35 protein-coding genes are annotated in these 41995 nt (G+C 35.3%); all 35 read left to right on the top strand.

Features of this window, described 5'->3' with window-relative positions:
* Positions 1 to 74 precede the first annotated feature (74 nt).
* Positions 75 to 878, top strand: coding sequence for an AAA family ATPase (locus KKC91_02950; protein ID MBU0477510.1), 804 nt, complete (start codon positions 75 to 77; stop codon positions 876 to 878).
* Between the two features lie 2 nt (positions 879 to 880).
* On the top strand, positions 881 to 1672 hold the full coding sequence (locus KKC91_02945; GenBank protein MBU0477509.1) for a CpsD/CapB family tyrosine-protein kinase: 792 nt from the start codon (positions 881 to 883) through the stop codon (positions 1670 to 1672).
* Between the two features lie 19 nt (positions 1673 to 1691).
* Positions 1692 to 2954: an O-antigen ligase family protein gene (locus KKC91_02940; protein ID MBU0477508.1), complete on the top strand. Its 1263-nt coding sequence runs from the start codon at positions 1692 to 1694 to the stop codon at positions 2952 to 2954.
* Positions 2955 to 2972: 18 nt separating this feature from the next.
* Entirely contained in the window at positions 2973 to 3761 is a 789-nt protein-coding gene (locus tag KKC91_02935; protein MBU0477507.1) for an ABC transporter permease, read from the top strand.
* A 14-nt stretch (positions 3762 to 3775) separates the two neighbouring features.
* Entirely contained in the window at positions 3776 to 5011 is a 1236-nt protein-coding gene (locus tag KKC91_02930; protein MBU0477506.1) for an ABC transporter ATP-binding protein, read from the top strand.
* Between the two features lie 5 nt (positions 5012 to 5016).
* Positions 5017 to 5955: a glycosyltransferase family 2 protein gene (locus tag KKC91_02925; GenBank protein MBU0477505.1), complete on the top strand. Its 939-nt coding sequence runs from the start codon at positions 5017 to 5019 to the stop codon at positions 5953 to 5955.
* Between the two features lie 5 nt (positions 5956 to 5960).
* Complete coding sequence (locus KKC91_02920; protein ID MBU0477504.1) at positions 5961 to 7082, top strand: glycosyltransferase family 4 protein; 1122 nt, start codon at positions 5961 to 5963, stop codon at positions 7080 to 7082.
* Complete coding sequence (locus tag KKC91_02915) at positions 7036 to 7704, top strand: polysaccharide deacetylase family protein (GenBank protein ID MBU0477503.1); 669 nt, start codon at positions 7036 to 7038, stop codon at positions 7702 to 7704. The genes KKC91_02920 and KKC91_02915 overlap by 47 nt, the downstream gene beginning before the upstream one ends.
* Before the next feature lie 15 nt (positions 7705 to 7719).
* Positions 7720 to 8613 (top strand): glycosyltransferase, encoded by an 894-nt coding sequence (locus KKC91_02910; GenBank protein MBU0477502.1) that lies wholly within the window; start codon positions 7720 to 7722, stop codon positions 8611 to 8613.
* Between the two features lie 18 nt (positions 8614 to 8631).
* Positions 8632 to 9699 (top strand): glycosyltransferase, encoded by a 1068-nt coding sequence (locus KKC91_02905; protein ID MBU0477501.1) that lies wholly within the window; start codon positions 8632 to 8634, stop codon positions 9697 to 9699.
* Positions 9696 to 10820 carry a radical SAM protein gene (locus KKC91_02900; protein ID MBU0477500.1) on the top strand — a complete coding sequence of 375 codons (1125 nt, stop codon included), beginning with the start codon at positions 9696 to 9698 and terminating at the stop codon, positions 10818 to 10820. The genes KKC91_02905 and KKC91_02900 overlap by 4 nt, the downstream gene beginning before the upstream one ends.
* Positions 10821 to 10824: 4 nt before the next feature.
* The gene (locus KKC91_02895) at positions 10825 to 11973 is read left to right on the top strand and encodes a radical SAM protein (GenBank protein ID MBU0477499.1); all 1149 of its coding nucleotides are present in this window, start codon (positions 10825 to 10827) and stop codon (positions 11971 to 11973) included.
* 23 nt (positions 11974 to 11996) lie between these two features.
* Positions 11997 to 13808, top strand: a complete 1812-nt coding sequence (asnB, locus tag KKC91_02890) for an asparagine synthase (glutamine-hydrolyzing) (protein ID MBU0477498.1) — start codon at positions 11997 to 11999, stop codon at positions 13806 to 13808.
* A complete protein-coding gene (locus KKC91_02885) occupies positions 13805 to 15268 on the top strand; it encodes an oligosaccharide flippase family protein (GenBank protein MBU0477497.1) in 1464 nt (487 codons plus the stop codon). The genes asnB and KKC91_02885 overlap by 4 nt, the downstream gene beginning before the upstream one ends.
* 20 nt (positions 15269 to 15288) lie before the next feature.
* The gene (locus KKC91_02880; GenBank protein MBU0477496.1) at positions 15289 to 17409 is read left to right on the top strand and encodes a hypothetical protein; all 2121 of its coding nucleotides are present in this window, start codon (positions 15289 to 15291) and stop codon (positions 17407 to 17409) included.
* The gene (locus KKC91_02875; GenBank protein ID MBU0477495.1) at positions 17399 to 18988 is read left to right on the top strand and encodes a hypothetical protein; all 1590 of its coding nucleotides are present in this window, start codon (positions 17399 to 17401) and stop codon (positions 18986 to 18988) included. Before KKC91_02880 ends, KKC91_02875 begins: the two co-directional genes overlap by 11 nt.
* Before the next feature lie 11 nt (positions 18989 to 18999).
* Positions 19000 to 19695, top strand: a complete 696-nt coding sequence (locus KKC91_02870) for a hypothetical protein (protein ID MBU0477494.1) — start codon at positions 19000 to 19002, stop codon at positions 19693 to 19695.
* Positions 19692 to 20462 carry a hypothetical protein gene (locus KKC91_02865; protein MBU0477493.1) on the top strand — a complete coding sequence of 257 codons (771 nt, stop codon included), beginning with the start codon at positions 19692 to 19694 and terminating at the stop codon, positions 20460 to 20462. Before KKC91_02870 ends, KKC91_02865 begins: the two co-directional genes overlap by 4 nt.
* A complete protein-coding gene (locus KKC91_02860; GenBank protein ID MBU0477492.1) occupies positions 20459 to 21688 on the top strand; it encodes a glycosyltransferase in 1230 nt (409 codons plus the stop codon). Before KKC91_02865 ends, KKC91_02860 begins: the two co-directional genes overlap by 4 nt.
* An 80-nt stretch (positions 21689 to 21768) precedes the next feature.
* Positions 21769 to 22539, top strand: a complete 771-nt coding sequence (locus tag KKC91_02855; protein MBU0477491.1) for a class I SAM-dependent methyltransferase — start codon at positions 21769 to 21771, stop codon at positions 22537 to 22539.
* A 4-nt stretch (positions 22540 to 22543) separates the two neighbouring features.
* A complete protein-coding gene (locus KKC91_02850; protein ID MBU0477490.1) occupies positions 22544 to 24328 on the top strand; it encodes a hypothetical protein in 1785 nt (594 codons plus the stop codon).
* Positions 24328 to 25239: a glycosyltransferase gene (locus KKC91_02845; protein MBU0477489.1), complete on the top strand. Its 912-nt coding sequence runs from the start codon at positions 24328 to 24330 to the stop codon at positions 25237 to 25239. Before KKC91_02850 ends, KKC91_02845 begins: the two co-directional genes overlap by 1 nt.
* Positions 25232 to 26152, top strand: a complete 921-nt coding sequence (locus KKC91_02840; GenBank protein ID MBU0477488.1) for a glycosyltransferase — start codon at positions 25232 to 25234, stop codon at positions 26150 to 26152. The genes KKC91_02845 and KKC91_02840 overlap by 8 nt, the downstream gene beginning before the upstream one ends.
* Positions 26153 to 26170: 18 nt before the next feature.
* On the top strand, positions 26171 to 27088 hold the full coding sequence (locus tag KKC91_02835) for a glycosyltransferase (GenBank protein ID MBU0477487.1): 918 nt from the start codon (positions 26171 to 26173) through the stop codon (positions 27086 to 27088).
* On the top strand, positions 27085 to 28014 hold the full coding sequence (locus tag KKC91_02830) for a glycosyltransferase (GenBank protein ID MBU0477486.1): 930 nt from the start codon (positions 27085 to 27087) through the stop codon (positions 28012 to 28014). The genes KKC91_02835 and KKC91_02830 overlap by 4 nt, the downstream gene beginning before the upstream one ends.
* Entirely contained in the window at positions 28011 to 30488 is a 2478-nt protein-coding gene (locus tag KKC91_02825; protein ID MBU0477485.1) for a glycosyltransferase, read from the top strand. Before KKC91_02830 ends, KKC91_02825 begins: the two co-directional genes overlap by 4 nt.
* Positions 30485 to 32701, top strand: a complete 2217-nt coding sequence (locus tag KKC91_02820) for a glycosyltransferase (protein MBU0477484.1) — start codon at positions 30485 to 30487, stop codon at positions 32699 to 32701. The genes KKC91_02825 and KKC91_02820 overlap by 4 nt, the downstream gene beginning before the upstream one ends.
* A gap of 1 nt (position 32702) precedes the next feature.
* Positions 32703 to 33761 (top strand): glycosyltransferase, encoded by a 1059-nt coding sequence (locus tag KKC91_02815; GenBank protein ID MBU0477483.1) that lies wholly within the window; start codon positions 32703 to 32705, stop codon positions 33759 to 33761.
* Positions 33739 to 36030, top strand: coding sequence for a glycosyltransferase (locus KKC91_02810; protein MBU0477482.1), 2292 nt, complete (start codon positions 33739 to 33741; stop codon positions 36028 to 36030). The genes KKC91_02815 and KKC91_02810 overlap by 23 nt, the downstream gene beginning before the upstream one ends.
* On the top strand, positions 36005 to 36511 hold the full coding sequence (locus KKC91_02805) for a serine acetyltransferase (GenBank protein ID MBU0477481.1): 507 nt from the start codon (positions 36005 to 36007) through the stop codon (positions 36509 to 36511). The genes KKC91_02810 and KKC91_02805 overlap by 26 nt, the downstream gene beginning before the upstream one ends.
* On the top strand, positions 36508 to 37647 hold the full coding sequence (locus tag KKC91_02800) for a glycosyltransferase family 2 protein (protein MBU0477480.1): 1140 nt from the start codon (positions 36508 to 36510) through the stop codon (positions 37645 to 37647). The genes KKC91_02805 and KKC91_02800 overlap by 4 nt, the downstream gene beginning before the upstream one ends.
* Before the next feature lie 20 nt (positions 37648 to 37667).
* Entirely contained in the window at positions 37668 to 38618 is a 951-nt protein-coding gene (locus KKC91_02795) for an SDR family oxidoreductase (protein MBU0477479.1), read from the top strand.
* Entirely contained in the window at positions 38615 to 39676 is a 1062-nt protein-coding gene (locus tag KKC91_02790) for a hypothetical protein (protein MBU0477478.1), read from the top strand. The genes KKC91_02795 and KKC91_02790 overlap by 4 nt, the downstream gene beginning before the upstream one ends.
* Before the next feature lie 31 nt (positions 39677 to 39707).
* Positions 39708 to 41168 carry a glycoside hydrolase family 127 protein gene (locus KKC91_02785; protein ID MBU0477477.1) on the top strand — a complete coding sequence of 487 codons (1461 nt, stop codon included), beginning with the start codon at positions 39708 to 39710 and terminating at the stop codon, positions 41166 to 41168.
* Positions 41165 to 41995: endonuclease/exonuclease/phosphatase family protein (locus KKC91_02780; protein MBU0477476.1), on the top strand; the 831-nt coding region annotated here is incomplete at its 3' end. The genes KKC91_02785 and KKC91_02780, both read left to right, overlap by 4 nt.

Below are 41995 nucleotides of genomic sequence, written 5' to 3'. Positions count from 1 at the left end.
TGGACATGGGTCCTGGCAAGTGTAGCATTTGTCAACATAGTGATAGTCTACACAATCATAACTAAACCATAATTATGTACGAAAAATTCTACGGATTCAAAGAAAACCCATTCAACCTGACACCAGACTCAAAGTATTTCTACCCAAGCGAGAAACACACAGAGGCCTTGGATAGTCTGGCATATGCCATAAACGAGCGTAAAGGCTTTGTGGTGATTACAGGTGAAATAGGTTCAGGTAAGACAACAGTATGCAGGGCACTTTTAAACCGCCTGGGCCCCAATACAAAGGTATCTCTTATAATAAATACGCACATAAGTGCCAAGGATTTACTTATTACAGTCCTTGATGACTTAGGTGAGGCTCCGGTAAAGGGGACAAAGGCACGTCTTCTCAATCAATTAAATAATTTTCTAATATCTGAATTGTCACATGATAATAATATTGTCCTCATGATAGATGAGGCGCAGAACCTTTCGCCGAGGGTTTTAGAAGAAATCCGCATGTTATCTAATCTCGAGACAGAAAAGGAAAAACTTATCCAGATAATACTGATAGGGCAACCGGAATTAAGAGAAAAACTGCACCTTAAATCTCTCGCCCAGTTCAGACAGAGGATTAGTTTGCAGTATCACTTAATGCCTTTGGATAAGGAAGATACAGAAGGATATATAAAACATAGACTTTTACAGGCCACACAGAACGGTTCTGATGTATTTACACCAGAAGCGCTGGATAGGATATACGAATATTCACAGGGTATACCACGTCTTATAAATTCCCTATGCGACCACGCATTATTAAATGGATATATATATAGTAAACCAAAAATAGACAAAGATATTATAGAGGAATCTATAAAGGAAAAGGAGATATAATCATGGGAAAAATCACACAAGCCTTAAAAAAAGCAGCAGAAGACCGTTTATCAAGAATCGACAAGAAACCACAACATTCATATGTGGTAAAAATAGACCCGCAGATTACAAAAGACCTTAATATAGATGAACATGTAGTCGCATTCTCTGATCCCAGGTCTCCTGTGGCTGAGCAGTATAAGACACTTCGCACAAATCTTTTATCCCTTTCTTCAACTGCAAGGCCCATTAAAACCATAGCTATCACAAGCTCTATAAATAGCGAGGGTAAGACCATTACTGCCTTAAATCTGGCTATTACTATGGCGCATGACTTGAATAACAAATCTATAGTTTTTGTAGATGCTGATCTAAGGAAAAGCAAAATACATAATATCCTCGGTATAGATAAGGTGGATTCAGGCCTGTCAGAATACTTGCAGGATAGCCTTTTACTTAACAATGTGCTTATAAAGACAGGTATAGAAAATTTAACCTTACTACCTGCAGGCAAAGGCCCTAAAAACCCTGCAGAACTTCTATCATCCTACAGGATGAGAGATTTATTGAAGATATTAAAGAACAATTTTGACTATATCATAATTGATGCCCCGCCTGTCCTACCTGTTACTGACCCAAGTGTAATAGGTGCTCAGGTTGATGGAGTACTTATGGTGATACAAGCCGGGCGTACTCAACGCAATATTGTCCAACATGCAAAACAACTATTAGACCAAGCCCGCGTAAAGGTCCTAGGCTACGTAATGACCAGCGTAGAATACCACCTCCCGCAGTATTTATATAGGTATATGTAAATAAAAAGGATAAATAAAAATGGCATTCTTTTGCTTATTATTATACATAACAGCAATATATCTAAGGCCAGCTGAATGGATCCCTATATTCTACGGCTGGCAGATGATGGACATATTAACTACAGTCGCAGTTGCATCATTGATGTTGACTCTTATGATGAAGAAAAAATTTGATACATTCAAGGCTCCGCAGAATAAGCTCATGCTTGGCCTTTTTCTGGCGTTTTTACTTTCTCATGTAGCTCATACTTATTTTGCAGGACTTATGATGACATTTGGAGAGTTTTTCAAGATAGTTGTCACGTACTTTCTTTTCGTTCTCATAATAAATTCAGAGAGAAAGTTTAAAATTACTATATATCTATTAATACTTCTCACGTTATTACTTGCAATTCAAGGTATTTATCAATTTAACACTGGATATGGATGGGCTGGCCAAAGATTGATATACAATCCACATGAACCAAATGTCCCCGGACGAATCATCTGGATTAGTATCTTCGGCGATCCTAATGACCTTGGTTTAGCTTTTGTTCTTGTTGCATCAATATTAATTGCTTTTTTATTTGGAAAAACAAAGTTTATATCAAAACTAATTACAATTCCTATACTTGGATATTTACTTTATGCATTATATCTAACTAATTCAAGAGGTGCTTTACTTGCTCTTATGGCTGCCGGAGCCTTTTATTTTATTAAAAAGTCAAAAAAACTTGTGTTCGGTATAATTATTGGTGTTTTGTTTATTGGTTTAGTCTTTGCATTAGGTCCTTCAAGATTGGCGTCCTTATCAACGGATGAAGCATCAGCGTACAACAGGGTGGATGCCTGGTATTACGGTATTCAGCTTGTAAAGTCCAATCCTATATTTGGGGTTGGCTATAAAATGTATATGGAGGATTATGGCCTAACCGCACATAATTCTTTTGTGTTAGCTCTTGCAGAGGCAGGTCTATTAGGTCTATTTTTCTGGGTTGGCTTATTCTATAGCTCTTTTAAAGGTCTTTCACTTATTCAGAAAAGCAAGTCTCATCTCAAAAATTATGCTTATGGTTTACAGGCATCTTTAATAGGTTTTGCAGCAGCTGCATTTTTTCTTTCGAGGCTGTATATACCATTACCGTATATGTTATTTGCCTTATCAGCGAGTTTATTTAACGTGGCAAAAGAAAAAGATACAAGTCTTGTAAATAGTTTAGCAGGACGAGATATAAGAAATATAGGATTTGCATCTATGGGAGTCATCATGCTTTTTTATACACTTATAAAAATAACACTTTAATTAAAAGGAAGGGCATATATGCTTAAGGAAATACTAAAAGAATTCATACAGTATAGAGAGCTTTTACTCGCTTTAACCTTTAGAAATATTAAGATTAGATACAAGCAGACTATTATGGGTTTCTTATGGGCGATATTTATGCCGACAATTGTTGTTTTATCAGGGATTATGGTTAAAAAGGCAATGTCGATCCTTACGGGTAAGCCTTTAGAGTTAACACAAATTATTTCTATAACTGTTAAGGCTTTGCCCTGGGCATTTTTTGTAGGAGCCCTTAAATTTTCAGCAAATAGCCTTGTGGCAAATATGAATATAGTGAAGAAGATTTATTTTTCAAAGGAAGTTTTTCCCGTTTCATATGTTTTAGCACAATTATTTGATTTTTTGATAGCAGGGACAACCTTAGCAATAATATTTATATTTGTAAAGATACCCATAAGTATACATATCTTATGGATTCCATTGATATTAGCAATCCTTGTTTTAATAACTATGGGATTAGCCATGATTTTATCATGCGGGAATGTGTTCTTTAGAGACGTTAAATACATAGCAGATGTAGTGTTAACCTTTGGAATATTTTTTACGCCTGTTTTTTACGAAGCAGGAATGTTTGGAAAATGGAAAACGATTCTCTTGCTGAATCCTGTGGGGAGTATATTAGAAGCGATCAACGCGACAATTGTATTACACAAATCACCGGATATTTTTTGGCTGATCTATGCTGGTATTTGGGCGTTATCAATTTTTGTTGGCGGTTTAATGATTTTCCACAAAACTGAACCATTATTTGCAGAAAAGATTTAACCTGAGAGGCTAAGATGAATGTAATAGAATTTAACCATGTATGGAAAAAATTTCAAAAGGGAGATAAGCTTTATTCTCTAAGAGATGCAATACCTAATTTGTTCCAGAGGTCAAAACCCCTAAATAGAGATAACGGAATATTATCAAATGATGAATTTTTGGCATTACGAAATGTTACTTTTCAAGTTAAGAAAGGTAGTGTTTTAGGAATTATCGGTCCTAATGGAGCGGGAAAGAGTACAATTTTAAAGTTGTTATCCAGGATAATAAAGCCTACTCAAGGGGAAATTAATATAAAGGGAAAGCTTTCTGCTTTGATTGAGATAACTGCAGGATTTCATCCTGAATTTACAGGGAGAGAGAATATCTATTTTAATGGTGCCATTCTAGGAATGTCTAAAAAGGATATAGAAAGAAAATTTGACAGTATTGTGGAATTCTCTGGAATTGAAGAGTTTATAGATACTCCGGTCAAGAGATATTCGTCTGGTATGTATACGAGATTGGGTTTTTCTGTTGCAGCCCATATAGATCCGGACATTATGTTGGTTGATGAAGTTTTAGCAGTAGGCGATATGGCATTTAAGGCAAAGTGTGCACATAAGATGAGAGAGCTACTTGATTCTGGTGTAACCATAGTACTAGTATCACATCATCTTTCTCTGGTTCAGAATCTATGTAAAAGAGTGATACTTATTGACAAAGGGACGGCATTAAAAGAAGGGACTCCGGAAGAGATTATTCCTTACTATAGAAATATAGTTTACGATAGAAGAGAAGAAGAGCTTAAGAAAAAAGGTACATCAGACGGGTATAAGATAAAACTAAAGGAGGATCCATTTGCCAAGATATCAAATATTTTCTTGTACGATGGAAAAGACAAGCAGGCAGATAGCTTTTTAGTAGGTGAGTCTCTATCTGTAAAAATAGAATATGAAACAAAGGCAAAGATAGAAAATCCAATTTTTTATTTAGAAATAATCAGGGCAGACGGCATACTCTGTTGTTCAGCTAGTACAAAGAACGATGGATTCCCTATAGAGAGCATCCAAGGAAAAGGCTCAATAGAGCTGGATTTGGGAGAGATAATCCTAGTTCCGGGGATTTATTTTACAAAAGTCGGTATCTGGGATAAAGAGATGATTCATCCTTATGCAATAAGGGAAGATGGTATTTTAAAAATAGAAGTAACGGATTCAACCAAACACATGGGCGGAATATTCGCCCCAAAAGTACTGTGGAAGAGGTGATTATCATGGCACAAATAATGCCACAATTAGAAGAAGTTCGAAATAAGACGGGAGCGATTACAACCAGTATAGTTATACCAGTATTTAATGAGGAATCTGCAATTGTTCAAGTTATCAAGGATATCAAATTAGCCATGGCAAAGGTAGATTATGGATATGAAATAATCGTAGTTGATGACTGTTCTACAGATAAAACAGCGCAGATAGTTTCTAGTATGAAAGATGTGGTATTGATTCGACATAAAGGCAATAGAGGTGTTGGAGCAGCTAGGAAAACAGGGATTTTGAATGCAAAAGGCAAATTTATTGTCATGCTGGATGGTGATGGAACATATCCTGCCAATATGATACCAAAGTTAGTTTCATCCTTGCCTGAGTTTGATATGGTTGTTGGTGCAAGAAAGCAGGAGAACGGGTCATTGAAGTTCTTACGTAAGCCAGCAAAGTGGGTGCTTTTGAAATTAGCGTGTTTTATCACAGAGAAAAAGATACCAGATTTAAATTCCGGTTTAAGGGCTTTTAAGAAAAAACCAGTATTTAAATTTTTCGGTATACTGCCAGACGGGCATTCATGGGTGAGTACGATTACGCTGGCATTCTTGAGTAATGGTTATTCTGTTAAGTATGTACCTATAGAGTATTACAAAAGAAAAGGCCGATCTTCATTTCATCCTGTTCGCGATACGTTTAATTATTTTAATACTATTAATAGAACAGTTATGTATTTTAGGCCTTTGAAGTTTTTCGTGCCTCTGACGACATTTATTTTATTTGTTGGTACTTCAAGGTTTATATATCATGCTTTTATTGTACATAATGTTCCAGAGTCAGATTTAATGCTGGTTGTTTCTGGGGTTATGATTGGCGCTGTAGGAGTATTGGCAGATTTGGTCTTAAAACTACATAGACTCAACTTTATAAAAATCGGCGAAGATATGGAGTAGAAGAAATGAAAATAGCTGTTGTATCTCATGACACATTTTGGCCTCTTAGGGGCGGTGGCGGCATAAGGGTTTATTGGGTTACAAAAAGAATGATTGAGAGAAACCACAATATATCAGTAATCGCCCCTTTTTTGTCAACCGATAATATAGACAGGGATTTTACATCCATAGATATTAGAGATTTAGGCAGGATTACACGCTTTGTTAGATTCAAAGAGATTGCTTATATGTTTCTAATGGTAAAAATATTTTTCAAATTGTTATTCATGAAATTTGACATTATTTATGCCCATAATGTAGTTGCTGGTTTTCCTTCTCTTCTAGTTGCAAGACTGAAGGGTAAGCCTATAGTATTTGATATGGACGATATTTTAACTTGTCATTCCCCGAATAAATTGGTTAATTTTTTAGGAAAGGGATTGGATTATTTAACTGCAAAGTATTCCGATATTACCATAGTTATGTCTAAGTCTTTAGGAGAAAAATTAAAATCTAAAAACATACGTAATATTGAACTCATCTTTCATGGAGTTGATCTAACTATATTTAAGCCACAGAGAGAAAAAAAAGAGTTTATTATCTATGCAGGCGGCATAGAAAGAGATGATGGTGTGCTATTAGTTCCTGAGGCTGCAGAAAAGGTATTAAAGAAATTCCCTCAAGTAAAATTTCTATTTATAGGAGAAGGGAGAGATCTTGTTAATTTAAAGCGCAGGGTTATAGAAAGAAAATTACAGAATAATTTTATCTTCAAGGGATGGGTCGATCATAGAGATATACCTTATTATCTTTCTCGCTCTAAGATAGGACTTGTTACTAATTTAAGAACAATAGCTACAGAAATAGCCGCGTCTCTTAGAGTCTTCGAATATATGGCCTTGGAACTACCGGTAATTATTCCGGACCTCAATGGAATGCTTGAACAGGTGGGTAATGGCTCCAGAGGATTGATTTTTAAATGCGAAGATGCCAATGACCTTGCAGATAAAATGCTAATGTTGTTAGATAACGAAACTCTTCGTGAAAGGCTGGGGAAAAAAGGTAGGGAGTATGTAGTAAAAAACTGCGACTGGAGAAAAAATGCAAAAAGGATCGTTAGGCTGTGCGAAAATTGCAGAAATAATTAAGGGAATTATTTTTCCAATCTGCCAGTCAATATTTAAAAAAGAATATTTTAAATGGAGAACAGATAGTAAAAATACGATAGCAGCGACTTTTGATGATGGGCCTGACGACGTATATACTGAACAGGTTTTGGATATCCTTGATAGATATTCTATAAAAGCAACATTTTTTCTAGTAGGTGAAAATGTGAAGAAATATCCTGATATAGCGAAAAAAATAGTAAAACGAGGCCATTCAATAGGGATTCATACATTTACTCATAAGAATCTGCATAGGTTAAAGTCTTTTGAAATAGAAGAAGAATTGCTAAATACTCAAAAGGTAATACAAGAAATCACAGGCTGTGTTACAAATATAATGAGGCCATCCGAAGGAAGATTTAGTTTGAATACTATACGGATCGCAAAGCAGCTTGGCCTTACTACTGTACTATGGACTAAATCAGCAAAGGACTACAAGATGAAAGGAAAGGATTTTATATTAAAAAGAATAAATTCAAGAACTATTAAACCCGGGGATATTCTTCTATTTCATGATAACAATAAATATACAATAGAGGCATTAGTGCATATATTACAAGATTTAAAGAAAAAAAAATTTAAGTTTGGATTTGTTCATATATAGAGAAAGGTTTAAAAAATGTCACAGAAGTACTCGGTTAGTCTTATTTTAATTACAATGAATCGCTACGACGAGTTTCGTAAGACTCTTTTATCTCTTAAAGAACAGACTGCGGTCTTTGAGCTTATTGTGGTAGATAATGGTTCAAATGACGGCTCACCTGAGATGGTGCGGAAATATTGGCCGGAGGCTGTAGTAATAGAGTTGGATTCGAACAAAGGAGTTAGTGGAGGACGTAATGAGGGGATTAAAGTAGCTAAAGGCGATATTTTAGTATTTCTTGATGATGATGCTGGTTTTGAAAGTCGAGATGCTCTATCTAGTATTTGTAGGAGATTTGAAGAAGATCCTAATTTAGGAATTCTTGCTACAAATTCCCTTCATGCCGCTACCATGAAACCTGAAATTGGTGCAATACCAAGAAGAGATAAAAAAATTTTTAAAACTGACTATCAAGCTACATATTTTTGTGGAGTAGGTTTTGCCCTTCGTAAGGATTTAATTAAGGAAATAGGCGATTTTTCTTATGAACATTTCTATAATTGTCAAGAACTTGATCTATCGTGGCGTGCAATAGAAAGCGGCTATCGTATTATGTGGGCTGTAGATATCGTTGTTTTACACCGCCTCACTCCTTCTGAAAGACCTCGTGGGAGGTGGGTGTATTATAATGCGCGGAATAGAATATGGCTGGCTGTAGAACATCTACCCTGGCGATATGTTATTTCATATGGAGTATTTTGGTGGGGATATCTTTTGATAATTGCAATTAAGAATTTCTTGTTAATAGATTTTATTAAAGGGATAAGTGCCTGTATTGTTGATTTACCCAAGATATTAAAAAAACGCAAAGTATTATCAAAGACAACGTTGAATCTACTCCATGACTTTAACGGTAGGTTGATTTACTAGTAAGAAGGAGAGTTGAGAATGAATTTTATAGATAAAACAACAGTTTCTAAACCCGTTTTTACAATAGTTATTCCAGTAGTTCATTCACTTGAGGATTTAGAAAGATGTTTATCTTCACTGGATAACCTCAACTATCCAAAAAAGCTTTTTCAAGTTGTGTTAATAGATTGTAACGTACTGAATGGGCTAAGACAGTTTTTTCAAGAAAGGCTTAATAAATACAAATTTTCCATCAACACTTTATATCTTCCGGAGAGGCATAGAGTTAAATATAGCTGGTTCATAGAATCAAGGTTACATGAGGCACGTAATTACGCCATTAAGAAACTACCGGGCAGGTACTATGTATTTACTTTAGATGACTGTACGTTTGAGCCTGATTGGTTGCACAAATTTGAGGTTGCTTTAAGTGAAGATACCGGGGCATTGGGTGGGCCAGATATACTTCCTCAGGGAATGGGATGGTTTCCTCGGGCTTTGGATTGTATTCTCAATTCGTTTTTAGGTACAGGAGATCTACGGAGAGGCGACGGACATAGAGAAAGTCAGTATTATCCACGTAAGGAGAATATGGTTATTCCTGCAAATGTTTTTAACCAAGTAGGATATTTTTCTGAAGATATACCTCTAGGAGGTGATATGGATATGGCCGGGCGAATTAGAGACGCTGGATTTCAGATAAAATTCCTCCCTGAGAATCCTGTATGGCATAGAAGAGTGACGACGTTCATCACATTTCTGCGACTTAGTGCCTGTACTGCTTCTGAAAAGGTAATTGTTGCACGTGAACATCATGTTTTTGTTAAGAGTCCGCATTTTTTTGTACTCTTAGCTATTGTTGTATTTTCAATCATGGGATTATATTCCTTCGTAAATATTCAGGTAGGTGTCTTACTATCAATATTGATTAGTATTTACTTTATAGCATTGTTTTTTACTGTAGTATCTTCCATTGTTCGGAGTCACAGTTTATCCGCAGGTATAGGGGTATTTTTACTTATGCCTTTTCATCATTTAAGTATGATTTATGGAATTATTGCCGGATCTATTTCAAAACTTAAACCTATTAAAGGTAAATTAAAATGAATAGACTCAATTTTAATAATGCTGTTAAAACAGGTATACAATTGCTTCTTAAGGGAGACTACTTGTTGACCTTTGATCAATTAGAATTTCAATTGCGGGCTATGTCGTTACGCAAACGGTTGAATCTTTTTATTCAAGCTGTTCAGTCAATAAAGAGATTAGTTGTCCGCATTGGCGTTCCGCCTATATTGCAGATTGAGCCGACCAATATATGTAATCTCCATTGTCTTACTTGTGCTACAGGAGCTGGAATAATGAAACGCCCACAGACCTTAATGCCATTTGGGATGTATCGCAATATAATTGACCAGGTAAAAGATTACGCTTGTTTTGTAGCTTTATGGTCTTGGGGAGAACCGTTTATAAACAAGGATGTTTTTAGAATGATTCGCTATGCAAAGGATAATGGCCTTCTTGTTCACACTAGCACTAATGGACATTTTTTTGATAATAGAGAATATGCGGCCCAAGTTATAGATTCAGGGCTTGACAGTCTGATTGTAGCTGTTGACGGGCTTGACCAGACTATATACCAGAAATACCGTAAAGGAGGTAATTTTGATCTTGTGGTTAAGTCTATTAAAAATCTTATAGCTGAACGCGAGTCAAAAGGAAAAAAACATCCTCTAATAATATTACGTTTTATTGTAATGAAACATAACGAACATCAAATAGGTCAAGTAAAGGAGTTTGCGAGGCGTCTTGGAGTAGACCTTGTAACATTCCGTTCCGCAGTAGTTCAACGTGACAAGTTGAATGTAGAAGAAGATATAACACCTACTTTGGAAAAGTTTCAACAATATAGCTATAAAGGATTACCGACAAAAAAACATCGTATACAGAAAAATGGTTTTTATTGCCACAGGCCTTACGCCAATCTGACAATCTTCAGTAACGGGGATGTAGTGTCATGTGAGAATGATTTTAACGCTACTTGTATTTTAGGTAATGTCAAGAATCAGCGTTTAAGAGATATGATTTCATCTGCAAAAGCCAAGTCTTTTCTTAAATTATTCCGGGATAATATCGACCAAATTTCTTTTTGTAGTGAATGTGAAAATCGTAATATTAAGTATAAAACAGCTAATGTTGAAACGTATGTTTTAAATAAGGAGTTGTAAGAGCATGCAAAGAATCATTAAACAGAGTTTGCTTCGGTTTGGCGGTTATACAGTCGCTCGGAATATTAATAGGAGAATCGAACATAACCAGCTAGTCCAAAGAGTTTGCAACTTCATTGAGAATGGAATCGTTTCTCTTTCGGATGCAGTTATGTTTGAGCCTACACAACGTTGCAATCTTCGCTGCAAAATGTGCTATCAAGATAGAGCTGCTTTAACTAAAAGAGGAGAAATGACTTTGGATCAGATATCAGATTTTTTTGATCATAATACTTATTTAAAAAAAGTAAGTCTCATGGGTGGAGAGATATTCGTTCGTCCGGATATTATTGAACTGATTCAACATTTAGATAAGACAAGGAATATCATAATTTCGACAAATGGCACACTTATCAAGGATTCTGATATTAATGCACTCAGTAGATGCCGTAATATCATCACTATATGCATTTCTCTTGATGGACCTAAAAATATCCACGATTCAATACGTGGAGTCAAGGGATCATATGATAAAGCAGTAAAAACTATCAAGGCCCTTGCAACTATTTTGCCTGTCACTGTCACTTGTGTAGTTCAAAATGACAACATACAGATACTTACAGAACTTGTTAATTTATGTGCCTCATTGGGTGTAAAGAAATTAAAATTGGAGCTCGAACGATTGTATATGGAAGATGGGATTACTCAAACTATTATTGATATGGATCAAAAGCCTCATGATATGGCTGTATCTCCAATTGGTCGCGGACGAGATTATTCTCTCCAGACCCTGCATGACAAACTTAAAGAATGTCAGGATCGTGGCAAGAAATTAGGTATATATGTGGTTTATGATCCGCCATATTTAATGGATGAAATCGAAGGTTGTTATAATGTTGATCTTCGGATGACAAAAAGATGTATTTGTGAAAGTTTTTCTATGGCTACAATAGCGCCAAATGGAGATGTGATTAATTGTTATGCTATTCGGAAACCTTTTGGCAATATTCTCAAAGCGCCTTTTGAAGAAATATGGAACTCTGTACAAGCAAATGCGTACAGAAGAGAGCTTATAAATAATAATATGACAGGATTATGTGAAAATTGTCCTTTTATGCAATTTGAAATTGACAAAAATTATAAAGTGAAGTTAAAAATAGAAAGGTTTGGCTGAAAATGTGTGGCATAGTAGGTACCGTGGGGATAAAGGATGAGAAAGTTATACGTAGGATGGCGCGTATTTTGTCACATCGAGGTCCAGATGATGAAACCTACGAGATATACCCAGAAGCAAATATTTATCTGGGTCATCGTAGATTGAGCATAATCGACCTAGAAGGGGGGCGTCAACCTATATTTAATGAGGATAATACTATTGGCGTCATATGTAATGGTGAGATTTATAACTTCCAAAAGCTTCGCGCTGATTTGAAACGGGCTGGGCATACTATGAAGACTCGAAGTGACACTGAGGTTATTGTCCATCTCTACGAAGAGTATGGGCTGGCTGCCTTAACGATGATGAATGGAATGTTTGCATTAGCTATTATAGATAAGAAAAATAATTCTATTTTATTGGCTCGCGATAGGTTAGGAATAAAACCACTTTACTATTCCTTAGGGGAAGATTGGTTTTCTTTTGCTTCCGAAATAAAGGCATTATTGTTAGTTCCTAGAGTGAGCCGGGATGTTAACAGAGTTGCACTTCAGCAGATTATGAATAATAATTTTGGACCAGCTGAAATGACCTGCTTTCGTGATATATACAAACTTCCAGCTGGTCACTGGCTATTTTACAAAAACGGTAAAATAGAAATGCGGCAGTACTGGGATATACCATATTTTAGAGCAGAAAAAGCAAATTTAAAAGAATGGGCTGATCGTCTACAGGGATCTCTACGGACTTCTGTACAGAGACGGCTTGTTGCGGACGTACCGATTGCAGCTGCTTTGAGTGGGGGATTAGATTCAAGTACCATTGTTGCTTTAATGGCGCAAGAAACTAATGGTAGAGTTAAGACATTTACAGCGGGTTATGGTCCTGATGATCCGGAATTTGCATATGCTGCAGAAGTCGCAAAAGCATACCGAACTAATCATACTGAACTTATAATTACTCCCGAAGATCTTCGTGATCTTTTGCCGCGTGTGGTTTGGAGCTTAGAAGAGCCAATTGCACGTACTGATACTCCGCCATTATATTACATTTTCCAAAAAGTAGCACCACACGCTAAAGTTCTCCTTGTGGGTGAAGGGGCTGATGAAATATTTGCAGGTTATCCACGATACAAAGTAGCGAGTAGTCGATTACCACTGCTTTCTTCTTGGAGGAGAGATCTCTATCGCTTTGATTACTCTGGTATTCCTCCCGTAAGCCTAGGTGGACGCTTGGCTACAGCAGTTTACTGGCGAGGCAGTCGTTGTGCCCCACCACGCCTTATTTCTACTCCTGAAATTCCTGTTATTCCACCCAATGAACTATTTTTCAAACCAGAATGTCTAAATCACCTTTTGCGATACGACCAAAAGGGAATTATGGTAGAGTTTCAGCTAAAGCGGGTTGATTCTTTATCCATGGCTCATTCTGTAGAGGCAAGAGTACCTTTTTTAGACCACGAAGTAGTAGAACTGGCTTCCTGTATTCCTGAACGGTATAAGATAAGTTGGAAGATGACTGGTAAGAACGTTCTACGCGAGGCTGTTAGGTCTATTCTTCCACCTTCTATTTTAAATCGCCCTAAGTACGGCCAGCGTATGAGCATCGGTCGCGACATGACTATAGCCTTGGAGAATCTTGGAGATTTATTTCTGCGAAGCAAAAATGTTCGTTCACGTGGTTTTTTCAAAGTGTCTGATATTGAACGTTTACGTGCGCGACAAGGAGACCGTTATAATAAATACCAAATAACTCGTTTGTGGAGCGTCATTCTTGCTGAAATTTGGGCCCGTTTGTTTCTCGATGGCCGCTGTTTTGAACGTCCCCCACGTTCTTATAAGGAGATTACATGATAGTAGATACTAAAAAAAATGCCCAAGGTAGCATTTATTTATTGTTAAGCCGAATTATAACCTTAGCTTGTGGGTTTGTTATTCATATATTTTTAGCGCGAAGACTAGGACCAAAGGTATATGGGGTGTATGGTTTAATCATGTCGGTATTATTGTGGGTAGAGTATACTGTCATGATTGGGATACCATCTACATATAGAAAGGTCATAAGCGAAGATGAAGGGATGATCGATTCAGTTATAAATTCAATGAAAAAAATATTTTTACCTTATTGTTTAATTATTTTAATGATATTTTTTCTTGTTAGCCCTTTGATTTCCCAGGTTTTCAAAGATAACCAGCTGCTGTTACTTTTACTAATAGCAGGCCTCGATATTCCCTTTTATGGGATATATTATGCAAATTTAGGAATTTTAAACGGACGCAGAGAATTTTTAAAACAGAGTTTTGCAATGTCTAGCTATGCTTTGTTTAAAACAATAGTTGTCAGTATCTTTATAGTTATCGGATTAGGAATAAGATGGATATTAGTTGCAAATATGATGGCTTCATTTTTTGCAATTCTCATAACATTATTTTTCATTAAAGGATTAAAATATCAAAAAACAAAAAAGGAAATACGGAACCTTAGACCTGAAATTATTACATTTGGGATTCCCTATTTGTTATATATGTTGACATCTATGCTGTTAATTCATATTGACATATGGTTTGTTAAGGGGGTGTTGAAAAATGATGTAATGACAGGTTTTTACTCGGTGTCGTATAATTTTTCAAGGCCTCTTTTTTACCTAATGACAGCGATTATAATGGTGACCTTCCCTTCTTTTTCCAAAGCCGTATCTGAAGGTAATATACAGTTATTAAAAAAATATATCAGACAAGCGGTGAGATTTGGTTTGGTGATTTTACTGCCAGTTGCAGTAATAATAAGTTCTACAGCCGAAGAGTTTATTTCATTGTTATTTACACCAGAATATTTACCTGCAAGTAACCCTTTGAAAATGTTAACGTTAGGGATAATTGCTTTTTCGATTTTTTCCCTGTTTCTGAATATTATAGCGGCTAAAAATAAACCTTTTTACAGTTTTGTTATTTCACTTGTGTTATTACCAATTGCAGTCGCACTGAATTACTTTTTTATCAATTCATATGGTATATTCGGAGCTGCGCTGGCAACGACTATGGTTTCTATCATAGGTTTGATAGTATCAGGAGCTTATTTGTGCAAGGAGTTTGGCGCCATTGTAGATTTAAATACTTTATTGAGAGTAGCTTTAGCAGCAGGAGGTCTTTTTGTCATTAGTAAGTATATAAACATCTCTGGTTATTGGCTGATACTTGAGTATTTTATTTTATCCTTGAGCTACTTAGTCTTACTTTTGGTATTAGGTGAAATTAATAGAGGTGATATCAAAATTATTAAAGAAGCATGTTGTTCAATGTTTAGGCCAGTATGAACACAAACAAGGTGAAAAACATGAAGGGTCAAAAGAAATTTTCAACAAAGAATATTATTTTAAGTGTTTTGAGCGCTATTTTTCTATTTTCTTTTACAGATTTCTCTAAAGCTCAGGACGTTTCTTATCGGAAAGAGGATATACAAGGCCTTATAAATAACCATATATCTTTTCAAATACATCGAGTTGCTTTATCTTATATTTTAACCGAGGACATTTCTTATGCTAAGACTCTTAAGAATATTTTGATAGAGGAGGCAAAAGAGAAGAAATTTTCTAAACCAGCCCATAGTGTTAAATACATTCAATACCAAGCAATGATGAGGGGTATTTATTATTTAGATATAAAAGATATTCCTAGTCTATTCACAGAACATGAAAAAGATATTATTGTTGAATGGTTTAAGGCAATAACGGATAGGACTTTTACTGTAGAATGGGTAGATTGGCTTTATGCCTTTGCTTTTAAAAGATTACCACAGGGTCCGTATGAGAATCAGGAAATAGGATATGGGGCACTTTCTGTATTTGGTGAGATTATAAAGGAAAAATACCCTGAATTAGCAAAGAAATGTTTTGATTATGTTGAGGAGAAAGCAGTTCTTTGGAGGGGGAATTTTCGTAATACCGATGATTCATTAAGTTATCAAGGCGTATGGATTAATAATGCTTATGTGTCTGCTCGGTATCATCCTATATTGTCTTTATTGGGGAATGAGAATTGTCGTAAATCTTTCGAGTGGATCCTTAAACAATGGCCGCCAAATGGTATGGCACCTGGCTATAATGATGTTCATCCGCATATTATGCCTGATACTATGATGCTGGGGACACATATTTTTTCTGATGGCCGTTATAAATGGCTTGCAAACAGAATGCTTAAATCAGGGTTGGTTAAAGAAAATGATCTTGATTTTGTCTATGGGCTTAAGTTTTGGGACGACCAGATAGAACCTGTAACACCGCAAATTGGATCGTGTTACATAGAAGCTCCGGGTAATTTTCCCCACGACCCAGGGCCTGTTGGTCCGGATAAGATTGTGTTTAGAGAAGGATGGGATAAGGATAGTTTGTATTCCTTGCTTAACTTGCGTTATAGCGGATGGCATAAGTATAAAGCGACTAATTGTATTGTAAGTCTAATGTATGGAGTTCCTTTTGTAGTTGAAGATATGATTGTAAAGAGAAATAAATGGGTACCTGTGGGCCGCAAAGATTATCGTGATACAAGGATAGATAGATTTAGGCTAAATGGTTTTCAGATTCAAAAGAGAGGATTTGCATTATTATTATCAAAGATTATTCCGGATATGAGTGTTTGGGAACAAGATCCGCCTCAGTTTGCTGAAGTTGCTTTTTTTGAGAATATGTCAGAAGCTGATATTAGCAAAACAGAAATTACTGATTGGCACGGCTGGAGACATATTAGAGTTTCGACTCTGGTTAAAGGAGATAGCAGTTATCTTGTAGTAATGGATAATGCTGAAGGGGAAACAAATAAAAAAACAGCTCTTACCTGGCATTTAAAAGGTCAGTCTATGCTAAAAGATGGTCATATTAAATTAGAACAAGATGGCTATAAGATGGATGTTTTCTACCCACATGACCAAGATTGGTATAAGGAAGACATTATGGATAGCAAGGAAATATATCCTCCGGCTGGTTATATTCACGATCCGGATGTTGATTTAGTAATGATTTCAGAAGGTAAGTCAAAGGTCGGATTTATCACGCTCTTTATGCCGGATGTATATGACGAAAATTTTGAAGTGGAGAACATAGAGGTTATGAATTCCAATAATAAATCAGCGTACCCTTCAGCTATTGGGCTAAAAGTTAAGTTTCCAGGATATTCAGAGATTATAGGTACAAGATTTATATCAGGTAGATACAAATACGATATATTGCTAACAGATGCTGAATGGTTTTTATCTAGAATCAAGAAAGGTAGGGCTGAAGTTACCTACAAGAATGCAACCTATCTTGAGATAGTAACAGATAATAAACCAGTTCTGATAACTCTAGATGGGTTAGAGTTAGAAGAAGGCAAAACTTGGGAATTCCTGCAAGGCAGTATAAAAATCAAATTATCCGAAGAAAAGGGCCAATTAGAAATAGTATGGAGGGAGTATGTTAAATAGCACATCGACCAAGTCTAAAAAAATGGATTTTAACTATTGGATACTTGCGGCTGTTATATTAATCTTTTTTAGTATGACTTCTTTTAATTACCCTTATCTTAAATATACAAGAGATTTTTGGGAACATACAGCTAGTTTGAAAGAATTGTCTAGTAATCTTATTACACCTAAGAACCCACATATAAATTCTACTGTAGCTTCTCCAAGATACACAATTTATCTATTATTCTGGGCGGTTTTTAAAAAAATATCGGGATCCGATGTTTTTAAAACTATGGCATTGGCGAGTATTGCTAATATTCTCATGTTTTTGACAGGGCTGTATTATTTTATCAGGGAGTATTTCAAAGACAAAAAATTGCCGTTTTATATGCTAATAGTAATGTTATTCTTTTGGGGTGGGATATTTCCATGGAGTAATTCATATCAGTTTAGAACCTTGATTTATAATTTATCATATCCCTCTGCTTTTTCTTTTGCATGTTTTCTATGGGGGGTGTATTTTATTGTCAGATATCTTAGATTGCATAAGATGGGATATTATTTTTTGTCCATTCTTTTGAGTTTTGTGACATTTCTATGTCATCCACCAACTGCAACTCTATTATTTTTGACAACTATAGTTTTAGCTATCATTGAAAAGAGGCCAAGTCTTAAAGAACGGATTTTAGTTATATTATTGCCATTTTTGTCTGTAACCTTTTGTTTTTTATGGCCATATTTCTCCATGTATAAGTTGTTCTTTTCTACAACACGTTCTTCTGGTGCTACGCAACAGGTAGGGAATTTATTGCATACTTTGCACCCACTTCATTCCAAACTAGCAATTATTGGCTTAGGCCCAATGTTGTTGGGAATATTTTTTATTTGGAATTTTATTATACAGAAAAAAAATTGGTTTATTACCTATTGTTTTTTGTCTTGTTCAGCTGTCTATATTATATCGTATTATTTTCCGATACCCTTTGGTGGCCGTTTTATATTTTTTACAGCGTTTTATTTACATCTAGCTATTGCCTATAAATTCAGACAATGGAAACTTTTTTCGTTAAGGTCTCTAAAACAGACAATGTTCTACAGAACAGAGCAGGACTTAGTCAAGTCGTTTTTTATAGTAATTTCGATCTGTGCAGTGGCTTACAATTTGAATTTAACAAAAAAAGAATATCTCTCAGATTTTGTTTCTCTAAGGGGCAATAAGATTGTATTTCACAAGTCTGAAAGGCCAAGTTTAGTTAATAAATTCTTTTTTTTAAAAGATAAAATAGGGACATATGAAGTTGTTATGAGCGATCCAAAAACATCGTGGATATTGCCTACCTTTAGTGGAAAGGTAGTATCGTTACTTAAAGGACACGATAATCCTTTGATAGAAGATAGCCTTCAAAGACGCATAGATAATATAGCTTTCTTTGAAGAAGATGCTTCTGAAGAAACAAGAAGAGGATTATTATCGAAATACAATGTTTCTTATATCTTACTGAATCCCGAATTTGTTGATAAAGAAGCGGCCAATGATATAAAAAAGTTAGGAGGTATTGTTGCCGAGAGAAATGATTTGACCCTTATTAAAATATAAGGAGTTTTATTGTGAAGGGAAAAGAATTAATTTTGAAAACTTTAAATAAAAGACTTCGTTTCTTTAAGAAGACTTTCTTTTTTGTTCAGAAACATGGTGTGAAATATCTAGGTCTACCTCCTTTTTCTAGAGGATCTGATCAAGACGCTGTTATTAGGAAATATATAATTAAAGCAGGAAAGCTATCGGAACTCGGAGTAGACATCAAGACATTAAGAGTCAATCCCGACTTCCTCAATGACAAGTATACTCTTACAGGTATACCAATTTTGAATAGCCCATATATTGAATTGATGCATATGTTTGAGAGAAGAGATGATGTACGAAATTCCGAATATTATATACGTGCCCTAAGCGGGAGATTGGATTTAAGAAGGGGAGTGTATCTCTCAGTTAATTATATGCAGTCAATGTTTGAAAAGTGCAAAAAAGAAATTTTTTTAGGTAAAACACTACCGATAACAATTTTCAAAAGTCCTGATGAGCGATGGTGGGTGTTTGATGGGAAACATAAGATTGCAGTTATGGGAATTTTAGGTATTACTGATTGTTTTGCAAGAATTGTTAGTCCACTTATTTTGGAGAGATTTACACCAATGTTTGAGATGATCGCAGGACAAAACCACGAGTATTTTATTCATAAAAATATAATCAAGTTATTTCTGCCTGATTGTCGTCAATTTAAAAGAAATTGGAGGATAGTATGAATAGGAAAGCTCAGATCGAAAATATAGTAGAGTCGCTAGAGAAAGATCCAATAGCAGGATCTGCACTGGTCTATCACCCAATACCTTTGGAAGGGTTGGAACACTTAAAAACATCCAGCAATAGAGAGTCAGCTTTTCATAAATGGAAGCTTATTTCCAATTCTTTTGATATTAAGAAAGAGGTTAAAGTAGTATTAGATGTTGGCGCAAATGCAGGATTTTATACATATCAACTATCCAAATTAGGAATATCAGTAGACGCCTTTGAAAACAATAAACGATATTTAGAGCTTGGCAGAAAAATTTCAAATCTTTTTAATTTTAATGTAAATTGGTCGGGTGAGACTGTTACGGATGAATTAATTGTAAAACGTGATAAGTATTATGATTTAACACTTATGCTTAGTGTATTTCAGTGGATTACTAGGGGAAATATAGATTTAGAAATGGGGTGTCGACTATTACGGGAAGTATCTAAGCGCACAAAGTATCTTGTTTTTGAACTTGGTTGTAATACAGGTAATTCCGCGATAGAAGTGAAAGGAGATGAATTGTGTCATTTGGAATGGATTTCGAAACTTTTACATGATAATACTGATTTTTCTAATATTGTACCAGTGGGGATAGCTAGGGCATGGGGGGACAAGGCAAGGTTTATTTTTGTGTGTTCAAATAGACCTATTCGCAGGAATTTGTTATTCTCTTCCAAAATAATTTTGCAGCGACAGAAGAAGAGATTATCAAAAATGATGGAGGTTTGTATATGAAAATAGCTTTTATTGTAGGACATTTCCCGAGTATGTCTGAAACATTTATCCTGAATCAGATAACAGGCTTGATCGATTTGGGCCATGAAGTCGATATTTTTGCTTTTGAAAAAAAAGAATACAATTGTAAGGTTCATGAAGAAATTATTACGTACAATCTTTTAGATAAAGTGCATTATTTTTATAGTCCCAAGAAGAGGAGCGAGAGATTAACGGGGGCATTGTTTATAATAATTAGGAATTTTCATAAAAATCCATTTGCGATAAAAAGATGCTTGAATTTTAAGAAATATGGAAGATATCATGCAATCAATAATTTATTTAAATGCAGGCCCTTTTTTGAGAAAAAATATGACATTATTCATTGTCATTTTGGTTCAAATGCATTGAAGATTTTATTTTTAAAGGAGGTTTTTGATATAAAACTTGTCACATCTTTCCATGGCTATGACCTATCCTTATTTATAAATGAGCATGGTAAAAATGTGTACAGACCCTTGTTTGAGAAAGGAGATCTTTTTCTGCCTGTTAGCGAATATTGGAAAAGGTGCTTATTAGATTTAGGCTGCTCTATAGACAAAATAATAGTTCATCACGCAGGTATACTTGTAGAAGATGTTGCGCTTAAAAAAAATAAACCAAACTCTTATAATAAAATTAAAATAATAACAGTAGCAAGGCTAGTAGAAAAAAAGGGAATCGAATTTGCTATCCTTGCTTCTAAAAATCTTATGAATAATTACGCTAATATGGAATATATTATTGTTGGAGATGGACCTTTGAGAGAGAGAATTGAGTTAATGCTTAATAGTCTCAGTATGAACGAACACATAAAGCTGCTAGGGTGGAGAACTAAAAAAGAAGTTCGGGAGTCAATGGATTCTGCTGATATTTTTGTTCTTCCATGTGTAACTTCAGCAGATGGCGATATGGAAGGCATACCTGTATCTTTAATGGAGGCACAAGGTTTTGGATTGCCTGTTGTTTCTACTTATCATAGTGGTATACCTGAATTAGTAAAAGATGGTGAGACTGGTTTTCTTGTTGCCGAAAGAGATATTGATAGCTTAACAAGCAAATTAGAATATCTTATTCGAGATCGAGAGATTTGTTTAAAAATGGGGAAGCATGGCCAAAAACTTGTTGCTGAAAAATTTAATATAAGAAAGTTAAATAAAAGATTGGTTGATATATATAAACATTGCATAGATAAGAGAAAAGGATAGATGAGACTATAGTCATTTATTTTTTCTAAATTAATAATTTCGTTAAGGCAATATTTAAAATATAAAGGAGAAAAATAAATATGAAATATAATGCTAAAAATTATTGGGAAAAGCGATTATCAGAAGGATTTGATCTATCAAGAGTAGGTCATATTAGTTTTAGTAAGCATTATAACAATTTTCTCTATAAAGCAAAATTGCGAGCACTTAAAAAAGCTTTATTATTACATGGCATCGAGATTTTTCATAAAACAGTTTGTGATATTGGGTGTGGTACTGGGTTTTTCGTAAATTTTTATCATTCCAAAAAAGCAAAAAGTATTACTGGTTTTGATATTACTGCTATCAGTATTGGGAACTTGAAGAGAAAATATCCAAACTATCGTTTTTTCCAGAAAGATATTTCTTCATCTTCGTTAATGCTAAATGCTAGCCAGAAATTTGATATTTTGAATGTTTTTGATGTCTTGTATCACATCACAGACGATAAAGCTTTTGGACAAGCACTTGCAAACATTTCCAGCTTATCTGGCGCTAATGGTTTTATTTTTATTACAGACTCATTCGGGTCTCAAGACATGGATATTGCCAGTCATGTGAAGTTGCGTAGCAAAGATATTTATGAGGATATTTTAAAGATGAATAATGTCAGAATTGTAGGAGTATATCCGCTTTATTGTTTCCTTAATCGATTAATATTTGGAAAATTTAAAAATAGAGTATTACGTAAAGTAGGCTTACTAATAGATAACTTCCTTGCACCAATTTATTATATTTTAGATGGAATGTTTTTGTCTGAAAAAAATAGTAATCTTAATTTGGTTGTGCTGAGGAAGGAGTTTAACAGGTAAAATAATGGCAAAGTTATTTTGTTTATTAAATAATTATAATAGCAACACAGAAGAATTAGCTATAAATTCGCTAGACTACAATACTGAGTGGCAAAAGAATGTTTATCGAGACAAGAATCTATTACTAGGATGTTTTGAGCTACCATTTAAAAGAAAAGATGAATTTTGGTTAGAACACGAGGATGTTATATTGGTTTTGGATGGAGAGATATTTTCTTGGTCTGGAAGCGTAGAAGGCAAGACAACAATGGATAAATTGTTAAGATTATTTAGAGAAAAAGGCGAAGGATTAGTGAACTTTATAAATGGAAATTTTACTTTAATAATTTGGAATAAGAAACAGAAAAATTTGTCTATTATGAATGATAGGATGGGACTGAGGCCGCTTTACTATGCGCAGTATAAAAATAAAATATTTTTTGCTTCGGAGATCAAAGCTATTATATCTGACCCAGATTTTGAGAAAAAACTCAACATAAAAGGAGTCGTTGACTTTTTTTCTTACGAATATGTTTTAGGGGATAAAACATTAGTAGCAGGTATAAATATATTTCCCTATGCAAGCACAGTAGTATTAAGCTTAGATGAAAATAATTTGAATTTCAAAAGATACTGGGATTTCAATTTTAAAGAAGATAGTTTTTATTCAGAGAATGATTATCTCTTTAAGTTCAAAGAAATTACAAATCAGGCTGTTAAAAGAATGACAAAAGACGAGTTAAAAGTTGGTATTCCATTAAGTGGCGGTTTGGATTCTAGAATAATACTAGCGATTATGGAAAAGAAAGAGCGCCCATTATATACTTTTACCTTTGGAGAGAAAGGTAGCGAAGATGAAAGATATGCTAAACAAATTAGTAAGAAAATAAAATCTTTACATCATTATGTGCGAATAAAATATGAATACCTCATAGACTTTATAAGAAGAGGCGTTTTTTATTGCGATGGTCTAGTTAGTTGCAATCATTACAATATCCTTAATATTAGTGACGAAATGAAGCAACATGTTGATATTGCTTTAGACGGTTATTTGGGTGGCGTTTTACCTCGTAGTATGTATACTCACTGTCAAGGTAAGGATAAATCGGTTGTGTTTTCTTCTTTCGATACGTTTAAAGAGGATTTACGAAGAAGGATATTTTCCAAAGATTTAAATAAGGAAATAGAACTTGGGAAAGATAAGTTTTTTGCATTATGGCAAGATATAAAGATCAAAGAAAAACACAATCCTTTGAATTATTTAAACCTTACACAGCGACAAAGACGTTTCATTAATTATGGAAAGATTATTATGAGAAATTTTTTAGAGACAAGAATGCCATTTACTGATTATGATTACATGGATTTTTGTATACAAATGCCAGAAAAACTCAAAACAAATGATATTATTTGTAAAAAATTACTTGTTAAATATTTTTCCAGCATGGCCAAAATTCGCCAGCAAGGCAAAGGACTTTCTTTAAACGCGAATAGATTCGAAAAGGCAATTCATTGGAGGTTGGAATTGTTAAAGGATAAAATGAGAATAGTTTCTAAAAAAACATGCAATTATGAAAAATGGTATAGAACTATTTTGAAAGATTTTGTGAGTTCTATATTATTAAGCCAAAGATTTAAAAACAGACAAATGTTTAATTATCAAGAAGTTGAGAAATTATTGAATGAACATTTTCAAGGTAAATCGAATTACGAGATCCAGATAGGCGTTTTACTAACATTTGAACTTTGGAATAGATTTTTTTTAGATGGAGAGAGCAAAGTCTTTTATAAAGATAGAGGCAATCTATAATGAATAATTTGCCTTTTGTTTCAGTAATTGTCCCTGTGTATAATGGCGAAAAGATAATCGAAGGCTGCATTGAGTCGCTTTTAGACCAGGATTATCCTAGAGATAAATATGAATTAATTGTAGTGGATAACAATTCTAGAGATAAGACAGCACAGATCATCAGAAGGTATCCTGTCAGGTATATAGTGGAAGATAAAATTCGTACGTCTTATGCTGCCCGCAATGAAGGAATACGTTATGCCAAAGGAGAAATATTGGCTTTTATAGATGCTGATTGCATAGCATTTAAGAATTGGATAAGGGTAGGTGCAGGCGCCTTTAAAAAAGATAATACGGGATGCGTAGCTGGCATAATAAAAGGTACCAAACCTAAAAACTATGTAGAAGAATATTTAATTAAAGAAAATACACTTTCTCAAGATGTTACATTGAATCATAACTTTTTACCTTATCCTCAAACTGCAAATACATTTTATAGAAAAATAGTTTTTGAAAACATAGGGTATTTTGAAAAAAAGTGGGTATCCGGTGGCGATGGTGATTTGGCCTGGAGAATGCAGCTTAATACGAATTATAAAATAAAATTTATTCCTGATGCAGTAGTTTTGCATAAGCACAGATCAACAATTAAATCAATGTTTAAACAGAGGGTTAAGTGGGGGATAGGAGAAACTTTACTGTATAAAAAATATAGACGAAGTAGACCTAAGAGGAAATTCAGAGAAACCATGAAGGATCTTTATGTGCTAATTCATATGATAGGAAAAATCATAAGATTAGAATTAAGTTTTTGTGAAAAGGAAGAAAAAAAACATAGAATGAGAAAAAAGTTTCTTGATCTCATTGCATTTATGGGACAAAAAATCGGCATGTTAATAGGATCAATTAAGAATAGAATATATTATGTCTAATAAAAATTTTATCAGTGTAATAATTTGTACTTATAATCGTTGTGCTTGTTTAAGCGATATTTTAAATAGCCTTCTTGATCAGGAATACAAAGGTAATTTTGATTACGAAATAATTGTGGTTGATAATAATTCTAGAGATGATACAGGAAAAGTAGTAAAAGAATTCCAAAAAAATTCTAATGGAAGGCTACGTTATGTTTTTGAAGGGAATCAGGGACTCTCATATGCGAGAAATAGTGGCGTAAAGGAAAGTAAGGGAGACATAGTGGCTTTTATTGATGATGATGCTATAGCAGAAAGAGATTGGTTAAAAAATTTATATAACACATTTGATAAATATAAAGCAGATAGCGTAGGTGGGAAGACGATTCCCATATTAACGGAAGATAAGCCGAAATGGCTTACTAGGACAATTTGGGCAAATATAGGATTATTAGACTATGGAGAAGAAGAGTTTATAATTACCACAAAAAAATATCCTATTCTTGGAGCGAACATGGCGTTTTCTAAGAAAACATTGCTAGAGATCGGTGTTTTTAATATTGAGTTGGGTAGAATTGGCGAAAAATTATTCTCTCATGAAGAAACAGATATTTTTAATAAGATGTTGTTAAGAGGAAAAAAAATTGTTTATCAGCCTAAAGCTATTGTCAGACATAGCGTTACTCCTGATAGACTGAAAAAGAGCTATTTTCGTAGATGGCATTTTTATGATGGGGTATTGGCATCCAGGACTATAGAAGATAGAAGAAAATATATTTTGGGGGTTCCATTTTGGGTCATTATTAGATTTATTCAATCCATCTGGCTATATTTAAAGGAAAATGAAGGAACAAAGAAATTTTCTAAGCAGCTTATTATATTTTATTATTCGGGTATTATAGTGCAAAGATTTAGAAAAAACATTATTTAAAATTGTTATAAAAAAATTATGGATATTTCAATATTAATTTCAACATACCATCGTCCAGATTTATTAGCTCAGACTTTAGAGAGTTTTTGTGAGTTAGATATAGGAGACTTGACTTGGGAAATACTGGTGGTTGACAATGCGGGAGAAAGGTCTACGCAGGATGTAATAGGCAACTTTTCTAGGAAGATACCTGTTAAGTATCTGGTTGAGACTTCGTTGGGTAAGACTAATGCTTTAAATTATATTTTATCTTTAGCCAAAGGAGATTTATTTGTTTTTACAGATGACGATATTATAGCCAGTAAAAATTGGCTAAAAGAAATATGGGAAGGCACAAAACGTTGGCCAGAGCATTTTATATTTGGAGGCAGAATTTTGCCAAGATGGCCTCATAACCGTAAAATAAACCATTCTTTTTATAAGGAAGCTTACGCTATTACAGAATGGGAGGACTTAGAAGGCGTATATAGTGCATATAAAGTGTGGGGACCCAATATGGCTATCAAACGGGAAGTGTTTAAACAAGGATTGAAATTTAATAGATTTATAGGGCCATCTTGCAAAGATAATATTGTGGATATTGTTGGCGATGAGACTGAATTATTACTCCGTTTAGAGAAATCTGGATATAAGACTATATATTTGCCAAACGCTATTGTTTTTCATCAGATTAGGCCAGAACAAATGGAAAAAAGATGGATTTATAAAAGGGCATTTCGTGTCGGAAGATCTATGGCTTATTTTGATGATAGTGTAAATGTAGTAAAGCTCTTTGGTATCCCTCGGTATTTAATAAGACAATTTTTACACATTGGCATTAAACGCATATTATCATTTCTGACTAAGGATGGATTCAAAGGAATAGATGCGGAAATAAACTACTGGAAGCTAAAAGGTAAAATTTATCAATATAAAATAGGAATAAAACAATCATGAATAATAAGCCTTTTGTTTCGGTTATTATAGCTGTATATAATGGCGAGAAAGTGATAGATGAATGCATTAAATCACTTTTAACGCAAGATTACCCAAGAGATAAGTACGAAATCATAATTGCAGATAATAATTCGAATGATAAAACCAGAGAAGTTATCAAAAAATATCCTGTGAAATATGTTATGGAGGATACTATCAAAGGTCCTTCTGCTGCGAGAAATACAGGTGCAAAGGTCGCAGGAGGTGAGATTTTTATATTTTTCGATTCCGACCAAATTGCTGAAAAAAGTTGGTTGCGAAAGATCTTACAAGGATGGGAATATGAAAAATACGGAGCTTTTTCCGGTCGAAATATATATGTAGATATAAATAAAGATTTAATAAGCGATTATTGGTCTGGAAAATGTAGTAAAAAGGTCAATAGAGTAAAAAAAGGGCGATTGGATAGCAGGTTTTTTGCAGGCGGTAATATAGGAATCCGGAAAAATATTTTTGAGGGATTAGGTGGATTTGATGTAGGGCTTTCTACATGTGAAGATATAGATTTTGCATTACGAATGTATAAAAAATCAAATGTATTTATCAAATATAATGATGATGCCGTAGCATACCATAAGCAACGCACAAATATCAGAAGTTTGCTGAAAAGAGAATTTTGGTTCGGATATGGCTCGGTTATTCTTGAAAGGAGACATAGAGAGGTCAGAAAACATTTTATAATCATCCGTGCGATATTGAGGACTTTATTGGGTGGTGTTGCATTGGTATGTGGATTTTTTAAGCCTATGAAGACAATGATCAGAAAAAGGCATTTACAGTTGATTTTGTTAGATATAGCTATGCGTTGGTCTAATTGTTTTGGTAGGGTGAGAGCTTATGTTGTATGTTGCCCATATGGGACAAAAACCTTTAAGAATAAAAAATGAAAATGAATATTTTAATCGATAGCGGTAATTGTAAAAATATTGGAGACAATGCAATGCTGTTCAATTTAGTAGATACGTTAGCTACTAAAACGCAATGGAACTTTTTCATAATAGATAAAAATGCAGGGCCGAAATTTCATAGTCATAATAGCAGGGTAAAATTTGTTAATAATAATAATAATTTATTAAAAATGCCAAATTGGAGAATTAATTGCAATTCTGGTAAGTTTTGGTTATCGTTATTTTTATTTTTTTTCGGCATAAGAATGGTATTTCTTTATATTAATGTCAAATTTTTTGGAAAATTCAAATTTCATTTGTTGTCAAATAGAAACATTAAATTTTGGACAGAAATATTTGAAGCTACAAATGGGTACTGGGTTGTTGGTGGAGGTAATATAAATGATATGGGGCTTGGCCCGGTTATATGTAAAATGGCCTTTGCTAGATTATATAGACTTATGAATAAGCCAGTGATATTTTCTGGTCAGACAATCGGACCTATTAATAAAACCTTTAGTAGGTTGATCGTGAATGAAGGTATAAAAAATATAAATTTACTTTCTTTAAGAGAAAGAGAGTCTTATAAAGCATTAGAAAGGCTGGGATGTGATTTGAGTGATATTTATATCACAGCAGATGATGCTTTAACATTAAAAGATATAAATTCTGAAACATTTAAAGCTACGTCAAAGAAAATCATACTCTTAAACTTCAGATTCGCCTTTTACTCGACTCAAAACGCTGGTTTGTTGGCTAAATATGCATTGCTTATAGATAGAATGTTAGAAGTGTTTTTGCATGAAGATTTTCTTTTTGTGCCTCTTACTTTCGGAAAAGATGATTCAGATATAGAGACTGCAGAGAGGATCTTGGAGTCAGTGAAAAAGAAATCTAGCCGTATAAAAATTTATAAAGGAGATATCTCTCACGAGAATATTCAGGGCCTTATAAAAAAAGCATGTCTGTCAATAGGTGTCTCTTACCATTTTTGCTTATTTTCTTTGTCTAATGGTGTGCCGACTATAGGCTTATATGCAAATGAATTTTATGCCCAAAAATTAAAGGGACTTATGGAAATGTTTGGTCAAAAGAAAGCCGCTTTAAATTTAGTGGAATCCGATATAGATAGCTTGATTCAGGCAATAGGACATGTATATGGTAATTTTGTAAAGGATAAGACCTTGGAACATAAAAAGGAGATGGTAGGTCGATGGAATTGTTTTATAAGGGATTCAATTGAAGTAATGGAAAATAAACATAAGTCAATTAGAAAAGAAAAATTCAACATTTGCGTCATTTCTTCAGGACTCGAACATATTAAACGGGGGGTTGAAACATGGGCTAATGATTTATCTCATGCCCTTAAGGAAAAATATGTACACATCATGCTTTATAAAGGAAGCGGAATAAAAAAGAATGGTTTTGAAAAAAATATTTCTTGTATTAGATGTGGCTCAAGATTATCGAAAAGCCTCCTTAACATTTTGCCGTCTTTTAGTTGGCATTTTGGTTTAGGTTCGGCTTTTCAAATGCAGCAAACTACATTCGCTTTCAATTTTCTTCCTGAGGCTATGCTAAAGCAATTCGATATTATTCATACGCAGGATCCTGATGTAGCAAATATTTTAAGAATAGCGAAGAAAGTTGGACTCATAAAATCAAAGGTTATTTTGGCACATGGTACGGAGGAAGATTTTGAATTTATTAAGAAATTTGATTATCTGCAGCATCTTGCACCTTTGCATCTTGAAGAGGCTAAGATGGCTGGGCTTAATGGGAAAAAATCGTTTGTTATTCCTAATTTTGTGAATACGGAAAGGTTTAAGCCTTTGGCAGCACCAGATTGTAGGGGAGGTTTAAACCTCCCCTACAATCTGGTGAGGAGGGATATGAGGGAAGGATTTGGGATTCCTGGGGATGCTTTTGTGGTTTTGTGTGTTGCGGCTATAAAAAGTACTCATAAGAGGATTGATTATTTGATAAATGAAATGGTTAAAACAAAGGGCTTTCTTGTTGTGGCTGGCTCCTCTACGGATCAGACTCATGAACTTAAGGCTATGGCTAGAAAAAAATTAAAAGATAGATTTATATTTTTGACTGATTTTCCTCATGAGAGGATGAATGAAATTTATAGAATTGCTGATGTATTTACTTTATGCTCTCTCAAAGAAATGATGCCTATTGCACTTTTAGAGGCGCTTTCTTCCGGATTGCCTTCAATAGTAAACAAGCATCCTGTCGTTGAATGGATGGTAGGTGATGGCGGAGAGAGTATTGATATGAGTAAAGAAGGGGAATTGGCTAAGGCTCTTGAAAAATATATGGATGAGAGTTATCGAAAGGATAAAGGTAGAAGAGCGAGAAGGCAGGCTATAAAGAATTTTTCAGAGAATGTTGTGGTAGAGAAGATTATTGAGATGTATAGGGAGATTGCTTCTGCGCCGGAGGCGCATCGCAATGACAAAAAATGAAAAGACCATTAGTTAGTGTAATAATTCCTACGTATAACGCAGATAAGTATATAAAAGAGGCGTTGGAGTCTGTTTTTAAGCAGACCTATACAAATACTGAGATTATAGTTATAGATGACGGTTCAACTGATAATACAAAAGAAGTGCTTACGCCATATTTAGATAGGATTCAATACATATACAAGGAAAACGGTGGGCCTGCGAGTGCGAGGAATTTAGGTATAAAAATGGCAAAAGGTGAATATATTGCTTTTCTGGATGCGGACGATATATGGTTAAAAGAGAAATTAGAAACGCAGATAAAAGAGATGAATGATGGAATAGGGCTGGTAGGTTGTAAAGACCATACAATTAACGGTCGGATAAAAAGGACAAGAAATATTTCCTATAAGGAATTACTTATTAAGAATGTGTTTAGTAATTCGAGTGTTTTAGTTAGGAGAGAATGTATAGATAGGGTGGGGCTTTTTGATGAGAGGCCTGAATTTAAGGCAGTGGAAGATTGGGATATGTGGATTAGGATTAGTAAAAGATGTAAGGCAACGTACATAAATAAGACACTTGTAAGGATTAGGTCTGAAGCTAATGGAATTAGTTCTCCTTCCAATGCAAAAAAGATGCTTTCTAATGAGATGGCAGTTATCAGGAAACATTTAAAATGGCATGTACTTTTGAAGATGCAAGTATATAGTTCGCGGTATTTTTACGCAGGTTGGGCGTATTTTGTGAACGGCGATATAAAAGATGCATTTATACATGAGATAAAGTCATTGCTGTATTCTCCGTTTAGTATTTTGAGTAAAAACCATATAGGGTTAATTGTTCGGATATTTCAGAGTACATTGGGCAATATATACGGGAAGTTCTTTAGGGATAAGATACTCCCTTTTTACGAAACATTTTTAAGAAAGCGTAGGACGTTATTGTATTTGAAAGAATTAGAGAAGAATCAGTGGTGTTCAAGAGAAGATTTATTGCGGAAGCAACAGAAAGAGTTGATGTTACTTTTGTACCACTCTTATCAGAATGTGCCGTATTATCAGAAGATTTTTAAACGTCTTAAACTTAAGCCTAAAGATATGAAAAGTTATGATGATTTCAGGAAATTACCTGTTATTTCCAAGGAAGATATAAAGAATAATAGAGAGAGCATGATTGCAGAGAATTTTAGAGATCGGCTGATTAAAAAGGCAACAGGGGGTTCAACAGGTGTACCATTGCAATTTGCACATGATAGGGATAGTTATGATTGGAGGGTTGCTGTTGCAATGCGTGGGTACAAGTGGGCCGGATGCGAGGATGGTAGAAAAGTTCTATATATATGGGGTGCTTCTATAGGTGCGGAGTCAATTTTTAAAAAGCACAAGAAATTATTGCATAATTTTATATTAAGGAAAAAGATTTTGAATTCGTTCCATTTAAATAAAATAGTGATGGATAAATATCTTAAGGAACTTAACAAGTTTAAGCCAGAGGCAATTGTCGGATACACTACACCACTTTATAACTTTGCAAAATTTATAAAAGATAGCGGTAAAGAATGTGTCAGGGTTAAATCTATTATTAGTGCGGCTGAAAAACTCTATGAATACCAGCGAGAGTTAATAGAAGAGGTCTTTAGGGGTAAGGTCTTTAATACTTATGGAAACAGGGAGTTTATGCTTATAGGTGCAGAGTGTGAGAAGCATAATGGCCTGCATCTCAACGTAGATAATCTTTATGTGGAGATTTTAAAGGATGGTGAGCCTGTTAAAGACGGAGAGATAGGAGAAGTTGTTATAACAGACTTGCATAACTATGCCATGCCTTTTATTAGATACAAGACAGGAGATCTGGCAGTTTATAGTGAGAGAAAATGTGATTGTGGAAGAGGCTTGCCTTTGATAGAGGATGTAGAGGGCAGGATATTAGATACTATTCAGACATTAGACGGAAAATTTGTGCCGGGAGAATTTTTTCCGCATCTTATGAAAGAATTTGAAGAGGTGGAAAAATTTCAAGTGAGTCAGAAATCAAAAGATAGAGTTAATTTGAAGATTATAAATAAAAAGCCTCTTAAGAGAGACAGGCTGGATTTTTTAAAGAAAGAGATCTGTAAAGTTTTAGGAGATAAGACAGAACTTAATATTGATTTTGTAGATGATATTCCTTTGGCAGATTCAGGTAAATTTAGGGTTGCGGTATCAGAGGTGCCGATTGATTTTAAGAATTAATATGAATATATTGCAGGTTGTTTTAAATTTGGAATGTGGTGGGTTAGAAAAGCTTGTGATAGATCTCTCTAATGAGCTTAATAGTAGAGGCTTACGTACCAGTATAGCCTGTATTGATAAAAAAGGAGAATTGGCAAAGGAGGCAGAGGATAAAGGTATTAAGGTCTTTAGTCTAGAAAAGGGACCGGATTTTGATCTTGGGATTTCAGCTAGATTGTTTAAGATTTTGAAAAAAGAAAAAATCGATTTGGTGCATACGCATAATTTTGGACCTCTTATATATGGGGGTATTGCTGCAAAGATGGCTGGTATACCGTGTATTAATACAAGACATGGCAGGGCAGAAAAGAAGGTTAATAGATTTATATGGAATTTAAATAGAAAGATTGTAGCGGTTTCTGAAGATGCCAAAAAAGAGCTTTTGAAGCATAATAAAGTTGATGCTGGTAAGGTCAAGGTAATTTATAACGGCGTTAGTGTGAATGGTAAGAGTAATAGAAGTGTAAATGAGTTTGGAGACTGTACAGTAATTGGTAATGTTGCGCGGTTGTCTGAAGAAAAGGATCATTTTACGCTTCTTGAGGCATTTGCTCTGATTTGTAAAGAGATTGAAGATGCAATACTTGTAATTGTCGGAGATGGTCATTTAAGAGATTGCTTAGAGTCCAAAGTTAGGGACTTAAAGCTAGAAGAAAAGGTTTTGTTTTTGGGTATGAGAGATGATGTGCAAGATTTAATGAAGGCTTTTGATGTATTTACGTTATCATCAACGATGGAAGGTATTTCTCTTACTTTATTGGAGGCAATGGCAGCAGGGAAGGCTATTGTTGCAACAAATGTAGGAGGAAATAAAGAAGTTGTAAAAGATGCTGAATCAGGTGTTCTTGTACCTAAGAGTAATGCTAAAGAATTGGCCAAAGCAATTATTAAAGTGTTGAAGGATAAAGAATTAAGAGACAGGATGGGAAAAAAAGGTCTTGAGATAGTTAAGGAAAGATTCAGTTTAGATAGGATGACTAAGGAGTATATGGAGCTTTATGAAGACGTTAATCATAAGTAATCTATTTCCAAATACTATGGAACCCAGTAGAGCTATGTTTAATAAACAGCAGTTTACAGAACTTTCTAAACTGTGTGAGTTAAAGATAGTTGCGCCATTGCCGTTTTTTAAATATTCATTAGCGTATGTTCCGGAGAAAGAACTTATTGACGGCATAGAGGTTCATCATCCGAGATATCTGGTCATTCCGAAGATTTTAAGGTCATTATACGGGTTTTTCTTTTTTATCGGGGTTATTAAGAAGGTAAAGGAGATATATAAGACATTTAAATTTGATGTTATTTTCTGCTCCTGGGCGTATCCTGATGGTTTTGGTTCTGCCTTGATAGCCAAACTTCTTAGAACACCGTTTGTAATGAAAGTTCACGGGACTGATGTGAATGTTGTGACTCGGTACTTTTTTCGAAGAAGGATGATCGTGTACGCTTTGAAAAGGGCAGAGAAAGTGATTGCTGTGAGTAATGCCTTAAAGGAAAAGATAATAGGACTCGGGATAGATAAAGAAAAAATTGAGGTTATCTCTAATGGTGTGGATACTGATTTATTTAGGCCTGTAGATAGAATACCTTCCAGAGATAAGTTATGTTTACCGCAGGATAAAAAGAGCATTCTTTATATAGGTAATTTAGAAAAGATCAAGGGTATAGACCTTTTAATAGACGCGATGAAGGATTTACCTGAGGGTATTAATTTGGCTATTGTGGGAAGAGGTAGCTTAGAAGATGAGTTAAGGGCAAAGGTTGAGACTTTAGGTCTCGAAGATAGGGTTAAATTTTATGGTTCGCAGCTGCATTCTGATATTCCTTTATGGCTGAACTCTTGTGATGTACTTTGTGTGCCAAGCAGGAATGAAGGGTGCCCTAATGTGGTTTTAGAGGCATTGGCGTGCGGGACAGCAATTGTTGCATCAAAGGTAGGCGGTATTCCGGAATTGATTAGGACTGAAGACGCAGGGATTTTGGTCAGGCCTGGTTACGTGTCTGAACTTGAAAATGGAATTGAAGCGGCATTTGAGAAGAAATGGGACAGGAATGGTTTGAGGCAGAATGTTTTGAATTATGGTTGGACAAAGAATGCAAAGAAACTCTTTGAAGAATTAAGCTTAGTAAAGAGGATGCGCAATATACTGTACCATCATCGCACACAGGGAACAGGTGCAGAAGGGGTGCATGTTGCAAATATTATTAAGGGGTTTAGGAGGTTAGGAAATAAGGTTTATGTGGTTTCTCCCAGCGGGGTGGATGCTGAAAAGACACAGGGAGGGAATCCCTATGGTAAAAAGAAAGGCATAGGCAGGTTTTTTAGTTTTCTTAGTAAGTTTCTTCCACAGTTTTTATTTGAGATCTTGGAAATAGGGTATAACTTTAGGGTTTATTTTAAACTTAAGAAAGTTTTAAGGCATAAAAGAATTGATTTTATTTATGAAAGATACGCATTCTTTACGTTTGTAGGAGTGTGGCTGGCTAAGAAGTTTAATATCCCTATTATCTTAGAAGCCAATGAAGTTTCAGGTGAAGAAAGGGTGAGGGGGCAGTTTTTTGTAGGACTGGCTAGAAGGATTCAGAAATATGTATTTTTAAATGCAGATGCAATAATAGTGGTGTCCGAATTCTTGAAAGAGAGAATCAAACAGCATGGTGTGGATGTCAATAAAGTTTTTGTTATACCTAATGCCGTAGATGAAGATATATTTATTCCGCGTTATGTACAAAAGAATGGAGAGGTCCTTATCGGGTTTATTGGCTGGTTTGTAAAGTGGCACAATATTGAAAGCTTGATAGATGCCTTTAGTAATGTATCTAAGAAGGTCCGATCCTGTCTATTTCTTATAGGAGACGGGGTATTAAAGGATAGTTTAAAGTCTAAGGTTAAAAGTTTAGACTTAGAGGAGAAAGTGGTTTTTACGGGGGCAATTCCGTATGAGCGCATACCTGATTATATTGATATTATGGATATTTGTGTGGTGCCGGGCTCGAATGAGTATCGTTCTCCTATTAAACTATTCGAATATATGGCTATGGGAAAGGCTGTAGTAGCGCCTAAGTATAAGCCTATAGAAAGCATAATAGAAGATGATAAGGATGGGGTTTTATTCGAGCCTGGAGATTCCAGGTCATTGGAAGAAAGATTGGAAATATTAGTAAAAGATGCTAGTAAGAGAAAGCTGTTGGGAGAGAAGGCTAGGGAGAAGGTTTTGAAGGAGCATACTTGGTTGGGGAATGCTCGGAGGGTGATGGAGATATATGATAATAAAAGATCTAGTTTATAAAGCTGAGTGTTTTTATGGAAAATGTTCTTTAAAGGAGTTCTTAAAGATCCTTTTTAGTGATGGGACTTCTTGTATGGTGTTTTATAGGATGTCTAAGTTTTTTCATTGTATTAAACTTGAGGTAGTTAGCTGGATAATCCTGGAGATTAATAAATTAGTAAATGGGTGTGTTATCGGAAGAGGCGTGGATTTTAAGAAGGGATTTGTCGTGATGCATGGGATAGGTGTTGTTATAAATAGCAATGTTAAGGGTGGGGAGAATATAGTGCTGGAGAGCGGAGTGGTAATAGGTGCTGCCAGGAGCGGCATGCCAATAGAGGTGCCTTTATTAGGCAGTAATATCTTTATAGGTAGTGGCGCAAAGATTTTGGGTGGCATAAAGATTGGGAATAACGTGAAGATTGGGGCGAATGCAGTGGTTGTAAAGGATGTACCGGATAATGTAACAGTGGTAGGGATACCAGCAAGGATAGTGAAATGAAGATCTTATTTTGGATAATAATAGGTTTAATAGTACATGTATATTGTATCTATCCTCTGATACTTCTTTCTTTGAGGAAGTTCATGAAGATCAAGTTTCGTAAGTCGAATGGGCTTTTGCCGGTTACGATTATAGTAAGCGCTTATAATGAAGAAGATGTTATAGAGACCAAGATAGGAAATCTTCTAGACCTTGATTATCCAAAGAAATGTTTAGAAATAATAATAGCCTCTGACGGATCGTATGATAAAACAAATGAGATAGTAAAAAGATATTCCAGTAAAGGTATAAGATTGGCTGGTTATAGAATCAGGAGAGGTAAGGCTGAGACATTGAATAGGACTATCCCAAAGGCGAAGAATGAGATTATTGTCTTAAGTGATGCTAATGCATTTTTTAAGAAAGATGCGATACAAAAACTTGTCAGGAATTTTGGTGATGAGAGGGTTGGGGCTGTTTGCGGCAGATTATGCTTTGATAATAACGGTAATAATAAAAAAATAGGCGAGCTGGAAGGGTTTTATTGGAAGTATGAGACATTTCTGAAAAGGATAGAGGGCAGCCGCGGGTCTTTATTAGGGGCAAACGGAGCTATATATGCCATAAGAAAGAGCCTTTTTACACCTGTCCCCAGTGACACCATAGTAGAAGATTTTTTGATTCCAATGAAGATTTTGGAGAAAAACTATAAGGTCTTGTATGAGCCTGAGGCAATTGCATACGAGGAGACAGCCAAGGGAATAGTTCAGGAGATGGCGAGGCGGATAAGAATCGGCGCAGGAGATTTTCAGTCGCTATTTTTGACCTGGCGGATTTTGAATCCTTTGCATGGGTTTAGTTCGTTTGCATTCTGGTCTCATAAGGTATTAAGGTGGTTTGCTCCGTTCCTATTAACAGCGTTATTATTTTTAAATGCGTTTTTGGTGGGAGAAGATATTTATTTGATGTTATTTTTAGCACAGGTTAGTTTTTATTTAATTGCGTTATTAGGACGGATTTTGAATAATACGCGCATTCATATAAGGCTCTTTGGATTTTGTTATTATTTTGTATCAATGAATATAGCTCTTTTACTAGGGTTTTTTAAGTTTTTGATGGGAAGACAGAGTGTTATGTGGGATAGGACGCATAGGTAATACAAAAAAGGAGGAAAGTTATGAAGTTTTTAGTTACTGGTGGTGCAGGTTTTATAGGGTCGCATATTGTTGATGCCCTGTTGAAAAATGGTGATGAGGTAGTTGTTCTTGATGACTTCAGTTCAGGAAGGATAGAGAACATAGAAGGTGTGTTAGATAAGATAGAGCTTGTAGAAGGAGACATAAGATATAAAAAGATAGTCTCTAAGAGTATGCAAGGTGTGGATTATGTGATACATCAGGCAGCTTTGAGGAGTGTTCCAAAGTCTCTTGGAAATCCAGAGCTTTATAATGACGTGAATATTAATGGGACACTGAATATCTTAAATGTGGCTAGAGATGCTAAAGTTAAAAGAGTAGTAGTTGCTTCTTCGAGCTCTGTTTACGGGGAGACAGATAAATTACCTGAAAAAGAGGAGCTTTATCCGCTTTTAGTATCTCCTTATGCACTTACTAAGCTTGCAGGAGAGTATTATTGTAGAATCTTTAGTGAGATCTATGGTCTTGAGACAGTTAATCTTCGTTATTTTAATGTCTTTGGGCCGAGACAGAGCCTTGAAAATGAATATGCAGTTGTAATACCGAAGTTTATTGCCTGCATACTTAAGGATGAGAATCCGCCTATTCACGGTGATGGTACACAGACCCGCGACTTTACTTATGTAGAGAATGTGGTTCAGGCTAATATAAAGGCAGCTACTACGCCTGGCATAAAATGTGAAGTCTTTAATGTTGCCTGTGGTGAGGCGTATAGTGTCTTGGATATTGTTGAATATGTAAATAGGATCCTTAAGAAAGATATAAAGCCGAGATTTACTCCTAAACGGGCGGGAGATGTAAAAGATACGCTGGCAGATATAAGTAAGATAAAGAAGATGTTGAATTTTAATCCTACTGTTGATTTTGAAGAGGGGCTTTGTAGTACCATTGAGTATTTTTCGGATAGTTTAATGTTATGTACAAAAATATAGATATCTGGTTACCAAGTTATATAAAGCAGTGCATGGGTAGGGATGGGAAGTTTCCCGGTATGAGGCATGTTGTGTTTTGTGTGGTGGATCATTTTGAGCCGAAGTGGGGGATGAATGGTAAAGGTAGAAGTAGAGTAGATGCTTGGGTTGAGAGGTATCCTAATTTGGCAAAGAGACATAAAGATTCTGAAGGACGGTTTCCTCGGCATACGTTTTTTTATCCTATAGAGGAGTATGAGGCAGAGTATTTAGATAAAATTGCCGGCTTATGCAAAAGAGGATTTGGTGAGGTAGAGATACATTTACACCATGATAATGATACCCCTGATGGTTTGAGAGAAAAGATAGAAACAGGCAAAAAGGATTTTCAGAAGCATGGCTTATTATCTAGAGATAAAGAAACTAACGAAGTTAAATTCGGATTTATACATGGAAATTGGGCCTTAGATAATTCCAGGAAAGATGGGAGATGGTGTGGCGTAAATAATGAGCTTATGATCTTGAAAGAGCTTGGTTGTTATGCGGATTTTACCTTACCTTCAGCGCCTAGCAATACTCAGACGCGGAAGATAAATAGTATTTATTATGCTAAAGATGATCCAGATAAGCCTAAGTCGCATGATAGAGGAGTAGATGTGAAGGTGGGAAATATTGAGAATGGAGATTTGATGATAATTCAGGGGCCGCTTGCTTTAAACTGGAAGACTCGGAGACCTGGGGTGTTTCCTAAGATTGAGAATGGAGAGATTACTGGTTTAAATCCGCCTACTAAAGATAGGGTGGATTTATGGGTGGAGCAGGATATACGAGTTAAAGGCAAAGATGATTGGATTTTTATTAAGGTACATACGCATGGCGCGCAGGAAAGGAATCTCGATTGTTTGTTAGGTAAACCTATGCATGATTTGTATGATTATCTGGAAACTAGATATAATGACGGAGCTAAGTTTAAGCTGCATTATGTAACAGCTAGGGAGATGTATAATATTGTGAAGGCGGCAGAGGCTGGGGAAGGCGGAGAGCCTGGGGAGTATCGTGATTATGAGATTGCCCAATAAATTGGGCAACTACAATATGTGAAGGGGAAATATGGTGAAGGTTAAATTTATTGTTTTAGTTTTGGTTGGTTTGGTTGTTTTTGGCAAAGCGAGTTTTGCCGCTACACAGCATATACAGGGCACTATTGAAGCTACGGTTATTCGTTTAGGTAAAACTCTAAATGAAGAGGTGTTGGTTTCTACTGGAGTGCCTTTTGGGGTGGGACAGTTGCAGTCAGATAAGGATATTGTGTTTTTTGACGGGGAGACTGAAATTCCTATAGCTACTAAGATACTTGCAAGATGGCCTTATGATAATTCTATAAGGTCAGTGTTAGTGCAGTTTAGGCTCAAGATGGAAGAGGGGAATAAATTTAAGCCTGTCGTAATGAAGTGGGGCCAGCCGAGGAAAACAAAAGATATTGCACTTACAGAGGTGGCATGGGATGTGCCAGAGGCGTATATTGTGCTTCCTGCTAAATGGCTTTGTGATAGCGAGGTTGTAGATGAGCAAGTGCCAATGGATAAAAATAGTTTTGTGGAATATGATAAAAAACTTTTAGGTGTATATTCTAAGAGAAAGAACGACCCGTATAAAAGGGATGTTAGAAAGGACTTCTTCTATGATACTGTGCATACATTTTATCAGATTTATGTCCGTACAGGTGAGCCAGAATATTTTGTAGATGCTCGCAAAGAGGCAATAAAGTATCGCGATGATATTATTATAAGAGAGGGTCCTGAAAAAGGTAATACACCGCATAAAAATCCTAGATACGTATTTATCCAGGCAATGGCTGATGATTATCTTTTGACAGGGGACCAGAGGTCTTTACAAGTCGCTAAATGGATGGCAAACTATATTAAGGAACATAATGAGATTGAAAAAGCATATTACAGGAAGAATGACGAGCGTTTTTTTACTGAACGTAGATTTACATTTCCATTTTTAGGGATACTTGTCTACTATGAATTGACGCATGACGAGGAATATTTAGATCTGGCGTCTCAATTTATGCAGAATTTATACAAGACTCAAAAAGAATGGCCTGAACGAGGAGGATTTATTCATAACCTTTATTCTCATGATCCGGAAGAAGGTGCAAGGCGGGATGAGTATGGCGGGTCTCCCTTTATGACAGGGCTGCTTTTAGAACCGATTGTTAAATACCATATGCTGACAGGAAGTGAGATTGCAAAGGAGTCGATTTTTATGGCGCTTGACTGGCTTATGAAAGAAGGGCTTACATCAGAAGGGGATTCCTTTTATTATACAACTGCAGATGCACAAAAATCTAAAGGTGCACATCCTGATTTAAATTTACTTATCGTGCATGCATTTGGATACGGGTATAAAATCAGCGGTTATACAAGAAAAGATTACCTTGATGCAGGTAAAAGAATATTTCGGCGCGGCATAAAGAGCGCATTTTTAGGTTCCAGGAAACACTTTAATCAGAATTTTCGCTCAAGCGGGCATTTCCTTGCTTATATTGAGGAAGGGGTTTTATGAAATCAGTAAAATCATTACTTTGGTTATTTTCCGTATTGTATCTTGGGATACTTTGTGTTTTATGGGCTAGCCCGTATTGGCCGGCAAGATTGGGGTGGTTGGCTAATCTATTCCAGATGGCGCCCCTTTGGGTACTTTATTTTCCTCTTGGGTTCCTTTTTATAATTTGGCTATTTGTAAGAAAGACAGGTATACTTATAGTAAATATTGTCTCTTTTGCTGTGATTTTCTTTTGCATTATGGGATTTAATGTGCCTTTTTCTGTACCATGGCAAAAGGCTCAAAACGCACAGGACCAGCTTAGGATTATGACCTTTAATCTCGGTACTAATGTTGATGCAACTTCTTTAGCTGAGTTTATTGCGAAAGTCGAGCCTGATATCATTGCGTTTCAGGAGGTTTATACTGACAGCCAAAATGCATTAAAGCTTATACTGCCCCAGGATGAAGGGTGGTATTTATCTTTTCAGCAATATTTAGGGCTGGCGAGCCGTTTGAAGATAAGGAATGTTGACGTAAAGAACAGGAGCATGTTAGGCGGCCGTGGAGAGATGGTTGCAAAATATGAGTTGGAATTAGAAGGAGAAAACAACGGATATATAAATTTCTTCAATGTACATTTAGAGACTCCGAGAGATGGGTTAGAGGCTGTTATCGATAATAAAATGGGCGGGGTATCAGAGGTCAGAAGAGTGGCAGAATTACAGAAGAAGGAATCTGGTTTTATATCAGAGTGGATCGAATCGCATGATGCAGTTTTGATCGCAGGTGACTTTAATATGTTGGAAATCAGCCCTCTTTATAAAAAGTATTGGTCGTCATTTACC

This window comes from bacterium (assembly GCA_018812485.1).
Lineage (GTDB): Bacteria > JAHJDO01 > JAHJDO01 > JAHJDO01 > JAHJDO01 > JAHJDO01.
This window is presented reverse-complemented; position numbering and strand designations above follow the sequence as displayed.

Excerpts from the sequence above, each read along its gene's own strand:
- KKC91_02950 (MBU0477510.1), top strand. The coding sequence starts at position 75 with ATGTACGAAAAATTCTACGGATTCAAAGAAAACCCATTCAACCTGACA.
- KKC91_02945 (MBU0477509.1), top strand. The coding sequence starts at position 881 with ATGGGAAAAATCACACAAGCCTTAAAAAAAGCAGCAGAAGACCGTTTA.
- KKC91_02940 (MBU0477508.1), top strand. The coding sequence starts at position 1,692 with ATGGCATTCTTTTGCTTATTATTATACATAACAGCAATATATCTAAGG.
- KKC91_02935 (MBU0477507.1), top strand. The coding sequence starts at position 2,973 with ATGCTTAAGGAAATACTAAAAGAATTCATACAGTATAGAGAGCTTTTA.
- KKC91_02930 (MBU0477506.1), top strand. The coding sequence starts at position 3,776 with ATGAATGTAATAGAATTTAACCATGTATGGAAAAAATTTCAAAAGGGA.
- KKC91_02925 (MBU0477505.1), top strand. The coding sequence starts at position 5,017 with ATGGCACAAATAATGCCACAATTAGAAGAAGTTCGAAATAAGACGGGA.
- KKC91_02920 (MBU0477504.1), top strand. The coding sequence starts at position 5,961 with ATGAAAATAGCTGTTGTATCTCATGACACATTTTGGCCTCTTAGGGGC.
- KKC91_02915 (MBU0477503.1), top strand. The coding sequence starts at position 7,036 with ATGCAAAAAGGATCGTTAGGCTGTGCGAAAATTGCAGAAATAATTAAG.
- KKC91_02910 (MBU0477502.1), top strand. The coding sequence starts at position 7,720 with ATGTCACAGAAGTACTCGGTTAGTCTTATTTTAATTACAATGAATCGC.
- KKC91_02905 (MBU0477501.1), top strand. The coding sequence starts at position 8,632 with ATGAATTTTATAGATAAAACAACAGTTTCTAAACCCGTTTTTACAATA.
- KKC91_02900 (MBU0477500.1), top strand. The coding sequence starts at position 9,696 with ATGAATAGACTCAATTTTAATAATGCTGTTAAAACAGGTATACAATTG.
- KKC91_02895 (MBU0477499.1), top strand. The coding sequence starts at position 10,825 with ATGCAAAGAATCATTAAACAGAGTTTGCTTCGGTTTGGCGGTTATACA.
- KKC91_02885 (MBU0477497.1), top strand. The coding sequence starts at position 13,805 with ATGATAGTAGATACTAAAAAAAATGCCCAAGGTAGCATTTATTTATTG.
- KKC91_02880 (MBU0477496.1), top strand. The coding sequence starts at position 15,289 with ATGAAGGGTCAAAAGAAATTTTCAACAAAGAATATTATTTTAAGTGTT.
- KKC91_02875 (MBU0477495.1), top strand. The coding sequence starts at position 17,399 with ATGTTAAATAGCACATCGACCAAGTCTAAAAAAATGGATTTTAACTAT.
- KKC91_02865 (MBU0477493.1), top strand. The coding sequence starts at position 19,692 with ATGAATAGGAAAGCTCAGATCGAAAATATAGTAGAGTCGCTAGAGAAA.
- KKC91_02860 (MBU0477492.1), top strand. The coding sequence starts at position 20,459 with ATGAAAATAGCTTTTATTGTAGGACATTTCCCGAGTATGTCTGAAACA.
- KKC91_02855 (MBU0477491.1), top strand. The coding sequence starts at position 21,769 with ATGAAATATAATGCTAAAAATTATTGGGAAAAGCGATTATCAGAAGGA.
- KKC91_02850 (MBU0477490.1), top strand. The coding sequence starts at position 22,544 with ATGGCAAAGTTATTTTGTTTATTAAATAATTATAATAGCAACACAGAA.
- KKC91_02845 (MBU0477489.1), top strand. The coding sequence starts at position 24,328 with ATGAATAATTTGCCTTTTGTTTCAGTAATTGTCCCTGTGTATAATGGC.
- KKC91_02840 (MBU0477488.1), top strand. The coding sequence starts at position 25,232 with ATGTCTAATAAAAATTTTATCAGTGTAATAATTTGTACTTATAATCGT.
- KKC91_02835 (MBU0477487.1), top strand. The coding sequence starts at position 26,171 with ATGGATATTTCAATATTAATTTCAACATACCATCGTCCAGATTTATTA.
- KKC91_02830 (MBU0477486.1), top strand. The coding sequence starts at position 27,085 with ATGAATAATAAGCCTTTTGTTTCGGTTATTATAGCTGTATATAATGGC.
- KKC91_02825 (MBU0477485.1), top strand. The coding sequence starts at position 28,011 with ATGAAAATGAATATTTTAATCGATAGCGGTAATTGTAAAAATATTGGA.
- KKC91_02820 (MBU0477484.1), top strand. The coding sequence starts at position 30,485 with ATGAAAAGACCATTAGTTAGTGTAATAATTCCTACGTATAACGCAGAT.
- KKC91_02815 (MBU0477483.1), top strand. The coding sequence starts at position 32,703 with ATGAATATATTGCAGGTTGTTTTAAATTTGGAATGTGGTGGGTTAGAA.
- KKC91_02810 (MBU0477482.1), top strand. The coding sequence starts at position 33,739 with ATGAAGACGTTAATCATAAGTAATCTATTTCCAAATACTATGGAACCC.
- KKC91_02805 (MBU0477481.1), top strand. The coding sequence starts at position 36,005 with ATGATAATAAAAGATCTAGTTTATAAAGCTGAGTGTTTTTATGGAAAA.
- KKC91_02800 (MBU0477480.1), top strand. The coding sequence starts at position 36,508 with ATGAAGATCTTATTTTGGATAATAATAGGTTTAATAGTACATGTATAT.
- KKC91_02795 (MBU0477479.1), top strand. The coding sequence starts at position 37,668 with ATGAAGTTTTTAGTTACTGGTGGTGCAGGTTTTATAGGGTCGCATATT.
- KKC91_02785 (MBU0477477.1), top strand. The coding sequence starts at position 39,708 with ATGGTGAAGGTTAAATTTATTGTTTTAGTTTTGGTTGGTTTGGTTGTT.